A 56210-nucleotide genomic window follows, 5' to 3' on the forward strand; every position below is an offset into this window, starting at 1 on the left:
AACGCCGGGCTGAACCAGGCACTGGCCGATTTCGAATTGCGCTTGAAGGACAAGGACGAGCAGATCCGCTCCCTTGAAGAAAAACACCTGCACACTCGCGACGCGCTGGAGCACTACCGCAATGCGGTCAAGGAACAGCGCGAACAGGAAATCAGTCGCCACGAAGGCCAGGTGCAACAGCTACAGATGGAACTGCGTCAGGCCCAACAAAGCGCGCTGGTACGCCAGGATGAAATCACCCAGTTGCACCGCGACAATGAACGCCTGCTGACTGAGAACCGCGGCACATTGCGAGAGCTGAGCCTGCTGCAAGAACAGCTCAAGCAAAGCAATACCCGTCAAGATCAGTTGCTGGAACAAACCACCCGCGTCGACGGCGAGCGCACCCTCCTCCAGGAACGCCTGCGCGTCGCCCTGCTGGAAAGCCAGGCACTCAAACAGGATGTCGATGAACAGTCGCAGCTCAACAGGTCACTGGAAATGGATCTGGCCAAGACCCGGGCGGATCTGGAAGAGCGCGTGCGTCTGGCCGCGACCCTTGCGGCAGCGGCAGACGCAGCGAAGAACGATTAACCGGCGAGCGGCGTACGCATGGTGACGAACTCTTCGGCGGCCGTCGGGTGCACGCCGATGGTTTCGTCGAAGTGGCGCTTGGTGGCGCCGGCCTTCAAGGCAATCGCCAGGCCCTGGACGATTTCACCGGCGTCCGGGCCGACCATGTGGCAACCCAACACCTTGTCGGTCCGGGCGTCCACCACCAGCTTCATCAGCGTGCGCTCCTGGCATTCGGTCAGGGTCAGCTTCATCGGCCGGAAGCGGCTTTCGAAGACCTGCACCTCGTGGCCGGCTTCGCGGGCCTCTTCTTCGGTCAAACCGACGGTGCCGATGTTAGGCAGACTGAACACCGCCGTCGGGATCATCTTGTAATCCACCGGACGATACTGCTCGGGCTTGAACAGGCGTCGCGCCACCGCCATGCCTTCAGCCAACGCAACCGGTGTCAGCTGAACACGACCGATCACATCACCCAGCGCCAGGATCGACGGCTCGGCGGTCTGATACAGCTCGTCGACCTCGACAAAGCCTTTCCTGTCGAGTTTGACCCCGGTGTTCTCCAACCCCAGATTATCCAGCATCGGACGACGACCCGTGGCGTAGAACACGCAATCGGCTTCCAGTTGGCGACCATCCTTGAGCGTGACTTTCAGGCTGCCATCAGCCTGCTTGTCGATGCGCTCGATGTCCGCGTTGAATTGCAGGTCCATGCCGCGCTTGGTCAACTCTTCCTGCAAATGCTTGCGCACGGAACCGTCGAAGCCGCGCAGGAACAATTCGCCGCGATACAACAGCGTGGTCTGCGCACCCAAGCCGTGGAAGATCCCGGCAAACTCCACCGCAATATAGCCACCGCCCACCACCAACACCCGCTTGGGCAGCTCTTTGAGGAAGAACGCCTGGTTGGAACTGATGGCATGCTCATGCCCCGGGATCTCCGGAATCTGCGGCCAGCCGCCGGTAGCGATCAAAATATTTTTGGCGGTAAAGCGCTCGCCATTGATCTCGACCTGATGCGGATCGACGATCTTCGCGTGACCTTCATGCAAGGTCACGCCGCTGCTGACCAGCAGGTTGCGATAAATGCCATTGAGGCGATTGATCTCGCGGTCCTTGTTGGCGATCAGCGTCGCCCAGTCGAACTGCGCTTCATCCAGGCTCCAGCCAAAACCGGATGCCTGCTCGAAGTCTTCGGAAAAGTGCGCACCGTAGACCAGCAATTTTTTCGGCACGCAGCCGACGTTTACACAGGTACCGCCCAGGTAGCGACTCTCGGCCACGGCCACTTTCGCGCCGAACCCGGCCGCAAACCGCGCCGCCCGCACACCGCCAGAACCGGCACCAATCACATAAAGGTCAAAATCGTAGGCCATTTTCAATCTCCTCGGCAGGTGACCAGCATACCTGCGGACATTTGTGGGGCAAGCGCTGCACACGATATGAGGCCGAAAAATGAAAAAGCCACCCGAAGGTGGCTTTTCAATACAAACAGGTCGCCAGCTATCAGTAAGCCTTGCCCGTCTTGTAGAAGTTCTCGAAGCAGAAGTTGGTTGCGTCGATGTAGCCTTCGGCGCCACCACAGTCGAAACGCTTGCCCTTGAACTTGTAGGCAATCACGCAACCATCCTGCGCCTGTTTCATCAGGGCGTCAGTGATCTGGATCTCGCCACCTTTGCCTGGGTCGGTTTGTTCGATCAGGCTGAAGATATCCGGCGTCATGATGTAACGACCGATGATCGCCAGGTTCGACGGGGCATCTTCCGGCTTTGGCTTCTCGACCATGTTGCGTACGCGGTACAGGTCGTCACCAATCAGGTCACCGGCAATCACACCGTACTTGCTGGTTTCTTGCGGGTCGACTTCCATGATCGCGACGATGGTGCAGCGATACTGTTTGTACAGCTTGACCATCTGCTTGAGTACGCCGTCACCTTCCAGGTTGACGCACAGGTCGTCCGCCAGTACCACGGCGAACGGCTCGTCGCCGATCAGCGGACGACCGGTCAGGATCGCATGACCCAAACCTTTCATTTCGGTCTGGCGGGTGTAGGAGAACGAGCATTCATCCAACAGGCGGCGGATGCCGACCAGGTATTTTTCCTTGTCGGTGCCCTTGATCTGGTTTTCCAGCTCGTAGCTGATGTCGAAGTGGTCTTCCAGGGCGCGCTTGCCGCGACCGGTGACGATTGAGATTTCGTTCAAGCCAGCGTCCAGTGCTTCTTCAACGCCGTACTGGATCAGTGGCTTGTTCACCACCGGCAGCATTTCTTTGGGCATGGCTTTAGTCGCTGGCAGGAAGCGAGTGCCGTAGCCGGCTGCTGGGAACAAGCATTTCTTGATCATATAAGTCCTTGTAAGGGCTGTGCGTGTACGAGTTTCGGCGCAGTCTAATCAGGCGGCGTGCACCTTACAATGCCCCCGCGCTGGCCAACCGATGCCAACATAGAGAAATAAACTTGCCGATAGTTCCCTGCGCAAGCCCTTATGCATAGCACAGACTTGCGCAATTGCACGGCATTCAACCGCCCGGAACCAACCACCATACGCCCATCGGCACCCGTTGAGTGCGTTTGGCGGTATCATGGCGCGATTGAACCAGACAACGAGGCAAATTGATGTCGGAAGCAAAAAGCGTCAACGGATTCCTGATCAGTCAGGTGAAAGACGGTCAATGGTGGGTGGCCAGTGCCGCCGGTGAAAATATCGCCGGACCTTTCCCTACCGAAGCCCTGGCAATCGAAGTGGCCTCGGTGCTGGAGCTTGAGCACCCGGAACCCAAGCGACGTAGCAAGGACAAGAACTGATCGACGTCCAAGGTGAAAAGCCCTGTCATTGCACAGGGCGTTTTTGTGAGCGCATGCGAAAGTCGTGGCCCTTGGCTATAACCTTTTGCGTATGACGCTGTCTCAGCGTTAGCCCACCACCCTGACGACGACCACTCCATGAAGAAATTTTTGCCCCTGATTGCAATACTGGCCCTGAGCGGCTGCGCAACGTCGAAAGAAACCTACCTGGGCAACGGAGAAAAAGGCCTGTCGATTGATTGCTCCGGGCAAGCCAATTCCTGGGCGGCGTGCTACGAAAAGGCCGATGCGTCCTGCGCAGGCACCGGCTACAAGATTGTCGGAACCGATGGCACGCCCTCGCTCAAGGAGAGCGACAAGACCCTCGGCGCCGACATCGGCAACTACAAGAGCCGCAACGTTGTGGTCATCTGCAAGTAAGGCGCCGCGCCCTACAGATGAATTTCAGCGAATTTGATGCCAAGCCCGCGCAGGGTATCGATCAGATCATCAAGGCGACTGAAAGATTCGACTTCATCATTGTCATCCACCAGGAAATAGCTGCGCCCGGCGCTTTTCTTGAAAAACACGATCCATTCCCCCAGCTCCGCCGGATTCTGAATCACATGAGTGGCAGAGATCAAACCCTCTGCATGGCGCTCCCGGACCTGCTCTCGCTTCATAGTCGACTCCATAAATGACGATGCCGCCAAAGCAGGGCTTTGGCGGCATCGATGCTGATCGCCGACAGTCTATCAGCCGGAAATGCACGCGTTGGCAGCATTCTGCACGTCCATTGGACGCACCGGGACATTGGACATGCTCTCGTGCAGCTTGATGCTGCTGCCACCCGAACGCTCTTCAATGTCGAATACGGCGGACGGGCCCGAGGAATACTTGAGTGGCACGATGACACGCACCCCATCCTTGTGCGGTTCGACTTGCAGGGCGCCACGACTGTCGGCCAGTTTTTCGCTCAGGCATTGCGCATATTCATGGGGCTTCTTGCCAGAAATCACGTTCATGGTCGGCAGCGACTCGTTGATTTCCGAGACATTCGCACAACCACTCACCAATACCGCCAGCGAAAGAACCAAAAAACCCCACTTCATACAAAACCTCCGATAAAGAGGGTCGGACAGCGCAGATGCGTTTTTTCTCCGAGACAAACTGCTTTATCGCTCATCAAACGTGAAATTAGCGTTTTTAATTGTCAAAGTGGCCGGATAATAAGGCCTTCGGGCTGATAAACTGCGCCAATCGCCCATGCTATCGTTTTGATTTTGTAGAAAAAGCCCTTCTGGAGGCGCCTCATGAAATTTATCCATCAGCGCGAGCACCTCAATGAAGACGACATCGTCGTCATTCAATGCTCCCAAATGTGCAACATCCGCTTGATGAACGACGCCAACTTCCGCAGCTTCAAGAACGGCGGTCGTCACACCTATCACGGCGGTGCATTCGACACGTTTCCGGCCCGCATCACCGCTCCTAGCACCGGCTTCTGGAATATCACGATCGACACCGTCAATCGCCGCGCTATCAGTGTGACGCGCAAACCCACCCTGACCCACTCGATCAAAATCATTCGCCGCTCCAGCACGAAACTGAGCTGATCAGCGAACCCGAAACACCAGACAGGCAGATACAACCGTGGCCCAAACGACCAAGTACGTCATCAAATACAAACTCAACGGTGAGCGCCGCTTCGAGTTTGCCCAGCTTGAAAACGGCACGCCGGAAGAAGCCAAGGCGGCGCTGGATGCCATTCATGGACAGGACGACGTCATCAGCGAAATCAGCGTCAGCAAAGCGCTGTAACACGATCCGGAGCGACAATGGACGTCGGCTCCCTCTCGCAGTTCGACCGCAAGCAGCGGAGTGCCAGCTTTATTTTTGCCTTGCAGACTGGCGACCTCAACAACAAGAGGCCCGGCAATGAGCGAGCAATATCTGGACAGGCTGGACTGGCCCCGGCTGGAACAGCAACTTGATCAGGACGGTTGCGCCGTCATCCCGTCACTGTTGAGCCACAAGGCTTGCGGGCAAGTCAGCGCCTTGTACCCTCGAAACGAGCCGTTTCGCTCGCACGTGGTGATGGCTCGTCACGGGTTCGGCCAAGGCGAATACAAGTATTTCAGCTACCCGCTACCGGAACTTGTAGCCCGCTTGCGTATCGCGCTCTACCCACGCCTGGTGCCCATCGCCAATCGCTGGCAGGAACAAATGGGTTTGCCCGAGCGTTTTCCTGAAACCCATCAAGCCTTCCTCGAACGCTGTCATGCCGCTGGTCAGAACCGCCCGACCCCCTTGTTGCTGCAATATGGTCCGCAGGACTACAACTGCCTGCATCAGGATTTATACGGTGAGCATGTTTTCCCACTGCAAGTGGCGATTCTGCTGTCGGAACCCGATGAAGACTTCACCGGTGGCGAGTTTGTCCTGACCGAACAGCGTCCGCGAATGCAGTCACGCCCGATGGTCATCGGCCTGAAGAAAGGCGACGGGTTGATCTTTGCCGTCAACCAGCGGCCAGTCAAAGGCGTTCGCGGTTACTACCGAGTGACCCTGCGCCACGGCGTAAGTCGCCTGCACAGTGGCAAACGGCATACCCTTGGAATCATCTTTCACGATGCGTCATGAACCCATGAACCCGCTGACTTTCGATCTGTTTGCCGATGCCGAGCCTGAGCAACAGCCCAGGCGCGAGCAGATCGGCGAACAGTCCTACGTACTCAGAGGCTTCGCCCTGCCCTGGCTGGAATGCTTGCTGCCTGCCCTGGAAAAAGTGCTGGTGGCCGCGCCATTTCGGCAGATGGTCACGCCCGGTGGCTTTACCATGTCGGTCGCCCTGAGCAGTTGCGGCCAATTCGGCTGGACCACTGACCGCAGCGGTTATCGGTACACCCGCAATGATCCACAGACCGGCCGGCCCTGGCCAATGATGCCCGAGGTGTTTCTGCAACTGGCGCAAGCGGCGGCACTGGCAGCGGGTTTCGCCGACTTTGCACCGGATTCCTGCCTGATCAACCGCTACGTCCCCGGGGCAAAAATGTCATTGCATCAGGATAAAGACGAACATTCCTACGCAGCCCCTATCGTTTCGGTATCCCTGGGCTTACCGGCGATGTTCCTGTTCGGTGGCTTTGTGCGCGGCGACCACAGCCAGCGCATCCCCCTGCTGCATGGCGACATCGTCGTCTGGGGTGGCGTGGATCGCCTGCGCTATCACGGCGTACTGCCGATCAAGGACGGCCATCACCCGAGACTGGGCGAGCAACGCATCAACTTCACCTTCCGTACCGCCGGATAAAGACTTCGAATTTGACCGCAAGCACCGGAGTGTGTGGGAATTGCCCCATGGTTAATGTGCAGGCAACTCCTAAAAGGACGTGACGCCATGACTACCCAATCGACCAAGATCTCCACCGAAAACGATCCGCGCTGGGTCGCCGTGGTCGCGCGCGATCCCAAGGCTGACGGGCAGTTTGTCTATGCCGTGAAGACCACAGGCATCTATTGCAACCCCAGCAGCCTCGCACGCTTGCCCAAGCCGCAGAACGTCGAATTCTTCGATAGCGCCGAACAGGCCAGGGCCGCGGGTTATCGTCCGAGCAAGCGTGCGGCAAAAGATCAGAGCGAACTCGCCGCGCAACATGCCACCACCGTGGCCACCGCCTGCCGCCAGATCGAAACCGCCGAAACGCTACCTACGCTGGGCGAATTGGCCGATGCGGCAGGGTTGAGCAGCTTCCACTTCCATCGTGTGTTCAAAGCCGTCACTGGCCTGACGCCCAAGGGTTACGCCGATGCCCATCGCTCACGCAAGGTTCGCGAACGGCTGGCGGACGGCGGCTCGGTGACCGATGCCCTGTACGACGCTGGCTTCAACTCCAACAGCCGTTTTTATGAAGCAGCCGACCAACTGCTCGGGATGAAACCCGGGGATTACCGCGCAGCCGGTCAAAACAATGACATTCGTTTTGCCGTTGGCCAGTGTTCGCTAGGCGCGATTCTGGTGGCGCAAAGTGAGCGCGGCGTTTGCGCGATCCTGCTGGGCGATGATCCGCACCAACTGGTCTGTGATCTGCAAGACAAGTTCCGGCGCGCCAACCTGATTGGCGCCGATCATGAATTCGAGCAATTGATTGCCAGGGTCGTCGGCTTTATCGAGGCGCCGGCCATTGGCCTTGATTTGCCGCTGGACGTACGCGGCACGGCGTTTCAGGAGCGAGTCTGGCAAGCGCTGCGGGAAATTCCCGTTGGCAGCACTGCCAGCTACGCCGAGGTCGCTCAGCGCATCGGCTCGCCGAAAGCCGTTCGCGCCGTGGCTCAAGCCTGCGGCGCGAACAGTCTGGCAGTAGCGATCCCGTGCCATCGCGTGGTGCGCAGCGATGGCAACTTGTCGGGCTACCGCTGGGGTGTCGAGCGCAAACGCCAGTTGCTGGAGCGCGAGTCGCAGTGATCAGCGATTCACATCCACCACCACGCGCCCGCGCAACTGCCCGGCCAGCAAGCGCGGCGCGGCGTCGATGGCTTCGCTCAAGCCGATTTCGTGACTGATCAGCGGCAACAGGTTGAAGTCCAGGTCCCTGGCCAGGCGATTCCAGGCTTCCACCCGTTTGGCTTTGGGCTGGGTTACGCTGTTGATGCCGGCCAGGGTCACACCGCGCAAAATGAACGGCGCGACGGATGCGGGAAAGTCCATGCCTTGCGCCAGACCACATGCCGCGACGGTGCCATTGGCCTTGGTGCTGGCGCAAGCGTTGGCCAGGGTGTGGCTGCCGACCGAGTCGATGACTGCCGCCCAACGCTCCTTGGCCAACGGCTTGCCGGGTTCGGACAGCGTGGCCCGGTCGATGATTTCGCCAGCGCCCAGTTGCTTCAGGTAGTCGTGTTCAGACGTACGTCCGGTAGACGCGACCACCCGGTAGCCGAGACTGCTCAGCAACGCGATGGCGAAACTGCCGACGCCACCGTTGGCACCGGTGACCAGGACTTCACCCTGTTCAGGCGTCACGCCATTGTGCTCAAGGGCCAGGATGCACAGCATGGCCGTGTAGCCCGCCGTACCGATGGCCATCGCCTGGGCAGCGGTAAACGCCTTGGGCAGCGGGATCAGCCAGTCACCGTTCAGGCGAGCCTTCTGCGCCAGTCCACCCCAATGCCCTTCACCCACGCCCCAGCCATTGAGCAGGACCTGGTCACCAGCCTTGTAGTCCGGATGCCCGCTGACTTCGACGACACCGGCCAGGTCGATGCCCGGCACCATCGGGAATTTACGCACCACCGGGCTACTGCCGGTAATCGCCAGGCCATCCTTGAAGTTCAGCGTGCTGTAGGCAACACGCACCGTGACATCGCCTTCGGGTAACTGATCGTCCTGGATCTCTTGCAGCGTGGCCCGGTAACCGCTGTCGTCTTTGTCGATCAAAATACCTTTGAACATTAGGGCCTCTCAATGGAATCAGTCTGGTGGTGGTGCAATGGAAATAACACATGGCAGCAGATTGGCGTACTCGACTTTAAGCCAATCTGCCAATTCCACAACCCTTCCCAAGCGATGAATCACTCCTTCAGTGGCGCAGGCTTGCATCGACGCTGAAGCAAGCTTGAAGTACTGAAATGACGACTGGCCTTGCGCCAGTCGTTGCGTTACAAATCCTGTTCTACCGTCCCTGCCCTGCTTCAACGTCGGAGAACACAACACATGAACCAATGGCCAGATACGCGCATTCTTGACCTGCTCGGGATCGAACTGCCGATCATTCAGGGGCCGATGGCCGGTGCCACGAACTCGTCCATGGTGATTGCCACCTGCAATGCCGGCGGCCTGGGCTCGATGCCGGCGGCGATGCTCAGCACCGATCAACTGCGCGAAGAGCTGAAAACCATCCGCCAACACACCCAGCGCCCGATCAACGTCAACTTCTTCTGTCATCAACCTCCGGCCCCTGATGAACAACGCGCCCAGGACTGGAAAAACCTGCTGCAACCCTACTACCAGGAACTCGGCGCCGATTTCGATGCGCCAACCCCGGTGTCCAACCGGGCGCCGTTCGATGACGCGGCCTGCAAAGTGGTGGAAGAGTTTCGCCCTGAAGTGGTGAGTTTTCACTTTGGCCTACCGGAAAAATCCTTGCTCGACCGGGTCAAGGCCAGCGGTGCGAAAGTGCTGTCCTCGGCCACGACCGTCGCAGAAGCCGTGTGGCTGGAGCAGCATGGTTGCGATGCAATCATTGCCATGGGCTACGAAGCCGGAGGCCATCGCGGGATGTTTCTCAGCGATGACCTGAGCAGTCAGGTGGGGACTTTCGCCCTGGTGCCACAAGTCGTCGATGCGGTGAACGTGCCGGTGATTGCCGCCGGCGGCATCGCTGACGCACGAGGCGTCGCCGCCGCCTTCATGCTGGGCGCTTCGGCGGTACAGGTGGGGACGGCGTACCTGTTCACCCCAGAGGCCAAGGTCAGCCCGTCTCATCACAAAGCCTTGCGCACCGCCAGGGAAAGCGAGACGGCCGTCACCAACGTGTTCACCGGTCGCCCGGCCCGGGGCATCCTCAATCGGGTGATGCGTGAACTGGGCCCCATGAGCGCCAAGGCTCCGGCCTTCCCTCTTGCCGGTGGCGCGCTGATGCCATTACGGGCCAAAGGTGAAGCGGACTTCAGTAACCTCTGGGCCGGCCAGGCCTTTACCCTCGGGGTCGAGTTGACCACCGCGGCACTGACTCGACAACTGGCTGAAGAAGGATTAGCGAGACTGTCAGGTCGCCCCTGAACAGCACTTTCATTAAAACTGTATACAATTTTGTGACAGCACATTCCGTTGAAAGGCAATTCGCTATATATTTTTGTACATAACGATTAACCTGCTGCAATTGCCTTCAACGGAGCCGTTTCATGACCACTCGTGCCTCATGGTCCACCCTTGCGAGCCTTCTCGCCATATTCGCCTTCGGCTCGGCCCAGGCGGACGAAGTCCAGGTGGCTGTCGCCGCAAACTTCACCGCGCCCATCAAGGCCATCGCCGCTGATTTCGAAAAAGACACCGGGCACAAGCTGGTCACCTCCTTTGGCGCCACCGGCCAGTTCTACACCCAGATCAAAAACGGCGCGCCATTCGAAGTATTCCTCTCGGCAGACGACAGCACCCCGCAAAAACTTGAAACCGAAGGCGACACCGTCAAGGGGTCGCGCTTCACTTACGCGGTCGGCACGCTGGCACTGTGGTCGGCCAAGGAAGGCTACGTCGATGCCAAGGGCGATGTGCTGAAAAAGAACGAATACCAGCACCTGTCCATCGCCAACCCGAAAACTGCACCGTATGGCCTGGCGGCGACCCAGGTGTTGGCCAGGGAAGGTCTGACCGACAAGGTCAAAGCGAAGATCGTTGAAGGCCAGAACATCACCCAGGCCTACCAATTCGTCTCCACCGGCAACGCCGAATTGGGTTTTGTCGCCCTGTCGCAGATCTACAAGGACGGCAAGATCACCAGCGGTTCGGCCTGGATCGTTCCGGCCAGCCTTCACGACCCGATCAAACAGGACGCTGTGATTCTCAACAAGGGAAAGGACAACCCGGCCGCCAAGGCGTTGGTTGACTACCTCAAGGGGCCGAAAGCGGCAGCTGTCATCAACGCCTACGGTTACGAAATCTAAATGTCGCTATCGAGTGCCGATTATTCCGCCATTTGGCTGACCCTGAAACTCGCGTCCCTGACGACGGTCATCTTGCTGATTGTCGGCACTCCGATTGCGTTATGGCTCTCGCGCACCCGCTCCTGGTTGCGTGGCCCGGTCGGGGCGATCGTTGCCCTGCCCCTGGTGCTGCCACCGACGGTAATTGGTTTCTATTTGTTGCTGACCCTCGGCCCTCACGGGTACATCGGCCAGCTCAGCCAATCACTCGGCCTTGGCACCCTCACTTTCAGTTTTGCGGGGCTGGTGATCGGTTCAGTGTTGTATTCGATGCCGTTTGTGGTCCAGCCGCTGCAAAACGCATTTTCCGCAATCGGCACACGTCCGCTTGAAGTGGCCGCGACGCTGCGGGCCAATCCCTGGGACACCTTTTTCAGCGTGACGCTGCCCCTGGCCCGCCCCGGCTTCATTACCGCGGCCATTCTCGGCTTCGCCCACACCGTCGGCGAGTTCGGCGTAGTACTGATGATCGGCGGCAACATTCCCGAGAAGACCCGCGTGGTCTCGGTGCAGATCTACGATCACGTCGAAGCCATGGAATATGCCCAGGCCCATTGGCTGGCCGGGGCGATGCTGGTGTTCTCGTTTATCGTCTTGCTGGCGCTGTATTCCAGCCGAAAAACCAAAGCGGGCTGGAGCTGATCGATGATTCAAATGCGCCTGAAACTACGCTACCCGGGCTTCGTCCTGGACGTCGACCTGCAACTGCCGGGGCGTGGCGTCACTGCGCTTTATGGTCACTCAGGCTCCGGCAAGACCACCTGCCTGCGCTGCATCGCCGGCCTGGAGCGGGCCGATCAAGGCTTTATCCAGGTCAACGATGAAGTCTGGCAAGACAGCGAAAACAAGCTCTTCGTCGCGCCGCACAAACGCGCGCTCGGCTACGTGTTCCAGGAAGCCAGCCTGTTTCCTCATCTGTCAGTGCTGGCCAACCTGGAGTTCGGCCTCAAGCGCATTCCCAAGTCGCAGCGTCGGGTCGATATGGCCCACGCCACCGGGTTGCTGGGCATCAGTCATCTGCTGGACCGGCACCCAGAACACCTTTCGGGTGGTGAGCGACAGCGCGTTGGCATGGCCCGCGCGCTGCTCACCAGCCCGGGATTGCTGTTGATGGACGAGCCGCTGGCCGCGCTGGATGCCCAGCGCAAAAGTGAAATCCTGCCGTATTTACAACGTCTGCACGACGAACTTGACATTCCGGTGCTGTACGTCAGCCACTCCCAGGATGAAGTCGCGCGGCTGGCTGACCATATCGTGTTGCTGAGCAACGGCAAGGCACTGGCCAGCGGCCCGATCGGCCAGACCCTGGCGCGCCTCGACTTGCCGCTGGCGATGGGCGATGACGCCGGTGTGGTAATCGAAGGTCGCGTGAGCGCCTATGACGCCGACTATCAACTGCTCAGCCTGCAATTGCCCGACACCACTCTCAACATCCGTGTACCTCACACACCGATGGATACGGGTCAGACACTGCGCTGCAAGGTCCAGGCGCGGGATGTGAGCCTGAGCCTGCACAGTGCCGAGCACAGCAGCATTCTCAATCGCCTGCCGGTTACTGTGGTCAGTGAAATGAGCGCCGACAATGCCGCCCATGTGCTGATTCGCCTGGACGCCGCTGGCTCGCCGCTGCTTGCACGGATCACGCGTTATTCCCGCGACCAACTGAACGTCCATCCTGGCCAGCAACTCTGGGCACAAATCAAAGCGGTCGCGGTGCTGGCCTAAATCCGGCGGCACCTGAGCCGACGATTAACCTGCCTGTTTTTTGCACGATCACCAATGGCTTCTATAGTTGATCTGTACACGAATCAGCTGCGGTGACGCCATGGAAGACATTTTCGTCGTGAAGCGTTGCAACAGAATCATCATCCATGGTCGCCGTGAGGGTGAATATGACCACCTGCCACCGGATGCCGCGGTCTGGTACCGCATCGCCGATACCCGAACCCAGGGCTTCATCGGAGACGGCTACGATGTTGAAGAAGACGCCCAGCGCATTTGCCGGCAGTTGAACGCCAAATCACAAGTGACAGCCCGACAAAGTTGACGGCCTGTTACCATTTTTCAACGGGTCTATACTGAACTGGTTGAAGGATCAGCGACCCCAACGGCAGAAAGCTCGCTCCAGGCGGGCTTTTTGCTGCCACACCCAGGTTTCTTGAACGGAGGTGTCACCCATGTCCGAAAAAGAGTCCATCACCACCCTGCTCACCTTACTGGACTCCCGTCAGGCCCGCTTGGCCGCGGCCTGCAAGGAAATTGCCGACTGGGTCGATCATCAAGGCGGGCACCCCACCGCCCTCAGAATTCGTGATCGCCTGAACGACATCGAGAAGGACACGCCGCTGATTCGGCACACGCTATCGTCACTCAAACCTGTCGACCCGCCTCTGCCCAGGTTCAGATGATCCGTTACGGATTTGCGGTACGAGGACAGGCCTGACTGGCCGTTTGAATGGTGACATTGACGTCGCCGTGTGTCTGCCTGCCTGATTGACTTTCACTTGCTTCCACAACCTGGCCTGGTGCCGGGATTTTTTGTTGCCCAAACCAGTCGACTCTTGCGGGGGCTCAATCGAGCACGGGCTCCATAATCTGGCGCAGGGACATACGCTTGAACGCCTCGACCAGTGCTCGCCCTTCCTCTGGTGCACAAGTGACCGCAAGGCGAATGGTCGCCTCGCCCAGGTGCCAGATCAGAAACGCCGATGCCTGAACCTGTTGTTCATCGATATCGGGATATACGCGATGCATGGCCTGGGCCAGCAGTGCTCCGGCCACCCGGCTCTCCTCCAGCTCCAGTCGCAACAATTGCTTGTCGGCCTGCATGCCGGACCAGATGTCACGCATCACCGGTGTCGCCATCACGATCTCGTAATACAGATCGAGCAACTGCACATAGGCCACCTGCAAGCCTTGGGCATCCTCGACAGCCTCCATTGCCTGTGTAATGCAACGACGACTTTCAGCGTTGTAGCGTTCGGCCAGCGTGCGGATGACGGAACTCTTGTCGGGAAAATACTGATAGAGGGAACCGATCGAGATCCCGGAATGCTCGGCAATTTCACTCATCTTGAGTTGGTCGCAGCCCTTGTCCGCAATCAATTGAGTCGCCACTGTCAGAATCCGCTCCTGACGCTCTCGGCTGCGTTGTTGCGTGGGATTGCGTCGAACCGCTTGCGCAGCAGACTGTTCGAGGGTTTCAAGGGTCTTTTTGCGCACGAGTGAATTTCCCGGTCAATAACGTGACATGTACTCACCTTAGCATCGCCGTTCGCCGCGCCCAATAACGGATGCCACACGTCGGGGACTTCGAGCCGCTGGGTTGACGACAAAACATGAGCATCTATCATCTTTTAAACGTGAGTATCACTCACATTAATCGATGGAGATGAACGCGATGAAAACCAATCAACCAATCACACTGGTCCTCGGCGCCACGGGCAAAACCGGGCGGCGAATCACACAACGACTCGAAGCTGCCGGCCTGGCCGTTCGCCGAGGCTCCCGTGACGCGAATCCCCCTTTCGACTGGGAAGATCGATCAACCTGGGACGCAGTGATAGATGGCGCTCATGCGGTCTACATTTCCTTCCAACCTGATCTCGCCGTTCCAGGCGCCCTTGAAACCATTCAGGCGTTCACCGACCTGGCAGTGAAAAGCGGAGTCCGCAAACTGGTTTTGTTATCCGGGCGCGGTGAGATCGAAGCGCAACAGGCCGAACGTGTCGTACAGAACAGCGGGATTGACTGGACGATTCTGCGGGCCAGTTGGTTCTGCCAGAACTTCAGCGAGGCGCACTTTCTTGAACCCATTCGGCAAGGCGAACTCGCACTCCCCGTCGGCGATATCGCCGAACCCTTTGTCGATGCACAAGACATTGCCGAATGTGCCGTCGCCGCACTGACCCAACCCGGACACACCAACCAGCTCTATGAATTGACCGGCCCTCGGGCGTTGACCTTTGCCGAAGCCGTGACCGAGATCGCCCGCTCCACCCATCGCGACATCGAATTCGTGACCGTACCAGCGGATGCCTATCGACAGGCAATGGAACAGGCACAACTGCCCCCGGAGTCGATCGATCTGGTGCTGTATCTGTTCACGACGGTGCTCGATGGCCGCAACACGCCCGTGACCGATGGCGTACAACGGGCACTGGGTCGGCCGGCACGCGACTTTAGCGACTACGTACAGCGCACTGGCGCTACGGGCATCTGGGGAAATGGAAGTCCGATGTAACGCATTGGCGAGAACAGGTTTCATCGGCTAGGGTGTCTTGCGTATCGAACTGCGGCACCTTTATTGGCAGGAGCCTGATCAAGGAGGAACCCATGTCACTCAAACGTAGTGCCGAACAAACCTACCGCCAGTGGTCCAGCCCGATCCTCTTGGAACTCAAGGAGCGAGAACATCAAATGAACCCGTCAGATCGCCAGGCCCTGGAAAACGTACTGCTGGAAAGAAGACTGATCGATACCGGCAACCCGACCGGTAGCGATCGCCGCAAGGCAGACCCGGCGCCCTGAACAGCATCAGGCAATCACCATCAAGACCTACGTAATGAAGCAGAAACAACCAAGGGTTTGCACAGCGTTCGCTCGCGAACCCTTGGCTTCAGAAAACGCCGGGCAAAGGAATCGATGGCTTTGCCGCGCTAAAACCACCCACTACGCTCGTCTTCCAGTTCCTGGCGGCATTGCTTGAGTTGGGCACTGTAAATCTCTGACTGCTTTTGCACTTTCCGGGCAACCTGCATCAGCCACGGTTTACTGCGATAGGTATCGCGACTATAGCCCCCACGCCCTTCGTGGTAAGCCAGGTACTGATTGTAGGTGTCCCATTTGGAGATCCCCAACTGACGCTGGGTGCCAGTGGTGTACCAACCGATAAACATGATCGCGTCGTCGAAGCTGTCACGCGAACCACCCTTGCCGGTATCGCCCTTGTACTCGCCCCACACCGGATCTTGAGCCTGCGCATAACCATAAGCAGAACTGACTCGCCCCCAAGGGATCACCCAAAGCAGATAGTCACGAGGCGGCAATGCATCTGCCACGAAGCTGCTTTCCTGCTTCATGATCGCCATGGCCACATGCAGAGGCGTCCCATATTCACTCTGCATTTGCAGCGAGTCCTCATACCAGTCGGGATACTCACGGTAAATACTGCAGAGGCTGCCTTGATCTCTGGGTGGCGTAGTCGTGCAACCTGTCAAAAACATAAACAACAAAGCCAACAGTAAAACTTGTCTTTGTTTCATCCAGCACCCTCAAAAAAAATAAAGGCATGAAGTGCCCTCCGATTACTGCAAGGTGCCTGAGTCGGGCAGTTGCAGGCAAAAACATCAGAAGACATCGACCTTGACCGCGTCACCCTTATTGAGAGACTGCTTTGTAAGTCCCTATTGCAAAGCCAGGCCCTGCAAGGACTTCATGCCTGAGGTGATTCCTTTTGCGTGGGCATGACCGGGTAGTCCGTTCGGATGCGGTACGTGATGAACTGGAGCATAGGCTGTTTTAGGCGAAGTAAAGAAAAAGGGCGACTTCCTCTTAGTCAGCATGACACCGCCGAACATTGGACCTGGATAACGTATTACCAGTGAGCGCCGATACTGCGAACGCTCATACTTTTGACGCGGCACCTCCAGCATTCCCCAGAATTCGCCAAAGACGGCGATTCCCTAAAAAACTACGAATTAATGATTGAGACGGGCAAGGATCGGTCCTTCGGGCGAAGACTCCAGAATTTTGACTTCCCCCTACCCAATGGCTTTGTCGGGCGGCACCAACTGCCCTAGTTGCGTTGCCCGACGGCGAGTTACGGATAAACAACCAATCAGGCACGCCCTGCCGTATGGGACCCTGCGCCGGGTCTCGAATTACTCGCTGGGGCGATTACAATCCGTGGTCGGAGTCCGCTTTGATTATTGACCGAGACCGACCAAAAGCTGCCTGACGGCTTTGTCTAAGAGATCACAAACGCTCCACCTGTTGCAGCTGCGCATCAGGCACCTGCGAAACCCGGGGCGATTCAAAACAGCGCGATCGACACTCGCATGCAGTGAAGTGTTTCGGCTGGGTCGAAGTCCGTGTACGCGGTGCCAGAGAGCGAACCTCGTCGGCGACCACGGCAAAGCCTCGTCCCAGCTCCCCCACCCGGCCCGCTTCTACGGCAGCGTTGAGCGCCAGCAGGTTCGTCTGCTCAGCAACCCAATTGCAGGGCGCCCGCGCTTGCCTGTGATGTCGCTATAGAACCAAGCCACTTTCACCTCCAGTTGTGCTCAGGACACCAGTTGTTGACGGTCGGCCAGGAAGCGATCCTGGTGAGTCTGCTTTTTCTTGCCCGTGTATTTGAGTTTGGATAAGTTCTTCTACATGGCGCGTTACAAGGCACACGGACAGGGTGACTGGTTGACGGTGAGCGGCTAGCTTTCTCTTTAGCGTCGCCACAAGTAAAAAAATAGCGTATATAAACATTCATTTGATATTTCAAATTCATCCAAAGGTGGCAAATTTATCGGGGCGAAAATTTTTAGCAAGACTATAATAAAAAGATTAAATGCGCACGAGTGATAACTGCAGGGCGGATGCATTAGAAGCAATAGAGATTTATATGTGTGGATAATTTCCGAGATGGCTGGTTAATAATATTTTTCCTGTGATGATTTGGTGTAGTGGTGAGGATTTGATATGAACGTCTTGTTGGAAGAGCTGCACACCTATCATCATGAGGTGGCTATCAAAATCACTCAGATCAAAGGATTGCTGGGGAGGGTTAGGCATGAATCCGCTGGCGTCGATGACTGCAAGCTGTTGTTTAAGCTGCTGGAAGCCTTGCATGGTGATGCAGAGCTACACCACCATGAAAATGAAGAGCTTATTCGGCGGGCCTTGCTAGCGACTGAGGCACCGATCCACCAACGGGTCAAGGATATCGAGCGAGATCATCAAGCATTTGCGCGCATTGCCGGACAGCTCAAGATGTTGGAGGACTCAACTCAGGAGGTGAGAGTAATCGCTGACACTATCGATGACTTCATCAAGAAATACTACGATCATATGGATACTGAGGAGAATATTTTCTTCCCGGTGGCAGATAAGTGGTTGTCAGACATCCAGTGGCAGGAAATAAAGCGTCAATGGCATTAATTAATCGGAGCTTTGATCGCCCAACTTAAAAACCAGGCGACTACTTAATACTCGATCTGACAAAATTATTGGGTGGGTGCCTAATGATACGCCACTGGATTGCAGGATTACTTGTATAGAATTACAAACGAGATGAATTGGGAGCCTTACAACCACACATTCGCCGGACGTGGAACAAGCGTTTCGGCTAATCATATTATTTCAGTTATAGATCTCCAGCCTGCTACGGAGAATTCCGTCACGGGGTTATTGGGGGGGCTGCGGGTGATGATGAAATCTCTTGTGACCATGTTTAGGCAGATGAGCCGCCCCTGGTTTCGTTGGCTGATCTGAGGGCTTACACGGCTCAACCGATAGCTGTGGTCCACCGGCAACGCTGGGGGCAAACCTCAACCAATAAACAGTGTGCCCAGGCACTGATCGGCCAGGAGTATCCGGTCAAACTGTAAGTACGACCGTGCAGTGGCTGCATGTGCCAAACAAATGCAGATGCGCTACAACTCATAGAACTCTAGGGTCCTCAAAGAAGCGAGCGAATGTGGATGAGACACAATCTCTGCATCGTCAGGCTGGTTCAGTTCGCATCCGCTTCGCTCATCATGCTGGTCACCGGTGCAGTGGCAGAGGATCTCGAACCCAGGTCCTACGCCAATACACCGGTCGGTATCAATTTCCTGTTTATAGGCTACAGCGATCTCCATGGCAACGTGACGGCCAACCCCTCGATCCCGCTCGAAGATGCCAAGCTCAACATCAAGACTGTCATGTTTGCCTTTGCCAGATCCCTGGACGTCTGGGGCCGCTCGGGGAAGTTCGATATCGTCGTGCCCGAGGCAAAATTGACCGGATCAGCCTTGCTTGCCGGTGAACCCAAGGAGCGTGATGTCACAGGGTTGATCGATCCAAGATTTCGCTTCTCGGTCAACTTGTATGGCGCCCCGGCGATGTCCCTGGCTGAGTTCCCCAGCTATCAACAGGATGTAATTATCGGGGCCAGCCTGGCGATCACGGCGCCACTCGGCCAATACGATGACAACAGGCTGATAAATCTCGGCAACAATCGCTGGTCATTCAAGCCCGAACTCGGGGTTTCCAAACGTGTAGGCCAAGTGACCCTGGAGTTATCCGGTGCGGGAACCTTTTACACCGACAATGACGAGTTACTCGGCGACCATGTGCTTTCCCAGGACCCGATTTACCAGATACAGGGGCATCTTATCTACGCCTTCAGCAATGGCGTCTGGGTTTCGCTGGATGCGACCTACTTCGCTGGCGGCAGCAGTTCAGTCGATGGAGTCAGTAACCACGACTTTCAGGAAAACACCCGCTACGGATGCACCCTCACGCTGCCGTTAAACCGCAACCATTCGATAAAACTGAATGCGAGCAATGGCGGACATACCCGCACGGGCAGCGAATACGATGCTGTTGGCATGGCCTGGCAGTATCGCTTCGGCGCAGGGCTTTGAAACACAGGATTCACGCTACGTTCCAACCATGCGTTCGTGGGACATTTGTCCGATGCTGGTTGCTTACCAATGCCCGGAGATGGCTCAGACAAATCGAGCGTCACTTGGCCTGATGCGACGGATAAATACCGGCAAGCCGCGCTATCACGACCCCCACATAAAAGACGCCTGAAAATTCTTCCACCATCACCAGTGAGCGGGCGTGGTTGGTCAACGGGATAGCATCCCCGTAACCGGTGGTCGTGAGCGTCGTGAAGCTGAAATAGATCAGTTTGAAGAAAGTGCCGTGTTGTCTGAAATCGAAGTTGCCAGGGCCGAATGAGCCAGCGGCGGAAATCTCGACCAGGGCATAGATGAAGGACCAAACAAAGGCCAGCATGATGTAGCCCGCAAGCGCGCCATGCAGCTTGTCGGCTGTAATTGGCCCGCGCTTGAGAAGGTAGCGAAGCACTCCGCTGAACGAAACCGCAAGAGACACCGCATAGGTTATCCCGGCAAGTTCAAGCGTCGCGATACTCTCGGCCCACAAGGCCGCCCATTGCAGGCCAACTCCAAGCAACGCCAGGCACAGCTTGAGGATGAATCCCGACCGGGTCTGCCGGGTGGCGAAAGCACCCACGAGCAGCACGGCCGAAAACAGAATGCCGAGCAATATGCGAGCAATCAGACCCTCCTCAAGAAAGGGAAACAGAAGGATCAACCCTAGCAAAAGCAGTAACAGATAGGTGCAGGGCCCCAGCCCTATCACCATTTGAGCTAAATCCGCGTCGGATTCGCCTGTATCTTGCGGATTTGTCATACCGGTTTCCCTGATGCCGAATTAACGCGCGATACCTGACGTTGCACGGGTGAATTCTGATCTTGCTTCAGAATAGTTGGCAGTGAAACTCTAGTCGCGAATACCTTTAAGAGGATTCAACCTGACAGGCAGCTATAGGGTTGTGGATTCAACCGTGTAGATCCGGCACTGCAACGCACACAGGTTTGGCGTGAATCCGGTGTCCATTTGGGTAACCGGTAGTGCCTGAGGTTGCATGCGCGTCGTAATGCAAACTACCAATAGGGCATCCGCGGCACGTTGAAAAATCATCGCACTTATTTGGGTTTCGCGGATATTGGTATCGAGCGGCACAATCGGTTGCGCTTCGGGTCGCGTGCAGACGAAGTGCTGTTTGCCGGGCACTAGGTCGAGGTATTGGATCGTGCTCACGGTCAGCCCTCACTCAGAAGTGCACAGTGATTGGCTGGGTTCACGGGGTTATTTTCAAGTCACGACATCACGGTGTGACGCAATTATCGTCAAATTACGGTGTGATTTTTTGGAGAATCGCAATGCGTTGGAATCTGTCGTTATTTCCCTGCTCATGACGGGCACAGCCAACGCGGCTGATAGCGCCAGCTGTTACGCCATTCAATCGGCAGATGCAAAGGCGTACTGCCTCGCCAAAGCCCATAGCAATTCCTCTGGTTGCTACTCGATCCAATCCAGCGATATGCGCTCGCAGTGCCTCGCAGAAGTTCGGAGGTGAGCACCATTATTGAAATCCGGGCCAACCTTGAAACATTGGCAGCGCTTGCACATGAAACCGATCAAGCTGAGCGACGGATACTCGCAGCCGCACTGGAGCGGCTTGAAACTTTGCGAGGTGAACCTGGTGCTGAGGATGATCGCCGGACGCTGATAGGCATCGTAGGTCGGGCGAGAGAACTGCTTGCCCAATGGGGCCCTAACAATCACCTATCGTGGAACGGTGATTGACGGGGGATTGACAGAGATGAGGTAATTTGCTGAAAGACATTAGATATGTTGCGCAAGCCCTTGATAAATATGGTCGAAACCGGAATCGAACCATTCTCTTTGTTATTGAAAATAAAGGGAAATTTTAGTTCGAAAATTTTTCTACCTCTATGTGTACCTTCAGTCTGCGAGCAACCGTAAAATCGCGCGCAGGGGAAAATGAACATCTTCGCCAACAAGGAATAAGCAGTTCGTGCCGGACGCTCTTTGAATCATCAGATGAACATGGTCAAACTCCCCACTCATCGTACATCTGTTATAAATCGCGCCACTAAATACAAGTATGGATCGCTATTATCGACAGCATCCTGCCCAGGGTGACCTCACTGCTTAGGCCGGCCTCCCCTAATACTGCAAACTGTAATAACCCGTTACCAGCCCAGTTGCTTGTTAAAACCGAGGGCGTCGTAGTAGTCATGCTGCGTGATAATTTTGCCGTTCTTGAGATGTATGAAACTAACACCCTTAAAGCTGAGGGGGCGCTGAGTCGCAGGGGTCTCCGCGCTCCAAGGGCCGGTATTGGTGCCATTGAATTCCCATTCGAAGGCAATGCTCTCGCCGTTGACAATCGGCTCGCCGAACATTTTCCATTGCAGATCCGGCACCGCCTGCATAAACACCTGGATGACTTGGGTCTTGGCGTTTTCGCGACCAACCTGAGGCGTGCCCACCGAAGCGTCGAGAAACTCAACGTTGTCAGAAAAGTACTCGGCCGCAGCATCGGCATTATGAGCATTCCAAGCTTTCATATAGTCATGGATCACATCGAGGGTATCGTTTTGGCCTGCCGCAAAACTTGCATGACTGGCCAGAACCAAAAACAGCCCGAACAGTAGCGAGTGGATTCGAGACGTCATAGCCTTCAACCTTTTTGTCAGGAGATGGGTTTGCCTGCCGCGCGAAGCGGCAGACATTGATGTCACCTAGCGGTTTTTCCAGGCATCCGAAGCTGGTGCCTTGCCCTTTTCATAGGGACGAAACAAGGTCATGTATAGGACACCGACAAGGATGACGATGGCACCGACAAGTGCGATGCCGTAGTTCACATACCAAGGCGCATCCGGGGTACGCGGCCAGGACATATTGATGATCGCGAACATGCCGTAGCAGAGGGCAGCGATGTTCACTATCCAACCCCAACGCCCCATGGTGAACTGCCCCTTGGGTTTCCACCCACGGATACGGGCGTACAGTGCACCGCCAACAATCATCTGGAACGCCAGGTAAATACCGATGGCGGCAAAGCTCACTACCAGCGCAATAGCGTTCTGAAGGTAGAATCCTACACACACAATGATCGCGGGCAGCACGCCACACACCACCAGGGCTGCAGTCGGGACGTGTGTCGTAGGCGAGAGTTTTTTCAGCACATTACTGCCCATGAGCATTTCGTCTCGAGCATAGGCATAGAGCAGACGACTGGCGGATGCCTGCAAACTCAGCACGCAGGAAACGAACGAAACCGTAATGACCGCCATGACTACCCGAGAACCCACAGGACCAAACGCGCTGCCGAATATGGTCGACATAGGGTCTTTGTCTTGCCCGGAAATGACCGCAGCCATATCTGGAACTGCAAGGATCAACGCCAGGGCCGCAAAGATGGAGGCGGCGCCGCCGATCCAGATAGTCATCCGCATCGCCTTTGGAACTTGGCGGCTAGGATTTGGGGTTTCCTCGGCAACATCACCGCAAGCTTCAAAGCCGTAGTAGAGAAACATCCCCGCCAATGAGGCCGTGAGAAACGCAGGCCAATAGGCCCCATCAATGGAAATATCAAAAGTATTGAACAATACGCTCAAAGGCTGGTGGCGTTCGAAGATCAGCAGGTATCCACCGATCAACAAAGCCCCGACCAGTTCGCAGAGAAAACCGAACATCGCCACCCGCGCCAATAGCTTGGTACCACTGAGATTCAAGACCGTCGCCGTCGCCGTCAAAAATAGCGCGACCAATGTGTTAGTTATCGGCGACGACTCGAAACCTAGAAGGTTTGCGATGTAGGGGCCAGCCCCCAGCGCGACGGCGGCAATGGTGACACATAGGGAGATGGCATAAATCCACCCGACCATCCATGCCCACTTCTTGCCAACCAGACGACGGGCCCAAGGATAGACACCGCCGGAAATCGGGTATTGAGAAACCACTTCGCAAAAAATCAGACAGACCAGCATCTGGCCGAACCCCACCAGCAGGTAGGACCAGAACATTGGTGGCCCGCCGGCGGCCAAGCACAGGCCGAACAAGGTGTAGACCCCTACTACCGGGGACAGATAGGTGAATCCAAGGGCAAAGTTCTGCCACAGACTCATACTACGTTCGAAATTTGAGGTGTACCCAAGGGCGCGGAGTTGCTCCGCGTCTTGATCTACAGCTACCTTGGCGCTAATTGAGCTGTTCATTGCAACATCCTTCAAAAAGGAATTTGTTTTAATAGGCGTTGATCGGACAGTGCCATTCCATCCGTTGCGCGATTAACCAGAGTTGACTCAGAGTTGTATCCAGGTGGCCTTGATCTCCGTGTACTTATCAAAGGCATGCAGAGATTTGTCACGGCCATTACCGGACTGTTTAAAGCCGCCGAATGGCGCCATCATGTCACCGCCGTCATAGAGGTTGACCCAAACACTGCCGGCACGAAGTGCGCGGGCCATGTTGTGGGCTCGAGACAGGTCAGACGTCCAGACAGCTGCGGCCAGACCGTAAGGGGTGTCATTGGCGATGCATACCGCATCCTCTGCTTCGTCGAATTCGATGACTGACAGTACGGGACCGAATATTTCTTCCCGGGCGATTTTCATCGAGTTGCTGACGTTGTCGAACAGGGTTGGCTCTACATAACTGCCACCGGCTTCTACCCGTGCAACGCGTCCCCCGAGCAAGAGCCGCGCACCTTGCGCTTGACCCTCTTCGATGTACTGCATCACCCCATCCAGATGACGGCCGTCAACCATTGCGCCGACGTTGGTATCCGGGTCGAGAGGATGCCCCGGCTTCCAGCCCTTCATGGCCTCGACAACCATCGGTACAAAACGCTCTTTGATCGATGCCTGCACCAGCAAACGTGAACCGGCAGTGCAAACCTCACCTTGGTTGAAGGCGATGGCTGCCGCTGCTGCTTCGGCCGCCACCTGCAGATCGGGGGCATCAGCAAATACGATGTTGGGACTTTTGCCGCCGGCCTCGAGCCAGACTCGCTTCATATTCGACTCACCCGCATAAACCAGTAGTTGCTTGGCCACTTGGGTCGACCCGGTAAACGCCAAAGTATCAACGTCACCGTGCAGGGCCAACGCCTTGCCCACGGTGTGGCCATAGCCCGGCAGAACATTGAGCACACCCGCTGGAAGACCCGCCTCCAGAGCAAGCTGTGCGATGCGGATAGCCGTCAGCGGAGAACGCTCCGAGGGTTTGAGGACAACTGAGTTACCGGCAGCCAGCGCCGGCCCCAACTTCCAAGACGCCATCATCAGTGGGAAATTCCACGGCACGATAGTCGCAACCACCCCAACCGGCTCCCGGGTAACCAGCCCGAGCTGATCAGCCGAGGTCGCTGCCACCTCATCGTAGATTTTGTCTATTGCCTCACCGCACCAGCGGATACTGTCAATGCTCCCCGGGAGGTCGACCGACAGCGAATCGGAAATCGGCTTGCCCATGTCCAATGTTTCCAGCAGAGCCAGCTCTTCGGCGTGGGCCTGCAACAATTCGGAAAAACGCACCATCACTGCCTTGCGCATTGCCGGTGCTTGGCGTGACCAGACACCGGACTCGAACACCGACCGGGCACTGGCCACCGCCAAATTCGCATCTGCCGCATCGCAACTAGCGACCAAGGCAAGCACACGCCCGTCAATAGGACTTATGCACTCGAAGGTTGCACCTGAACTGGCCGACACATATTTGCCATTGATGAAGGCTCGCCCTTCAATGCTCAGCGCCTTGGCTCTGGCTTCCCACTCTGATCGGGTCAACTGACTCATGGTTAAAACTGCTCCTGGGTTCGGATGGATGCGATCTCAAATCGCCTTAAACATATGGAACCATATCTTTTAACCCATGAGAACCCCAGGAAAGCGAATATGAGGTGTTTTTTTTGACTTTTTAGGCGTTAAAATTCTATAATTCCCCCACGAATACGTACAAAAACAATATTAAATATGAAATAGAATTTTAAAAGAAACGCACATCCGGACGCGCTTGACGCTACATCGGACTATTGCCACAGGCGTAAAATGGCGCCGCCCATGAATGAATCAACCATGAGCCCTACTTCAAGCCTCATACGCCTTAACCAGGAAGGTAAAACGGAGTCTGTTACCCGTCGCCTGATAGAAATGATCGATCTGGGGTTGTTCACAGAAGGCGAGCAGCTCCCCAATGAAAGTGCCCTGGCCACCCAACTCGGCGTCGCCACGGTTACGCTGCGGGACGCGCTTGCGGTCTTGCGCGAGCGCGGGGTTATCGAAACCCGGCGCGGACGCAGCGGCGGGAGCTTCATCTGCGCCGCGCCGCAAACCTCAGATCAGTCCCTGTTCGATCAACTACGTGAATTCAGCACGCTTGAACTGCGTGACCTCGCCGATGAACACGCTGCCATTTCAGGCGCCGCCGCCCGACTGGCGGCTCAGCGCACCGGGCCTGAGCAACATGCAAGACTGAGCAGCCTTGTCGACGCCCTGGCCAACGCTCAAGAGCGGCGGGAGCGCCGCCGAGCAGACGCCAGATTCCATATCGAAATAGCCGTGGCAGCGCAGTCTGTGCGCCTGACTCACAGCGAAGCGCGTCTGCAGGCGGAGCTTGGGGAACTGTTATGGCTGCCGTTTGCCGGCCAACCAGACCCTCAGGCCATCGAGCGGGAGCATAGAGCTATCCTGGAAGCCATCGTAGCGAACGACGCCAATCTGGCCGGCGCACTGGCAGAAGCACATGTAACACGAGGCGTTCGCCGCCTAAGCACCCTACGACTACAACAAATGGCAGAAGGCGACTAATGAATGGAACGAAACTTGCTGAATTATTCGCTCGCTATGCAGCTCGGTGTCGCACACCCCGTTGACTGCAGGCACCGCATTGTCTTCTCTGAGTCATGAGGTAGAGCCATGGCTAACGAAATGTCAGCAAACGAGCTGTCCCAATGTGCCACGTTAATCAATGCTTCCGTAAGTAACGTATTCAAGGGGCTCAACGATATGAGCGCCGCGGTATTGAGCATTTGGGAGCATACGTGTAGCAAAAAGGAGCGCCCCGGCCAAGGCGACCTGAAGCCATTGCTGCCGATTATTCGGCAAATCCTGAACTCGGAGAACCTCAAGTTTCATGGTGCCGGCGTGGTATTCGCTCCTGGTGAGCTGGAAGGCCGCGAAATGCATCTGGAATGGTGGTGCCGAACCCAAAAAGAAGAAATCAAGCCTCTGACGCTGAATTTTAATAGCCGTAGCGACCGTTTTTACGATTACCTGCACATGCCTTGGTACACCCGCCCCCAGCAAACCCGGCAGCCCTCCATAGACGGCCCGTTTGTGGATTTGTACGGCACGGAGCAGTACATCGTTGCGTTCTCGGTTCCTATTTTTTTCGCAGATCGCTTCATTGGTGTAGCTGCTGCCGATATTTCTCTGCACTCCTTGGAGCCCTTGCTCGTGCGCAGCCTTATGCGAGTCAGTAATGAGGCGTTGTTACTCAACGCCGAAGGAAGAGTGCTGGCGGCTAACACACCGAGTTGGCTGGCCGGTGATTTGATCCGAGGCACCCTGAGCCTGGACAAAGAACAGGGTCGCGTCCTGAGCCTTATCGACACATCGTCATATTGGAGCGTCGTAGAGCGGCCTGTCCCAAGGTTTTGATCAAGACTCCATCTTGGTTTGAAGAACCAAATCTCAACCCAGGCGCATCAGGAAAAGTCCCCCCGAATGAAAGCTCCTGCCATGGATGGCTGGAGGTCGCCATGCACTCTGCTACCGAAAGTGGCCCCCATTCTAGCCGCCTATTCCATCAGGCAATTGCACAAGAATCATCTCAACCGAATTGACGAAGCTGTGCACTCTCGCCGCGACACTGGAAGATCACAACCTTTAGAAGGAGCCGCAGTGGGTCGCGCAGCCACTGGGTTCTTCACGAAGTCCGTGAACGACTGAAACAAGTACTTTGACGCCTCACTCCACACGTTTCCTGCCCGTCGGGCCTGACTAAAACCCGCGTTGCGGTCAGATCATTTTTCGAAGTTTGGAGCTAGAGGGGACGCACTCAAATCGAGGCGGCTGTAGTGGAAATGAATACAGCTTTTGACCTGGAGGTTAGCCAGCACCCGGAACAACGGGCTGACCTAGAGACATTGTGAGCCGGATTCGTTGGTCAGCTTACACCGATTAATTAAAAAGATATAAATCATGGTTATCAAACAGAGGGTGTACGGCTACCGGGACAGCGAGCTCTTTTTCATGAAGATCAAGAGCGTCTTTCCCGGTAATCCGTGAAGAATCATTTTTACTCACGAAACGAAGATGGTGGCACGACCAGTACCTGGGCCGCGCCGATGATCGATACACCTTCATGACACCGAGACGCGCTATCAGGAGTTGTGCGTGTAGCCCTCCCACTGATGCCACATGCTTTGGTTGACACCCAGACCAAACCAACGGTCAGTGTCGTCGAGTGCACGGCTAAACGTATCAACCACAAACTGTATTTCTTCTGTCGTGGATATCAGTGGTGGACAGAATGCAATCGAGTCTCCCATCGCCCTTGTGATCATGCCGTACTCCTGCGCACGTCCCGCCAGGTAGCGCCCCAGCTTCCCAACCGTATCCAGCGGCTCCTTTGTCCGACGATCTGCAACGAGCTCCACAGCGGCGATCAGTCCACAGCCCCTGACCTCCCCTACCAACGGATGATCAGCAAATTGAGCCAGTCCGGCCTGAAGTTGTTCGCCCAACTCGCAGGCGCGCTCGACAAGCCGATCTTCCTGGATGATCTTTATGTTTTCCAGCGCAACTGCAGTCGCAACCGGGTGGCCGCTGCCGGTGAAGCCATGGCCCAGAGTACCGAAGGTGTGACTCTGATCGGCGATCCCCTCGAAGACCTTATCGTTGATCAGGACCGCCGCGATCGGTTGATACGAAGAAGATAGTTGCTTGGAAACCACCATGACATCCGGCTTGATGCCGAAGGTTTCGCAGCCAAACATCTTACCGGTACGACCAAAGCCGCAAATCACTTCATCCGCAACGACCAGCACGTCATATTTGCGACACACGGCTTGAACCTTGTCCCAATATGTGCGCGGAGGCACGATCACGCCGCCCGCCCCCATCAGCGGTTCGCCGTAAAAAGCGGCTACAGTTTCCGGGCCTTCCCGGAGAATGACATCTTCCAGTTCGGTTGCCAGGCGATCAGCAAATTGTTCGTCGGTCTCGCCAGGTTTGGCATTGCGATAGTGGTGCGGACAGGCAACGTGAAAGAAGCCGGGCAGCGGCACATCAAAACCACGTTGATTCACCTGCAGTCCGGTCAAACTGGCGCTGACAGCAGTAATGCCGTGATACGCATTGTGACGGCTGATGAACTTCTTTTTGCCAGGCTTGCCGATTGCATTGTTGCGATACCAGATCATCTTGACGACGGTGTCGTTGGCTTCAGAGCCTGAGTTAGTGAAGAAGACTTTGCTCATCGGCACCGGGGCGAGTTCGATCAGCTTCTCGGCCAATTCGATACTGGGCGTGTGAGCCTTGTGGCTGAAGAGGTGATAAAAGGGCAGTTTGCGTAGCTGTTGCTCTGCCGCCTTGATCAGGCGCTCATTACTGAAACCCAGCGCCACACTCCAAAGACCCGACATCGCTTCAAGATAACGCTTGCCTTGGTTGTCATAGACGTAAACGCCTTCGCCACGCTCGATGATCAGCGGGCCTACTTCCTGGTGCAGTCGCGCATCCGTGTAGGGGTGCAGTTGATGCTGAACATCCTTTTCGGCGAGCGAAAGATACGAGCGATTCATGTTAAGGAACTCCGGGGAATGGCGGCCATATGGCGTTGTTACAGGCTTTGGTGGGTGTTCATCTCCACCCCTCTTGACGCTTGATGAATGTCCGCCGTGATCACACGCCGATACAGAGGTATTTGATTTCCAGGTAGTCCTCAATGCCGTACTTGGAGCCTTCACGACCCAAACCCGAGGCCTTGATACCACCGAACGGCGCCACTTCGTTGGAGATGATCCCGGTGTTGACGCCGACAATGCCGTACTCCAGCGCCTCGCCCACACGGAACACACGGCTCAGGTCGCGGGCATAGAAATAGGAGGCTAGGCCGAACTCGGTGTCGTTGGCCATGGCGATCACATCGGCTTCATCCTTGAAGCGGAACAGCGGCGCCAGTGGGCCGAAAGTTTCTTCCTTGGCAACGGCGGCGTTGCGCGGAACATCAACCAGCACGGTCGGCTCGAAGAAGGTCCCGCCCAGGGCATGCGGCTTGCCGCCGGCAACCACGCGAGCGCCTTTGCTCACAGCGTCTTCAATGTGTTCCTGAACCTTGGCCATGGCTTTGGCGTCGATCAAGGGGCCGGTGGTGATGCCGTTTTCCAGGCCATTACCAATGTTCAACTTGGCCACGGCCGCGGTGAGTTTGTCGACGAAGGCATCGTAGATGCCGTCCTGGATATACAGGCGGTTGGCGCAGACGCAGGTCTGGCCGTTGTTGCGGTACTTGGAGATCAGCGCGCCCTCGACGGCCGCATCCAGGTCGGCGTCATCGAAGACGATGAAGGGTGCATTGCCGCCCAGTTCCAGCGACACCTTCTTGATGTCCTTGGCGCACTCGATCATCAGCCGACGGCCGATTTCGGTGGAGCCGGTGAAGGTCAGCTTGCGCACGAGCGAGTTACCGGTCAGCTCGCTGCCGACTTCGCCGGCACTGCCGGTGACCACGCTGAACACGCCTTTCGGAATGCCGGCTCGCTCGGCCAGCTCGGCCAGCGCCAAGGCGGAGTAAGGAGTCTGCGAGGCTGGCTTGAGAACCATGGTGCAGCCGGCGGCCAGGGCCGGACCTGCCTTGCGGGTGATCATCGCCGATGGGAAGTTCCACGGGGTGATGGCCGCGGTAACACCGATCGGCTGCTTGAGTACCATCAGACGCTTGTCGACCTGGTGACCGGGGATCATGTCGCCATACACCCGCTTGGCCTCTTCGCCGAACCACTCCAGAAAGGAAGCGGCATAAGCGATTTCGCCACGGGACTCGGTCAGCGGCTTGCCTTGCTCCAGGGTCATCAGGCGGGCCAGGTCTTCCTGGTTGGCCATCATCAGGTCGAACCACTTGCGAAGCTTGTTGGCGCGCTCCTTGGCGGTCAGCGCGCGCCAAGCCGGTAACGCCTTGTCAGCGGCTTCAATGGCACGACGGGTTTCGGTCGCCCCCATCTTCGGCACGCTGCCAATGATTGCACCGGTGGCCGGGTTGTTGACCATGAGCGTCTGGCCGCTGTCAGCATCTGCCCAGGTACCGTCGATATAGGCTTGCTGGCGGAACAGTTTCGGATCATTGAGTTGCACGCGAAATTCCTCGTTAGCGGGTTGCGCCGGAAGCCGCCATCGGGGCGGTCCGAGTGGAGTTGGCGGGTTTGACAAAACTGACACCAGTGCTTGCTAGCTGCACACGGACCTTGTCGACGATGTATGCGCCGATCGGGATGGCGGAGGTCGCTGCAGGCGACGGGGCGTTGCAGACGCTAACGCTACGGGCGGTGTTGACGAACAGGAAATCGTCGATCAACTTGCCGTCAAGCGAGACCGCCTGGGCGCGCACACCGGCCGGGTAGGCGGTGAGGTCGCTCTTGTTGATGCTCGGGCAGTACTTCTGCACTTCCTTCAGGTAGCCGCCCTTGAACAGTGAGTTTTTCATCTCGATCAGACCGGGGCGCAGGTTCTTCATCAGCACCTTCAGAATGCCCGGTGTGGTCAGGGTTTCGAACATGTCCGACAGCGAAAAATCGGTCTTGCGATAGCCTTCACGCTTCATCGCCAGCACTGCGTTGGGGCCGACAGTGACGGTGCCGTCGATCATGCGGGTCAGGTGCACGCCGAGAAATGGCATGGACGGATCCGGGATCGGATAGATCAGGTGGTTGACGATCTGATTATGCTGTTTGGGCAGCAGGTAATACTCGCCGCGGAACGGGCAGATGATGAAGTTGGGCTTGATCCCGAGCATACGCACCACGCGGTCAGCCATCAGGCCTGAGCAGGTGATCAGGAAGCGCCCGCGGTGTTCCAGCGTGTCGGTGCGGACCACGACTTCATCGGGACGCTCGTCGATGGCGACGACTTCGCTGTTGTAGCGGATCTCACCACCGGCGGCTTCGAATTCTCGGCCCATGGCCGCGGTGACTTCGGCGTAGTTCACGATGCCGCTCGACGGCACAAAGATACCGCCCAGGCCGACGATGTTCGGCTCGCGCTCGCGCAGCTCGGCGGCCGACAGCCATCCACGCCTCAGCCCATTGGCTTCGGTGCGGTCCCACAACGCGCTCATGCGCTGCATTTCCAGCTCATTGGTGGCCACCAGCAGCTTGCCGCACTCGTCGTAACGGATGCCGTGCTTGTCGCAGAAGGCCTTGGTGGCCTTGTTGCCCTCCAGGCAGAAGCGCGCCTTCAGGCTGCCCGGGGTGTAGTAGACGCCGGCATGGATTACGCCACTGTTGTGGCCGGTCTGGTGCTTGGCCGGGCCGGACTCTTTCTCCAGCAGGAGGATTTTTGCGTCCGGGTAAACCTGGGCCAGTTGCATGGCCGTGGACATACCCACAATGCCGCCACCGATGATGATGAAGTCGTACACAGCCATTAGCTTGCACCCACCTGTATTACGTTTTTGTTAGAAGCGCGATAAGGGCCACATGAGGTGGCCCTCGTCACTTCAGCGTTTGCCAAACCTTACTGGCCGCGCTGGTACATGGTTTTTTGGTAGCTGATGTAGCCGCGCTGACGCATCAGCTCACGACGCAGGCCCGGGTGGGCGGTGAAGCGGTCACGGCCGTGCAGCCAGAACATGTTGTTGACGAGCACGAAGCTTCCGACCGGCACCGGTACCGAAACCTTCTCCTGACTGCCTTCCAGGGATTCGCTCATGGCGGTCAGCCAGATGCCTTCCTCGAAGTCCTTGGGCTGCACGAACTGGTCGATGTAGCGCATGGTCGGGCGGCCTTCGGCGTCGTTGTCGAACACCGCGTGGAACACGTCTTCACGCACGTTCTTGCTGGGTGGCGCGGTGAAGCGCATTTCACGGCGAGCCAGCGGGTGCGTGTAGTAGTGGTTCAGGTCTTCCCAGTCGTCCAGGTGCAGCAGCAAGGTGTTGCCGCCCTCCATGTTCTGCTCGTCGATCTTCATCATCAGCACGTAGTCGGTGCGTTCCTGAACGAAGGTGCCGTCATTGTGCAGCTCCATGACCCGGTGTGGCTGGCGCAGGTAACTGTCGGAATTGTCGGTGTTGACCACTGCAAAGCGCGCGTAGAACTGTCCGCTCATGGCATCGAAGTTGGAGCGACCGATCAGGTGTGCGACGGCCGAGGAGAACTTGACCATGTCATCGGCTTGGGTCACGTCATTCAAACCTTCAGGCGTGATCAGCATGCCACCGGTGGCGCGGTCCAGAATGGTGTTGACCAACACCGGGCGCAGGGTGCCCTCGCACAGCTCGTCAAGGATCTGACCGACCCGGAAACGCAGGAACGACTTGTACTCCAGGGCCTGGACCGGCCATTGCGCCACCGCCTTGACGAATGCGTCGACGGTTTCCTTGGCGAATTTCAGCTCAAGCAGACGCGGCGACTGACTGGAAGGGGTAAGGATGAAGCCCTTAGTCTCCGCTGGGAGTGGCATCACAAGGTCCTGAATCTGAGTAAAGGCGTTCATGGCAGTTCCTGGGCAGAAGGTAGGGATTAGCCCTTCCAGCATTGATCTGGATCAGGCGCAGACCAAAAATATCGCCATAAAATAATAATGTCTACATTTTTATTGTTAATCGACAAAACATCATTCCGTCTTATATTTTTCGTATGACCGATGTTTAGGTATGATTGGACCTTGTCGATATCAGGAGCAGCACCTTTGGATAGCCTCGCCCCCAAGCAGAACTCTGCATTCAGCGGGTATGAGCGACTCAAACAGGACATCATTCGTGGGGTCTTCAAGCCCGGAGAGAAGCTCCTCATGAGCGGGCTCAAGGAGCGTTATGACTTGGGGGTTGGCCCACTGCGAGAGGCGCTTTCGCAATTAGTAGCCGAACATCTGGTAGTAGTGATCAGCCAGAAGGGCTACCGGGTCTCGCCCATGTCGTTGAAGGAAATGCAGGACATCTACGATGCCCGCGCCAACCTCGAGGCGATGATCGTAGGCTTGGCCATTGAGCGCGGTGACGACGCCTGGGAGGCGCAGATCCTTGCCCAGTCCCATACCCTCTCGAAAGTTATGGATGTCAAAACCCGAGAGCAGGTCTTGGATGTCTGGGACGAACGGCACAAGGCCTTCCACACGGCTATCGCCACCGGTTGTGGCTCAAAACACCTGCTACAGGCGCGTGGCTATTTGTTTGACCAGGCAGAACGCTACCGCCACCTTTGGTTGACCCAGACGGTTTTCTCCGAAGAAGCCCTGGCGTTGAAGCGCAAGGAACATGCCGCGCTGGTTGAAGCTATTCTGGCCCGCGATGCGCCACGGGCCAGCACCATGATGCGCACTCACCTGATGACGCCGGTGCCGATCATCGCCGAGATCATGCTGGCGCAAGGGATGGGCAGTGCCGCGTGAGTTTGGGGTTGAACGGGTCGGCCGAAGCGAGCATATCGCCCACTCTAGATGAAGTATCGACGACGCCTGCAAATCCCTTACTTCGCGCAGTCCCCCCTTACCATGTTTCTGCGAGACATCACTGTGTGGCTATCTATTCCCTAGCACAACGCAGCGCGGTAACCGTATGCCCAGAGCGCATTGCCTAGATCGGAAGATGATGGTGTTGGCTTTCATAACGTGCAAACACAGTTTTTAGCAGGCTCGCCATTCGCTATACCAAACATTGCCAGTTGGGCAGTGATACTCCTCAGCCTCTTCATTCCAATGGAAGTCGTTGCTCGAGAGACTGCCGTTGTTGCCTGCCTGAAAGTGTCCGGATGGCCGTGGAATCGGTGTCCGAATACTCGTGGAATGAGTGTCCGGATCAGCGTGGAATCAGTGTCCGGATGTTGGTGGAATGGGTGTCCGAATGGTCGTGGAATCCGCAGTATCGCTCAAAAACCGCCCCCGTGAGGGCAAACCGCGAAAAGGCGCTGCTCAGCTCTATCTGGAACTTCGCCCGTCAGAGCGGTTACACGGCCCTGGCCAATCCCTGCTCGGGGATCAAAGGCAACAAAGAGTCTGGACGGGATGTTTACGTCGAGGATGACTTGCTACAAAAGGTGTATGCACACGCCGGGCAACCACTTCGTGATGCCTTGGACCTGTTCTATCTCACCGCTCAACGCATCGCCGATACGTTAAAAATGGATGAGCGAGATGTTCGTAATGGGCAACTTACGGTTCAGCAGGGAAAAACCAGTGTGAAGCGGCGGATTGAGATTGTCGGTGAATTTGGGAGATTCAACCCCCGGGCTAGAGCGGGTCCCGTTCGTAGGACTCGACGCGCTCAAAACGGGACTTTGGGTCCTCACTCATCAGGACCTTAGACATACCGCTCGGGTGCAGGCCTTCACCCGCTTTTTGAATGAAGCACTTCAACGTTCCTGGCCTGGACCGACAACCACCATGACCTGAGCAGAGTGACGTACGTCAGATGGAACGTAACCTTGCGTACCGTTCAATTGAGATTTTTTCCGGACAGTTACTTTCTTTTTTCGTGGGGGTCTTGCCGGGGAGACAATCCCTGGTTGTCACCAGTGCCGCAATCATTGCGCTGGTGACTGTGCTGCTCCTGTCTCTCACTCACAAATGGTACTGGATCGGGTAAGTACTGCACCTGATCTCAACCAGCTCAAACCAGAAACTGTTCAACTAACCGAACCCAGTAACTAGCCCCCGTCCCCAGGCAGTCATCGTTGAAGTCGTACCCAGGGTTATGCACCATGCACCCCCCCTCCCCATCACCATTACCGATAAAGAGATAGCTGCCAGGACAATGCTCAAGCATCACTGCAAAATCTTCACTGGCAGCAATAGGTGCCATGTCTTGAATCACCCCCTCTTCACCCAACCAATCAACAGCGACCTGTCGGGCAAACGCAGTAAGCTGAGGATCATTGATCAAGGGTGGCAATGATTCTTCCCTATCAACCTCCACACTGACACTGGCGCCGAAGCTAAGCGCCTGAGCTTGGGCAACCTGGACAATCCGCTTGAGAAGGTCGGCACGAACGTTAGGCTTCAAGGCGCGAACACATAGTTGGAGTACTGCATGCCCCGGAATGACATTGGGCGCCTCACCAGAATGAAAGGAGCCCACAGTGATCACCGCCGTCTCCAGAGGATCCGTATTGCGCGACACAATACTCTGCAGCGCCATGACAATTGCCCCTCCAGTAAGTATAGGGTCAATGGCTTTATGTGGCATTCCGCCATGCCCGCCCGTACCATCAATTCGAATTTCAACAGTATCGGTGGAGGCCATGAACGGCCCCGCCCGAAAACCCAACTTCCCTACTGGCAACCCAGGCATGTTGTGCATACCGAACAACGCATTACAGGGAAATCGCTCCAGGAGACCATCATCCAGCATTTTCTGCGCGCCCCCATCGCTTTCTTCGGCAGGCTGAAAGATGACCACCAGCGTACCGTCGAACTGCCGGCTGTTGGCTAGGTGCTGCGCGGCAGCCAGCAGCATTGCAGTATGGCCGTCATGACCACAGGCATGCATGGCGCCTGGATGCTGGCTCGCATACGGCAATCCGGTCTGCTCCTGAATCGGCAGCGCATCCATATCTGCTCGAATACCAATGACCTTACTTCCACAACCTTGCTGCAAACGCCCTACAACACCAGTCCCCCCAAAGCCACGATGTACCTCAAACCCCCACGACTCGAGCCTGGCAGCAACCAGATCTGAGGTTTTGAACTCCTTAAGGCTGAGCTCCGGATAAGCATGAAGCTGACGGCGCAACTCAATCATTTCAGCTTCAATGGCACGGATACCCGGCAGCATGGGTCGAACGGTCATGGACTTCACCTGTTTCATGTAAGGGAGGCTCGCCTGCAAAGTGCGAGGATATAAAGCTCATCAACGTTAAGTGCTGCAAGCTCTGCTCAATCATAGGCAGGCAGCTGAATTGTCTAGGGAGTCGTGGAGCACATCATGACGCACCCCTACCTCGAGCGAGTGTGTAGCGCGCAATAACAAATACCCACGCCGTCACTGGCTGATCTGGCAGGTATATTTCGCGCCTGCTGTTCCAGTAGGCGCACCACACTGTCCGGCGTATTGTCGCTGGAACAGTCTGAGCGATGGTGTCTAGAGCAGAACACGTCCAGACTGCCCAGCCTGGACATTGCTTGCAGCAATTTTGCTCATCCCCTCAAGGTGGCTTTCGAGGTTTGTACGTATAGCGTCGCGCCGAAAATAATCGTTGTACAGTGTGAATAATGAAAATGCTGCAATGACTACAAGGGATGCGGCGAGCAGAACTTTGTGGCTGAACCTTAAGTGGACAGTCATTGGCAATTTACCCGAGATTAAAAATTTCTGTTTTTATTATTTAACTCCAACGGCAGTCTTTAAGACCTGCGCCAGCTCATCTCATGCTTAGCCCGTATCTTTTACACTACACCGCTAGTTGTGGTGTGTGGGCGAATGCTTAACAATAGACAATTCAGGATAGGCAACCAGTTTGTCGATATACAGGTCCTCATTCTCCAACCAAACTTCCGTAAGCGCACGATAGTGCTTCATATCTGTACAGCGCATACGCAGGCTGTAGTCGAACGGACCACTGATAAGATGGCATTCCAAGACCTGAGGACAGCTATCTACACATGCTTCGAAGGCTTTTTGTGCAGTGCGCCGATTCTCGCTCGATACAGCGACCAATACCTGTAGTGACAATCCCGGAGAGACCTTTTGCACATCGATGAACGCACCATAACCGCGAATCACCCCTAGCCTCTCCAACTTGCGTACGCGTTCCTGGCAAGGGCTTGCGGTCAGGTGCACAAGTGTTGCTAGTTTCTGGTACGTGATGCGCCCGTCATGGCGTAATACGTCAATGATAGCCTCATCAATACGCCCCAATGTTCGTGAAAAATCGGGATTTTCTTCCTTCCTTTTCATTGTTAACTCTATTCACTTCAGTCCATTAGACAGAAATTGTTGAAGGCGCTCGCTGCGCGGATTATCCAGAATCTCTGCCCCACCCTGCTCCTCGACTCGGCCTTGATGCAGAAACAGTAACTGGCTCGACACCTTGCGGGCAAAGCTCATTTCGTGGGTCACCATGATCATGGTCCGGCCTTCTTCGGCCAGGCCCTGAATCACCTTTAGTACTTCGCCCACCAGTTCCGGATCCAGCGCCGACGTCGGTTCGTCGAACAGCAGAACCTCCGGCTCCATCGCTAATGCTCGTGCAATCGCCACTCGCTGTTGCTGACCGCCAGAGAGAAATGCTGGAAACTGCTCCGCAACACGCGCTGGCAGCCCCACCTTGTCCAGATAACGTCGGGCACGATCTTCAGCATCTTTTTTGCTGACACCCAGCACCCGGCGCGGGGCCATCGTGATGTTTTCCAGAACGGTCATGTGGCCCCACAGATTGAAGTGCTGGAAAACCATGGCTAGACGGGTGCGCAGCCTTTGCAACTCAGCGGCATCGGCCACCTGCATGCCATGATGGTTTTTGACCATGCGAATCTGCTTGCCGTCCAGGCTCATGGCTCCGTCATTGGGTGTTTCGAGAAAGTTGATGCAGCGCAGGAAGGTACTTTTGCCTGACCCACTGGCGCCGATCAAACTGATCACATCACCAGTTTTGGCTTTCAGAGATACGCCCTTGAGTACTTCGTGGTTACCGTAACTCTTGTGCAATTCTTCAACAGTCAATTTGTACATGTGCGCAATCTCCTCTAAGGGAAAATGTGGCGTCGCTGTGCAGCTGTGACAGCCGGCGACAAAGCCCGAGGCCTAATGAGCGGCCATATGGAGTACCAAGCCCTAATGAGCCGGACCAAGGAAAGCCAACCAACGGCGCTCGGCGATGCGGAATAGTCCGACAAGCGCGAAGGTAACCATCAGGTAAATCAGCGCAGTAATACCGAACGATTGAAAGGTCAGAAAGGTCGCCGAGTTGGCGTCGCGAGCAACTTTCAGAATGTCCGGGACGGTTGCAGTGAAGGCCACAGTGGTCGAATGCAGCATCAAAATTACTTCGTTGCTGTAGTACGGCAACGAGCGGCGTAGCGCCGATGGCATGATCACGTAGGCATAGAGCTTCCAACCCGTCAGGCCATAGGCCTTCGCAGCTTCGACTTCGCCATGGGCCATGTTGCGAATTGCTCCGGCGAAAATCTCCGTAGTGTAAGCGCAGGTGTTCAGCGCAAACGCAAGGATGGTGCAGTTCATCGCGTCGCGAAAGAATGCATCGAGCACTGGTTGTGCACGAACTGCAGCCAGGCTGTAGATCCCGGTGTAGCAGATCAGCAACTGGATATAGAGCGGCGTTCCCCGAAACAGGTAGGTGTAGAACTGTACGGGCCAGCGTAGGTAACACTTGGATGAAACCCGGGCAATGGACAACGGGATCGACACCAAAAAGCCGATGAAGATTGAGGCACTGAGCAACCACAAGGTCATGGCCAGCCCCGTGATCTGATGGCCGTCACTATAGAGAAAAGGCTTCCAGTAATCTTGCAAGAGTTCGATCATCGTACAGCCTCCCGGGAACCTGCCGCATAACGCCGTTCCAACCAACGCAGGACATAGTTTGAAGTACTGGTAATCACCAAATAAATAAGCGCTGCCAAGACCAGAAAATAGAACAATTGATAGGTGCTTTTACCAGCGTCCTGGGCTGCCTTTACCAAGTCAGCAAGGCCTATGATCGACACCAGTGCAGTGGCTTTGAGGATGACCATCCAGTTATTGCCAATACCCGGTAAAGCAAAACGCATCATTTGCGGGAAGACCACAAAGCAAAAGCGCTGAGTGCGACTTAAGCCATAGGCGGTGGCCGCTTCCACCTGTCCACGGGGCACAGCTAGCATCGCCCCGCGAAAGGTCTCAGTGAAATAGGCCCCGTAGATAAACCCCAGCGTGATGATCCCGGCAACAAACGGATTGATCTCTATGTATTCCCAATCCAGTGCCTGCGTGATCCCGGTCAACCAGGTTTGCAGACTGTAAAAGATCAGTAGCATCAGCACTAGGTCCGGCACCCCGCGAATCAGGGTAGTGTAGAGCTGTGCTGGGATTCGCAGGAATTTGACACTGGAAAGTTTGGCACTGGCCCCGATAAGACCAAGCAGCACGCTCAGCAGCAGCGAGAGTATTGACAACTTGACGGTCATCCAGGCGCCCTCCAGCAACAGAGGACCAAACCCTTTCATGCTGTATGTGGAAAGCCCGAGGGCCTGCAACAGTATTTCGAACATAATTCAGGAACCTATCGCGATAATAAAGCGCCCGCCCCGAGGACGGGCACCGGGGCCTTACTTGCCGCTATAGAGATTCAGATCACCGAAGTGTTTTTTCTGGATTAAGTCATAGGTACCGTCATCGTGTAACGCTTGGATGCCCTTATCCAAAAAGGCCTTGAGGTCTTTGTTACCTTTAGAGATACCAATAGCTGTTTTGGCTGGCAGTAACTCGCTGTCAACGGGCTTGCTGACTTCATAACCAGTGCCTTGGGGGGAATTCAAAAAACCCAGTTGAGCTTGAAGCATGTCCTGAATCGCCGCATCGAGGCGACCGGAAACCAGGTCGTAGTAAACCTGATCCTGGTTCTGATAGGCCTGAGTTTTGACACCAGCCTTATCCAGAACTGCTTTGGCATAGGCTTCCTGGATACTTCCTTGCAAATAGCCTACGGTCTTGCCCTTAAGGGAAGTAACCTCTTCGCTCAGACCAGAATTTTTCTTGAACACGTAAGAGGTTGCGCCGGAGAACAGTTCATTTGAGAAGTCGATGACTTTCTCGCGGGCTGGGGTCACCGTCATGGAAGAGAGAATGCCATCGAACTTGTTGGCTTTCAGGCCAGGAATCGTGCCGTCGAAATCGCTCTCGACCCATGCACACTTGACCTTCAATTTGGCACAGATTGCATTACCCAGATCGATATCAAACCCCGTAAGACTACCATCTGCGGCTTTAGACTCGAATGGTGCGTAAGAAGCATCAACGCCAAAACGCAGTTCTTTGTATTCCTTGGCCAGCGCGACATTCGCGCAAAATGGGAAAAGTGCTAACACGAAGAGCTTTCGAAGCGAAATCATATGAGAATCCCTAGATATTGTAGTTTGATTAAGGGCAGTTAACGATCTGACGACTTTAACGTTTCTTCTTTTGGCAACTACATTTCGGATATAAGCCCCGTAATAGTTGCATTGCTGCACGCCCATTTAAGAGCTGTGACAAGCGTTACTCAATCAACGGCAATAGAAATTTAGCTAGACACCTCCATTTCTTAAAAAATCAAGCGAAGCAATTTTATACTCAGTCATAATCAAGACCTCATATCCTTGTACTGGACACTGATAGTACGCCGATGGCTCGCTTATCAAAATATGGCAAACAGATCAATATTATGAGCAAACCGCTCGCAACAGAGAGCAATCTGCTTGACTGAAAACCTGTTTTTGCAAAAGTAAACAAAAAAGCAGCGCATGAAATTCCTCAGGAAATGCTGAGGCGGCACTCCAACTCTTATAATTTATTTGCTAACCAAAACAGAAAAAATCAAGCTGAAGCCAGCTTCATCATTACAAGACCGCTGACAATTAAGACAGCTGCGACAACTCGCATAAGGCTCGCGGGTTCGCCTAGAAGGATGATACCCACTGCAAACGCGCCAACAGCACCAATGCCTGTCCAAATTGTATAGGCAGTACCAAGTGGAAGACTTTTCATTGAAAATGACAGGAGAGCAAAACTTGCCATTACCATTACCAAGGTAACAACAGTCGGCCCAAGCTTGGTCATACCTTCAGATTGCTTCATGGAGAAAGCCCAAACAACTTCAAGTATCCCTGCAAAAATTAAACATATCCAAGCCATGATTCGCCTCCATTGAAAGATCCGCCACAACTCCGACGGACAAAACCTAATATGATTTGGAGATTTGACCCTTGTAAAACTGGAACCATTGATAGGACCCAGTAAAAAAGCCCCCGCTGGTACGAGGGCAAAGGAGGGTTACCAACCAGACCATATATTTAGCAAAATCGTGCATCCAAAGCTAAAGTTGGCACGAGCCTTTAAATTTTCAAATCACTTGAATGTCTCGTCCAACGCAGAGGAAATATCTTTTATCAAATCGTCGGGATCTTCGAGTCCAACCGAAAGACGGAGATGACCGTATGTACGGAACTCTTCAGGATACTTGTCAAAACCACCCCGGCCTTCTGCACCCACGTGAACAATAAGGGTCTCATCGTGACCTAGGGAAACTGCAGAAGTGATGATGCGCAGATTTGAAACAAACCGATTTTGAGTGTCCGGATTCCCTTTTACTGCAAAAGCCATCATCGCCCCATAGCCGCGCCCTGCGAACTGCCGACGAGCGAGTTCATGTTGTGGATGGGATGGAAGCCCTGGGTAGTAGACGAAAGCTACACGATCATCTGCATCGAGAAATGCAGCCAATTTCTCAGCAGATCTGAGATGCTGTTGCAGACGCAAAGGCAACGTTACAGAACCACGCATTATCAGCCAGGCATTGAACGGAGAGATGGTCGCGCCGAGATCAACAAGAGCATCGTGCTTGATTGTAGTGATTATCTGAGTGGAACCCAGAACCACCCCACCCATGGAATCGCCATGGCCATTGATGTACTTGGTCAGGGAGTGGACAACGAAGTCCACCCCATGTTGGCTTGCATGGAAGAACGGAGGTGGGGTGAAGGTTGCATCGACAGAAATCAGTGCACCGTGCGCATGAGCAATCTCGGCCAGCGCAGCAATATCCGCGACTTTGGTAGTTGGGTTGGCAATTGTCTCAGTATGAAAAAGTTTGGTATTAGGGCGGATCGCTCTCCGAACAGCCTCCAAATCAGCCATATCCACAAACGAGGCTTCAATGCCATAGCGCTCCGGCAGAAGCTCCGCGAACAGTCGCCATACGGCCTCGTAGGTGACGTCACTGACAATAACGTGGTCGCCACTTTTCAAAAAGGCAAAAAATATCGAATGCAAAGCAGCTACACCGGTAGCAAATACAGCTGCCGCCTCACAACCTTCAAGCGCAGCAAGTTTCTTCTCCAGGCATACCTGGTTATGACCCTGGTTTCGTGTGTACACGAGGCCATCAGGGCTGGACCAGTCCATCGTCGACGGATCATCTGGCAACAGATAAGAGTTGGCCATCACCAGCGGCGTGCGAATAGCACCAGTAGTGGTGTCGATGACATTCCCACCATGAACTGCCAGCGTAGCCGCCGAAAGTGTGGACAGATTCTTTTTGTCAGGACGCATGCCTATTTCCTCCAAAGTTATTTTTTAGTTTGGTGTCATTGATTCTGAAGGTGAGTAAAAGAAGGATGATTGGTCTGATCTGCCCGGACCAATTCTTGATTTTCGTCAAAGACTAATTCACCACTCTCAATTGCACGAACACGGCCACGAACCATGTACCAACCAACAACAAGGGCAGCGGCATAAAACGGCAGCGAAGCAATCGAGTACGTACCTACGGGATAATCGAATGCGATAAGAATCAGAACCAAACCGAAGAACCCCAAAGTCGCGTAACCACTGTAAGGCGCAAACGGCATTCGAAACCCCGGACGCTCCAGATCACCTTGCTGGGAGTATTTGAAGAGCTTGATCTGACACAGGACGATTGTTGACCACGAACCGATCAACATAACGGCCGTGAGTGTCAGCGCGATTTCAAAGGCTTCACCCGGAACAATGGCGTTAAGTACGACACCAATTAGTGAAGCAACGGTCGTCAGCATGATGCCAGCGAACGGAACACCTTGACGGTTCATCTTGGCCAGGAAGCTAGGGGCTGATCCGTTGATTGCCAGCGAGCGAAGCACCCGGCCAGTGGAGTAAATGCCGGCGTTCAGAGAAGACACGGCCGCGGTAATCAAGACCATGTTCATAATCGCGTCTGCACCCTTGATCCCCAGCGAGCCGAAGAAAGTCACAAACGGGCTTACCCCCGCCGAGTACGCTGTGTGGGGGAGCAGCATTGCCAACAGCAATACAGAACCAACGTAAAAAACAATAATGCGGAAAACAACTGCCCGAATTGCTTTCGGCATGACTGTAGCGACGTCTTGGGCTTCGCCAGCTGCAGTACCAACCAACTCCACACTGCCATACGCAAATATCACCCCCTGGATCATGATTACGGCGGGCAAAAGGCCTGATGGGAACCAACCGCCATTGTCAGAAATCAGTTTGAACCCGACCTCATGGCCTGGCAGCGGAGTGCCGAACAACACCATGTAAATGCCGATCCCAAGGAAAGTCGTTAATGCAGCCACCTTGATCAGGGCAAACCAGAATTCAAGTTCACCAAAAATTTTTACCGAGACAAGGTTAATCGCAGTAACAAAACCCAATGCTCCCAGTGCCAACGACCATTGAGGGATGTCGCCCATGAAAGGGACATAGGTTTTGAAGAAATGCAGGTAGAGTGCTGTCGCTGTGAGATCTGCAATGGCAACCATTACCCAGTCAGTCCAGTACATCCATCCCACGGCAAAAGCCCATTTTTCACCGTAGAACTCTCGAGCATAGGAGACGAACGAGCCCGAGGATGGGCGATACATCACCAGTTCGCCCATAGCCCGAATGATGAACCACGCAAAAAAGCCACAGATTGCATAGACAAACACAAGCGAGGGTCCGGCTTCAGCGAGTCGTGCGCCTGCGCCCATGAATAGACCGCTTCCGATTGCCCCCCCTATGGCAATCATCTGAACCTGGCGAGGCTTGAGCACCTTTTGATAGCCCGCATCTTCTGCGCTGAAGTCTCTCTTTCGAGTTGCACCAGACGATGGCACGCGTGTGGGTTTAAGATCATTCACACTCATTTTGTTACCTTTTATTGTTGTATTGGGCAAGGCTCTACCGACCAGAAGAGCCTTGCCGAGGACCAGATTTAATCCTAGGGATTCACATCGATCCTTTAATCAACTTCCACCGATGCCGTTTAAGCAAATCACTTTTGGTTGCGTCATATCTTCATACGCAAAACGCACACCTTCACGCCCCATGCTGCCGTATTTGGAACCACCAAATGGCATGGCATCAAAACGATAGTCAGATGAGTCATTAATCATGACGCCGCCAGCTTCGAGTCGTTTAGCTGCTTTCATGGCGACATTCAAATTGCTGGTAAAAATACCCGCATGCAAACTGTACTCTGGCTCATTAGCCAGCGTTAGCGCCTCATCAAGCGAGGCCACGCTTTGAAGAATGACAACCGGACTGAATACTTCCTCACACCAAACTTTACAGCTTTGGCTAACATTCTCCAGGACCGTCGGTGAGTAAAGCGAACCTTGGCGTACATTACCAAATAACAGGTTCGCCCCTTTATCGACTGCCTCGACGACTACTTCTTCAGTGCGTTTTGCAGCGGCTTCAGTAATCATTGGCCCAACATCCGTGCTTTCGTCAGCAGGATTTCCCACGACTAAAGCACTTGTCTTCACAACGAATTTCTTTTTGAACTCTTCATATATTGTCTCTTCAACAAGAATTCGTTGAGTACCGATACAATTTTGCCCGGCAGCCCAAAAAGCGCCTGATACACAGGACTCAACGGCTTCATTCAGATCACAATCGCCCATCACGACAACCGGGGCATTGCCCCCCAAATCCATCGCCAGTTTTTTAAGGCCTGCATTGCGAGAGATCTGCTCACCGGTGACAAAACCACCCGTGAAGGAAACCATACGTACCGCTCGATGAGCGACCAGTGCCTTGCCCAGCGCGGCCCCTCCAGTTGCAATGGACACGACCGCAGGAGGGAGACCCGCAGCGTTCAGGCAGGCCACCAGCTTAATGGCAGATAACGGAGAGAGCTCAGAAGGTTTGAGTACAACAGCATTACCGCCAGCGATCGCAGGCCCCAACTTGTGAGCGACCAAGTTGAGTGGATCGTTGTATGGGGTAATTGCAACAATTACACCCAAAGGCTCCCGAGTAAACCATCCCTGACGGGACTCGGATCCGACATAGGAGTCAAACGGAATCACTTCACCAGCATTGCGTTTGGCCTCCTCGGCGGACAGTTTCAACGTATTGACGCAGCGCAAAACCTCCTTTCTCGCCTGCTTGATCGTTTTTCCCGACTCGGCAACAATCAGACTGGCAAACGCCTCCTTATCGCTCTCGACCAAAGCAGCGGTTTTTTCCAGTATGCGAGCACGCTCGTGTCGTGGGAGCTCTTTGGCGATCTGGGCACCAAGCTTCGCCGTATCAATGATCGCAGTGGCCAATGAAGCGGGTATGTCCGTCACCTCTCCAACTACAGCGCCATCATACGGGCTCAAAACTGTTATGGTTTTATAATCAACAGCGAGCGAAAGACTCAAGCTATTCATGATCATTTACCTATCTTAGTTTTGTTCTTGTGAATACTGACAATATCCGAGAGTAAGGCGAATGCTGTTTCAAACCGACCTGCACCCGCTCCGACAACCGTTACCGGACCCAGAACACTTGTATTAAAGGTAATTGCATTCGTTGCACCGCTCACACCGGCCAGTGCGTCCCCCTGGGGCAACAATTGAGGACTAACAGATGCTGTGATGGAGCCATTGCTCATTTTTTCCGCGCTGCCAATTAGTTTCCACCGGGCATTGGCCTTCGTTGCTTTGGCGATATCTTTTGACGTAATCCCCGAGATGCCTTTGCAAAGGACATCGCTCGGAGTCAACTTCGCCCCCAGAAGCTCATTCGCCAAAATGACTACTTTAAGACGAACATCATGCCCTTCCACGTCCGCGGTGGGGTCAGCTTCTGCGTAACCGAGTTCCTGAGCCTTGGCGACTGCATCAGAGAAGTCGAGACCTTCTTCCATGCTAGAAAGTACGAAATTGGACGTACCATTCAAGATGCCCTTAAACCCGCTGATTTCCGAGCCGGCCAGCGACTCTTTAGCCAGGCGAATGACGGGGGTGCCGCTCATTACCGAGCCTTCAAACTCGAAGTGGGCACCGGTGCTTTTCGCCAATGCTTTCAGGCTTTCAGCTTGCAACGCCACCGGCCCTTTGTTGGTGGTGACCACACTGATACCTTTTTCCAGAGCCCAGCGACAGAACGTCGTAGCTGGCTCTCCGTCTACAGGGTTGGTGAACGTCGCCTCGGCGATAAGATCGGCCCCCGAGAAACGGATAACCGTCTCATTGGCAGGCTCAGCACTGCCTGCTGGCAATGTTCTAAAGCCCCCTTTTACAGCAGGAACTGCGGCCAATTCATGGGCATCCAACCCGTTCTTGTTGATAATGGAGCCAAAGTAAAGATCACTGACACCAACAATTTTTAGCTTAAAACCAAATTCATTAGCCCAGTGCTCGTTCTTATCTGCGATGAGCTGCGTCAAAGCACGGTTTACACCACCAAAACCAAGCAAAGCAATTTTATATTCAGTCACGACATGGGCCTCATTGTTATGTTTTCGGTACTGAAATACTAAACTGCTGCAGTGCTCATACGAATATGGCAAACCGATCATTGTTGCGAGCAAAATGCTCGCAGGAGAGAGCATTTTGATTTCCTAGCAACCTACTTCGTGCAAGACAATACAAAAGACGTAACCGTATTCAGAACTCCTGGCAACATGGATATGTCGCTCCAGACCCGATGAATACAATCCGAACTTGCCGCTTCAACTGTCACTACAATATCCAGGTCACCACTCATCACATTGCAGGACACGATCTCAGGCATTGAGACAATTGAACGCACTACTTCAGCACCGCGCATTCGGTCTTTTCGATACACAAAAATAAGGGCATTAATTGGCGCAACCTCGGAAGGTGGCCCACCTTTGATTATGGTATAACCTCTGATATATCCGTCCCGCTCCAACCGTTCAATCCTGAGCCTGACAGCATTCCTAGACAAATTAACTTTCATGGCAATGTCGTTATGCGCAAGTCGAGCATTACGAGTAAGCTCTTCCAGTATTCTTTCATCCGTCTTATCTAAAACGCGCTTCATCTCTAACTCCAGGATTATAGCGAGCGAGACTTCGTGTCTTGGGATATCGCCTTGATGAGTTCCGCAAGGATGCCAACATCATTGGAAATTGAAATGCATTCGTCATTAGAGAAGGGGTGAGCACTCACCACACTCATTGAAGATTGAACATCGGCTTCAGCCAGAACTGAGGCAAAGCTTGAAGGATGCGTCGTGGCCAAGCAGATCATTGGAGTCAGCAAGCTACGTCTGTTAATTCGCGCAGCTCGTAATCCAATCGCGGTATTAGGACTGATCAAGTAACCACTTTTAACAAAGACGTCATGAATACAGGAAAACGCCTCTGCATCTTCTACCGCTAAAGAATCAAATAGTTTTCGCGCCTCTAACCACTCATCCTGTTCCAGTTGAACTTGGCCATCCATCTCTAGTAGCTCCATGTTCCTAACCACTTTATCACTACACTTATTGAGAATACTCCATTGCAGCCGCTCAAAATTTGAGGCTAACGACACGTTCATGCAAGGCGTGTTGGTAGTACGGATCTCATTACGTCTATAGAAATTAGACTGAAGAAAGTTATGCAAACCCGCGTTGGTATTCGTTGCTACAATTAGCTGCCTGATGGGCAACCCCATTTCCCTTGCAATATAGCCTGCATATAGAGCACCAAAATTTCCGGTGGGCACACTGAACGCCACCTCTCTTTTAGGCGCACCTAATTGAAGCGACGAGTAGAAGTAGAAGGACAGATGCGCCAGCACCCGAACCCAATTGACCGAATTGAAGGATACTAACTGCTGCTCCGTCTCGTTAATACCCCTGTGAAACTTTTCGCACAGCCGATGACAATCGGCGTAATCACCCTCAACCAAAATATTTACAATATTTTCTTCGGCAGCGCCTAATAAGCGACGCCGATGCTCATCTGTCATTCCTCTGGAAGGATGCAGAACAATCAGAGTCACACCTTCCATGCCATTGAAGGCTTTGATGGCTGCGGCACCGGTGTCTCCACCAGTGCAGCCAACGACAAGCGCTTTCTTTCCGGACTTTAGTAAGGAGTATTCAACCAAACGAGACATCAATTGGAGACCGAAATCTTGATAGACCCCTGCCGGACCATGGAATAGTTCTAATACCCACTCATTGGTAGCCGTCTGGTAGAGCGGCGCAACAGCGTTACTTTTAAAACGGTCAAATGTCTCCTCAAGAATTCGAGACAGTTCATCTTGAGGGATATAGCCACCTAGGAACGGCTCGATTACATGACGTGCCAGTTCGTGAAATGGTAGCCATTCAAGCTTCAGGAGATCTTCGCTTTTGAAGCGAGGAACGTTGCGAGGAACGAAAAGCCCACCATCCGGTGCGTACGCCCCCATGAGGACCTCGCTGAACTCGAATTCTTTCCCAGGCGTCCGTGTGCTGACGTACTTCATAATTTGAGACACCCTCTCGCCATCTCTGAGCCTGCCACCCGTAAGGCGGCGCCCTGCTGAAATTCAGTGCTGCAGTGAGCCTTTCCTGTGCAATGCAGGCCTTCTTCTGAAGCGTTGAGCGAGATCATTGTCATCTGCAAACGCAGATGGTGAGGGATCGCACATCGCCCGCTCCAGGCCAATCACCCTTCACTCGGCTACCACATGGCCACTTTCGTCGCTTGCCGTTCAAGCTATCAGCCATTGACTAAATAAGTCAATATACTGACCATTCCACCTATCCGACCATGCATGGCTATCCCCCTGCGGGAAGGAGCCCTATCCGCACCCCCATCAGAAGGTCCAGGGCAGCCAGAAAATTAGAAAACCAGGAGAACACCATGAGTGCCACGAACCTTCTTCATTCGCTTTACAAATACAAGGCATGGTCTGAGGAGGAGCTGTTCAAGTGCTTGAAAGCCCCCGCGGCAAAAAAATTTCCAACGGAAATGGAGGAAGCACTCTACTGGCTCGCCCATATCAATATTGTTGACCAGCTGTTCATTGCCAGATTGCAGGGAAAACCGGATGAATTTGACTCCATCCTGACCGAACAGAAACAAGACCTGGGTCAACTGGAAGAGTGCTTTTCTTCAGTGAATCAATGGTTTGTGAACTACACCCAGTCGATCACTGCAATCGAACTGTCTGATCCGGTTGCGTTTATTTTCAAGGATGGAAAACCAGGCAACATGACGAAAGAGCAAGTTCTTGCACACGTGCTATCACACGGATTGCAGCATCGAGGAAGTGTGGCGACTATCTTGCCTCGTGAGATCCTGCTGGATCACAAGGACCATTTCACAACGTTTTTGAAGCTCTAGGCATTGATTGGCCGGCCCATGTATGGCGAGCGCTGGATGCACAAAAGGAACGTGAGAGAATTCTGCTCAGATGTCGTGCGAGGCTTCGGTGTGACTCAAACTGAGTAAGCCGGGCCCGCCGGCCCGAAGCAGCGATCTCAAAAAAATGCCTCAGCAAACCACCTTCTGCTGAGGCGTCCTCACTGCAAAGACAATTCATAAGTGCCGACGATTTTTATGAGGCACTAATAGAGGCGCTCCTTTATTTCAGGAGGCGCCTTTTTGTACGTGGGAAGGAAAATTCGAAATGTCTTTATTATCAGCGCACTCAAGCATGGCTAATCCAATTCCTCGCTCATTACGCGAGACCAAAGCATCGCCAGCACCTCGGATATCACGGGCTTCCTCATCCTGACCGAGCTTGAATTTCCCCACTAGCCTCGTGATTTCGATCTCGACCCCTACAATTTTTCTCAGCATGGAATCTATGCACTCCTTGGGACTATCGGTCATTTTCCAAGGTGCTGGCTGAGATGCTTCATTAGACTTGGTCAGCTTTGCCACGACACGACGAACGTACTGAGCATCATCGTGAAACGTCACACGACCAAATGCGTGCACGACTCGGTAGTTCCAAGTGGGGACTTGCTGATGGAAATCCTGTTTGCTCGGATACCATTGCGGCGATATATACGCATCTTGAGCTCGAAATATCACCAACACCTCGCTGCCCTGGGCGACTTCATGCCATAGGGGATTATTCCGCGCCACATGCGCCTGCAGCACCCCAAGCGCCCCGCTGCGGAGTACAAGTTCAAAAGGTAGGTGATTGGCGTCAATCCCATCACCCGAACAAGTGACAAGTGACCCAAGCGGATTTCGCATAATGACTTCTTGCAAAACGCCAACACGAGACTCTTCGAACTGAGGGGGGATGTACATTCACTTTGCTCCTATAACTGATCTGCTCGCCCAACATTAGGGCCGCTGCGCCGGTCAAAGCCGACTCAACATCGGCCCTACCGCACCTGCTGAGCTGTATCATTGCTCGGCGTTTCGGATGCGTTCGCAGCACTTACTGCTCAGCTCAGTTCGAGCTCGTCGATCACCGCAGCAATTTGCTGACGCCCTGCTCCACTTATGGTTCTGAGTGGCAATGGCAAGCTCGGAGAGTGGGTGAATCCACGAAGCTCGGCCGCCGTTGCAACAACGCGGAAGCTTCCCCCAAATTGTGTGAAGAGGGCCCATAGGGGCTTCAAAGATTCGGAAAGGCGAGTCGCTTCTTCGGCGTTACCCGACAACGCAGCACGCGTGATTGCCAGGGCTGTTTTCGGGAACAAGCCCCCAATGACGGAGTACCAGACCTCGCAGCCTGCGTTCAATCCAGTAGCAGCAAATACATCCCCGCTTACCCCAATCGTTACGTGCTCCGGAATCAGTGCCCGAAGGCGATCGACTCGTGCCTTGGCCTGATCTGGTGCTTCGGGAACGCCAGGGATCTTGATCGAGTGCACATTCGGCAGGCGGGCAATTCGCCCGTGAAGCTCATCAGTAAATTCGAAATGGGTGGTGCCGGGGTTGTCATAGACGCATAGCGGGACGGAGATATTGGCGGTGACCGTTTCGTACAGCGAAAAAACATCTTCAGCTGATAGCTTCTGATAGGAAACGGGCGGCAGCAACAATGCTTTGACTCCCGCCTTTTGCGCATCTTCTGCCAGCAACAGCACATCACGTGTACGCAGTGATCCTATGCTTACCATGACGGGAACATTCCCGGCTGTCTCTACTGCCAACTGCGTAACTCGTGAGCGTTCAGTCCGAGAAAGGTACGCATAGCTTCCTGTAGACCCGAGCGCACCGATAGAATCTACTTTCGCAGCCACCAGTTGCTCCACAAGGCGAGTAAATGCTCCTTCATCCACACCCTGCTCATTCATTGGCGTCAAAGGAAATGCGCTAAGACCGGTAAACATAGTTCATGACTCCATTGTGTGATTCTGCAATTAGATCACCACAGGACGGACTGACTCCGAAGCATACATCGCTCAATAATCCACACCATGCGCTATGGAGATTTCTTCGATTCAGCTGCAGGCTTTTCCAACGTGATGTGGTTGGGCATGATTGCCACCGATCAAAAAGGCTGCGTGAGAGGCAAGATTGGACATAACCCCGTATGAATCCCCACAAGCATCCCGTACCGTCTCGCTTATTTACTAATTGGCACCTGGACCGATAAGTACACTCTCAATCTGAGCGCCTGGCATCATCAGTTGCAGGCCTTCTATCAGCTTGTCACCCGCTTCAGTCAATGCCTCGAGCGGCATTGTCGGCAGACTTTCCAGAATGAACCACATGTGCTTCGCATCTGCACTGAGCCGTGTTCTGACGCCCTGGCGCCAATTCCAACGACGGCAAGTCACCCCCTTATCGTCCCGCCAAACAACCTCGCCAGAATCAGGATATTCGTGGGCTGGAGCACCTTCTTTCATGGTGTCGAAAGGTTCCGACCCATCAGCTACAGCGAGTCGCGGCGAGCCCACATAGGCTTCGACGTTCTCACCGCCGACAGGAACTGCGTACTCAATGCTGATGGCGTTATAGAGATCAACCACTGGATCGATACTCGGCAGACTACCGTCACGCAGGACTCGTTTGCGAAGAGCTTCAGCTGAGCAAGGGGTGCGCTGCGGCTTGGCCCCGAATTTTCGGAAGAGATCCGCCCAAGCGGTCAGGTGAGCTTCCGCCCATAGTGCACCACCCGCCGTGACTGATTGACAGGCTCGAGACAAAGCGTCCTTGCCAATATCTGGATTGGCGATTGGTGCAGCTTCCACCACAATGCTGAGCGCTCTGAACTCAGGTGCCAAATTGATTACGTCTTGGTCGATTGACGGCAGTACGGACAGCATCAGAGAATCCCTTTAATCCTAAATTTCATTTCATACTAGCGACCAATGACCAAAATAGTCAATATACCGACCAACACCGGGGCCGACGTTCAAACCGTTAGCGAGGCAGTTTCCCGTAGGCTCAAAGAGGAACGAAAGAAGCGGAAAATCACTCTCGACGAGCTTTCCCGTCGCTCCGGTGTCAGCAAGGGCATGGTGGTCGAGATAGAGAAATGCACGGCTAACCCAAGCATCGCGATCCTTTGCAAAATCGCTGCTGCTTTGGGTCTTTCAGTTGCTGATGTCGTGAACGTGTCCGACGCCCCATCTGCCCACCTCATCGAAAGTAAGGATATCCCCACACTCTGGACAGGAAACTTGGGGGGGACGGCTCGGCTCCTGGCTGGAACCAGTGGTCCGAACATGATTGAGCTTTGGCGCTGGGAAATGTTTCCCGGCGAAACTTTTGCCTCCTCAGGGCATCCTCACGGCACAACTGAGCTATTTCACGTGGAGAAAGGGACACTTCACTTCACAGTAGGTGATACCGAACTGAGCATTTCTGCGGGTTGCTCAGCCGTAGCAAAAACAGATGTACCTCATGCCTACTCAAACAACGGCAAATCAAAACTGATATTCACCATGTCTGTAACGGAGATCCACCAATCCGGGCGTGAAATATAGCGTTCAGACAGCATCGCACTGAGGCTTACAGAGGAGTCCGCGCGGGTCGGCTCTTGTGGTCGTCCATCATCGCCCCGTCATAGGGCTGCTAGCAACAGAGCCGCTGACTGGCATAGAACTTCGTTAAGGGGCTTTTAATGTCATTTGATTACCACCATCTCCTCCTCGTATTCACGGCCTATATTGTTGGAGCGGCGAGCCCTGGACCGAGCAACATGCGGATAATGGGCGTCGCGATGAACCAAGGCAGGCAGCCTGCACTCCTGCTAGCGGCAGGTGTGATCAGTGGTTCGATTTTCTGGGGATCGATGGCAGCCACGGGCGTCTCAGCCATCCTGGCACAGTATGCGCAGGCGCTAGGTGTCTTAAAAACGGTTGGCGGTGCTTACCTGCTCTTCCTTGCTATCAAAGCAGGCCGCTCTGCTCTAACGTCCAATGAGCGGCTTGAGAAAGAGATAGCGGCCGCGCCAAAAGTCTCGGGGTTCAGTCTGTATCAGCGCGGCTTGCTCATGCATCTCACAAACCCCAAGGCACTGCTAGGTTGGATCGCTACCATGACCCTTGGCTTGGGGCCGCAAGCTTCGCCAAAAACGGTCGCGATTATTCTGGCTGGTTGCGCTGTGCTTAGTGTCACTATCTTCTGTAGCTATGCGATCGTCTTCTCCACCGCGCCCATGGTTCGGGGATACCGCCGAGCGCGCCGATGGATCGAAGGTACCCTTGCGCTGGTTTTCGGAGCGGCTGGAGTAAAGCTAATGTTCTCCCACTCCTAGCCCGGGTCTGGGCTGTTTATGCATGTAGAGTCTATTGATTGTGTAAGCCACTTGACCGCGCCTTGGGTAACGTTCAGACGCAGCACCGTCTGGCTGAAACTGCGACGCCGCGCGACTTCTTCAAAGACTCGCAGAATGTTGAGCGAGGGCAGTTGACGCATGAAAGGATGACTCCGCAGCGGCCTCCGTTGTTACGTGGGGCAGGTTTATTGTTTTGCTTGGGGTAGTGATTGTTCTGTAGGGCCTATCTGACTATCAGTGGATGGGCTGATGTAAGTGTTGTTTGGGCTCGCGAAAAGGACTTTAGGGCTGTTGCCGAAAAATCCGGATCAGAAGTAATAACCGATGTTTCTGTACAACTGGTTTTCCCACTGGTTACTACCTCCAGCCCCCAGACTCTGGGTGAGGCTGCCGCCACCGATGACCGGATCATTCTTGCCGTACAACCATTCCGTGGCGATCCACAGTTTGCTGAGGGAGAACGAGGTGCCGAAAATCATCCGTTGCGAGGTCTTGAAATCGTCCGCAGATTTATCGAAGGCGCTGTAGTTGGCGTACAGTTTCACACCGCTGATCTGATCGAACAGATACTTGCCGCTGACGTCATAGCTTACATCCGCCACGTACAAGTTGCCGCGACTGGCGACGTTGAAGGTGGCGTCGTAACTGCCGAAAGTCACCAGTTCATCGGTGCCGGGGTTGCGCGGGGACATCTGCTGTCGCGCGGCTTACAGTTGCACGCCCCACGGGCCGTTTTTGCCGATGTAGTGCACCGCCATGGCATTGCCCCATCCATCGTTGTTGGTGTCGCGGTTCTCCAGGGACGAGGTCAGGCCGGAGATCCCGACTTCGGACTTCCACGGCCCCAGGTCCAGCGCCTTGGCCACCCGCAGGACCATGGTGTTGCGTTCCTGTTTGTTGCTGCCGTCGGTGACATAGACAAGTCGGCGACAGCGATTTCGCGGGATAAAAGCAGGCTTTTAATTGGGAGTCACCGAAATCGCCAATAGGTCCGACGCTGCGCATCGCTCTTCCAGCAAACGTACGAACATGGTCAGGCTCTGTGACACCGTGCCTCGACGCCACACCAGCCAGGTGCGCAAATAGCGGAAAGACTCCGACAGCGGCCAGATGCTCACCGTGGTGCAACCCGGCATGCTTTCGAGCATGCTGCGCGGCATCAGCGCCAGGCCTGCACCGGCGCTGACGCAGGCGAGCATGCCGTGATAGGACTCCATTTCGAAGATCTTGCCCGGCACCGCCGCGTCCTTGGTAAACCAGCTCTCGAAGTGGTGCCGGTACGAGCAATTGGAGCGGAAGGCGTAGATGTTTTCGCCGTTCACATCCTGTGCGCGATAGATCGGGGCATGGTTGAGCGGCGCGATCAGCACCATTTCTTCTTCAAACGCCGGCACACCTTCCAGTGCCGGGTGCAGCACCGGCCCGTCGACAAACGCGGCGGCCAGTCGCCCCGACAGCACGCCGTCGATCATGGTCCCCGAGGGGCCGGTGGACAGGTCCAGTTCAACCTTGACGTGTTTCTGGTTGTAGGCGGCCAGCAGCCCGGGAATGCGCACTGCCGCCGTACTCTCCAGCGAACCCAAAGGGAATGAACCTTGCGGCTCTTCGCCCGCCACGGTGGCGCGGGCTTCCTGGACCAGGTCGAGGATGCGCCGGGCGTAGTCGAGAAAACTCCAGCCGGCCGGTGACAAACGCAGGCGGCTTTTCTCGCGGATGAACAGGTCCACGCCCAGGTCCTGCTCCAACTGCTTGATTCGCGTTGTCAGGT

The 56210-nt window shown here is 54.9% G+C and carries 57 protein-coding genes and 5 pseudogenes (2 of these 62 cut by a window edge); 26 read left to right on the forward strand and 36 right to left on the reverse strand.

Going from position 1 to position 56210, the window contains the following annotated elements; genetic code table 11:
• Positions 1-573, forward strand: partial view of a DNA-binding protein gene (locus tag KGA81_RS20835; protein WP_223547981.1) — the 3' portion only. 438 nt of this gene lie to the left of the window's left edge; 573 of the gene's 1011 nt are visible here — the last part of the coding sequence; its start codon lies off the left edge, out of view; its stop codon occupies positions 571-573.
• On the opposite strand, the gene gorA is transcribed toward KGA81_RS20835, so the two are convergent.
• Both gorA and galU read right to left on the reverse strand, forming a co-directional pair.
• Entirely contained in the window at positions 570-1928 is a 1359-nt protein-coding gene (gene gorA, locus KGA81_RS20840; protein WP_223547984.1) for a glutathione-disulfide reductase, read from the reverse strand. The two genes, KGA81_RS20835 and gorA, sit on opposite strands and share 4 nt — an antisense overlap.
• A gap of 130 nt (positions 1929-2058) precedes the next feature.
• The gene (gene galU, locus KGA81_RS20845) at positions 2059-2898 is read right to left on the reverse strand and encodes a UTP--glucose-1-phosphate uridylyltransferase GalU (protein WP_093220174.1); all 840 of its coding nucleotides are present in this window, start codon (positions 2896-2898) and stop codon (positions 2059-2061) included.
• Between the two features lie 272 nt (positions 2899-3170).
• On the opposite strand from galU, the gene KGA81_RS20850 reads away from it, so the two are divergent.
• Positions 3171-3359 (forward strand): hypothetical protein, encoded by a 189-nt coding sequence (locus KGA81_RS20850; RefSeq protein WP_223547986.1) that lies wholly within the window; start codon positions 3171-3173, stop codon positions 3357-3359.
• Positions 3360-3497: 138 nt separating this feature from the next.
• The gene (locus tag KGA81_RS20855; protein ID WP_223547987.1) at positions 3498-3779 is read left to right on the forward strand and encodes a hypothetical protein; all 282 of its coding nucleotides are present in this window, start codon (positions 3498-3500) and stop codon (positions 3777-3779) included.
• A gap of 11 nt (positions 3780-3790) precedes the next feature.
• Here KGA81_RS20855 and KGA81_RS20860 read toward each other — a convergent pair whose 3' ends face one another.
• Both KGA81_RS20860 and KGA81_RS20865 read right to left on the reverse strand, forming a co-directional pair.
• On the reverse strand, positions 3791-4021 hold the full coding sequence (locus tag KGA81_RS20860) for a hypothetical protein (RefSeq protein ID WP_108217429.1): 231 nt from the start codon (positions 4019-4021) through the stop codon (positions 3791-3793).
• 72 nt (positions 4022-4093) lie between these two features.
• Positions 4094-4450: a hypothetical protein gene (locus KGA81_RS20865; RefSeq protein WP_223547989.1), complete on the reverse strand. Its 357-nt coding sequence runs from the start codon at positions 4448-4450 to the stop codon at positions 4094-4096.
• A 201-nt stretch (positions 4451-4651) separates the two neighbouring features.
• Here KGA81_RS20865 and KGA81_RS20870 point away from each other — a divergent pair, with 201 nt between their 5' ends.
• The 5 genes from KGA81_RS20870 (at position 4652) to ada (ending at position 7803) form a co-directional block, all read left to right on the forward strand.
• Positions 4652-4954, forward strand: coding sequence for a DUF1883 domain-containing protein (locus tag KGA81_RS20870; protein ID WP_007912251.1), 303 nt, complete (start codon positions 4652-4654; stop codon positions 4952-4954).
• Between the two features lie 37 nt (positions 4955-4991).
• Positions 4992-5159: a hypothetical protein gene (locus KGA81_RS20875; protein WP_191624874.1), complete on the forward strand. Its 168-nt coding sequence runs from the start codon at positions 4992-4994 to the stop codon at positions 5157-5159.
• A 117-nt stretch (positions 5160-5276) separates the two neighbouring features.
• Entirely contained in the window at positions 5277-5981 is a 705-nt protein-coding gene (locus tag KGA81_RS20880; RefSeq protein WP_223547991.1) for a 2OG-Fe(II) oxygenase, read from the forward strand.
• A complete protein-coding gene (gene alkB, locus KGA81_RS20885; RefSeq protein WP_223547993.1) occupies positions 5971-6651 on the forward strand; it encodes a DNA oxidative demethylase AlkB in 681 nt (226 codons plus the stop codon). The genes KGA81_RS20880 and alkB overlap by 11 nt, the downstream gene beginning before the upstream one ends.
• 87 nt (positions 6652-6738) lie before the next feature.
• Positions 6739-7803 (forward strand): bifunctional DNA-binding transcriptional regulator/O6-methylguanine-DNA methyltransferase Ada, encoded by a 1065-nt coding sequence (gene ada / locus KGA81_RS20890; protein ID WP_223547995.1) that lies wholly within the window; start codon positions 6739-6741, stop codon positions 7801-7803.
• Here ada and KGA81_RS20895 read toward each other — a convergent pair whose 3' ends face one another.
• The gene (locus tag KGA81_RS20895) at positions 7804-8787 is read right to left on the reverse strand and encodes an MDR family oxidoreductase (protein WP_223547997.1); all 984 of its coding nucleotides are present in this window, start codon (positions 8785-8787) and stop codon (positions 7804-7806) included. It abuts the gene before it with no gap.
• 261 nt (positions 8788-9048) lie between these two features.
• Between KGA81_RS20895 and KGA81_RS20900 the strand changes: the two genes are divergently transcribed.
• The 6 genes from KGA81_RS20900 (at position 9049) to KGA81_RS20925 (ending at position 13444) form a co-directional block, all read left to right on the forward strand.
• Positions 9049-10116 carry an NAD(P)H-dependent flavin oxidoreductase gene (locus KGA81_RS20900; protein WP_223547999.1) on the forward strand — a complete coding sequence of 356 codons (1068 nt, stop codon included), beginning with the start codon at positions 9049-9051 and terminating at the stop codon, positions 10114-10116.
• A gap of 122 nt (positions 10117-10238) precedes the next feature.
• Positions 10239-10997, forward strand: coding sequence for a molybdate ABC transporter substrate-binding protein (modA, locus tag KGA81_RS20905; RefSeq protein WP_223548001.1), 759 nt, complete (start codon positions 10239-10241; stop codon positions 10995-10997).
• Entirely contained in the window at positions 10998-11678 is a 681-nt protein-coding gene (gene modB / locus KGA81_RS20910; protein WP_223548003.1) for a molybdate ABC transporter permease subunit, read from the forward strand.
• 3 nt (positions 11679-11681) lie between these two features.
• Positions 11682-12761 (forward strand): molybdenum ABC transporter ATP-binding protein, encoded by a 1080-nt coding sequence (gene modC, locus KGA81_RS20915; RefSeq protein ID WP_223548005.1) that lies wholly within the window; start codon positions 11682-11684, stop codon positions 12759-12761.
• Between the two features lie 100 nt (positions 12762-12861).
• A complete protein-coding gene (locus KGA81_RS20920) occupies positions 12862-13083 on the forward strand; it encodes a hypothetical protein (protein ID WP_218430734.1) in 222 nt (73 codons plus the stop codon).
• A gap of 130 nt (positions 13084-13213) precedes the next feature.
• Positions 13214-13444: a hypothetical protein gene (locus tag KGA81_RS20925; protein WP_056724476.1), complete on the forward strand. Its 231-nt coding sequence runs from the start codon at positions 13214-13216 to the stop codon at positions 13442-13444.
• Between the two features lie 163 nt (positions 13445-13607).
• Here KGA81_RS20925 and KGA81_RS20930 read toward each other — a convergent pair whose 3' ends face one another.
• Entirely contained in the window at positions 13608-14258 is a 651-nt protein-coding gene (locus KGA81_RS20930) for a TetR family transcriptional regulator (RefSeq protein WP_223548007.1), read from the reverse strand.
• 178 nt (positions 14259-14436) lie between these two features.
• Here KGA81_RS20930 and KGA81_RS20935 point away from each other — a divergent pair, with 178 nt between their 5' ends.
• Positions 14437-15279, forward strand: coding sequence for an NAD(P)H-binding protein (locus tag KGA81_RS20935; RefSeq protein ID WP_223548009.1), 843 nt, complete (start codon positions 14437-14439; stop codon positions 15277-15279).
• Positions 15280-15371: 92 nt separating this feature from the next.
• Complete coding sequence (locus tag KGA81_RS20940; protein ID WP_223548011.1) at positions 15372-15566, forward strand: hypothetical protein; 195 nt, start codon at positions 15372-15374, stop codon at positions 15564-15566.
• Positions 15567-15694: 128 nt separating this feature from the next.
• On the opposite strand, the gene KGA81_RS20945 is transcribed toward KGA81_RS20940, so the two are convergent.
• From KGA81_RS20945 to KGA81_RS20955, 3 genes and pseudogenes are all read right to left on the reverse strand, one after another.
• A complete protein-coding gene (locus tag KGA81_RS20945) occupies positions 15695-16300 on the reverse strand; it encodes a hypothetical protein (protein ID WP_223548013.1) in 606 nt (201 codons plus the stop codon).
• An 814-nt stretch (positions 16301-17114) separates the two neighbouring features.
• A pseudogene (locus KGA81_RS20950) lies at positions 17115-17249 on the reverse strand (methyl-accepting chemotaxis protein); the annotation flags it as partial.
• Positions 17246-17410: pseudogene (locus KGA81_RS20955) on the reverse strand (IS5/IS1182 family transposase); the annotation flags it as partial. The pseudogenes KGA81_RS20955 and KGA81_RS20950, both read right to left, overlap by 4 nt.
• A 319-nt stretch (positions 17411-17729) precedes the next feature.
• On the opposite strand from KGA81_RS20955, the gene KGA81_RS20960 reads away from it, so the two are divergent.
• Together KGA81_RS20960 and KGA81_RS20965 are read left to right on the forward strand one after the other, a co-directional pair.
• Entirely contained in the window at positions 17730-18188 is a 459-nt protein-coding gene (locus KGA81_RS20960) for a hemerythrin domain-containing protein (RefSeq protein WP_223548016.1), read from the forward strand.
• Between the two features lie 542 nt (positions 18189-18730).
• Positions 18731-19657 carry a transporter gene (locus tag KGA81_RS20965; protein ID WP_223548018.1) on the forward strand — a complete coding sequence of 309 codons (927 nt, stop codon included), beginning with the start codon at positions 18731-18733 and terminating at the stop codon, positions 19655-19657.
• Between the two features lie 100 nt (positions 19658-19757).
• Here KGA81_RS20965 and KGA81_RS20970 read toward each other — a convergent pair whose 3' ends face one another.
• Positions 19758-20456 carry a potassium channel family protein gene (locus tag KGA81_RS20970; RefSeq protein ID WP_223548020.1) on the reverse strand — a complete coding sequence of 233 codons (699 nt, stop codon included), beginning with the start codon at positions 20454-20456 and terminating at the stop codon, positions 19758-19760.
• A 726-nt stretch (positions 20457-21182) separates the two neighbouring features.
• Between KGA81_RS20970 and KGA81_RS20975 the strand changes: the two genes are divergently transcribed.
• Positions 21183-21416 (forward strand): hypothetical protein, encoded by a 234-nt coding sequence (locus KGA81_RS20975; protein ID WP_223548022.1) that lies wholly within the window; start codon positions 21183-21185, stop codon positions 21414-21416.
• Positions 21417-21826: 410 nt separating this feature from the next.
• Here the strand turns inward: KGA81_RS20975 and KGA81_RS20980 are convergent, their stop codons facing one another.
• From KGA81_RS20980 to KGA81_RS20990, 3 genes are all read right to left on the reverse strand, one after another.
• Positions 21827-22369 (reverse strand): ester cyclase, encoded by a 543-nt coding sequence (locus tag KGA81_RS20980; RefSeq protein ID WP_263293409.1) that lies wholly within the window; start codon positions 22367-22369, stop codon positions 21827-21829.
• Between the two features lie 9 nt (positions 22370-22378).
• A complete protein-coding gene (locus KGA81_RS20985) occupies positions 22379-23857 on the reverse strand; it encodes an APC family permease (protein ID WP_223548024.1) in 1479 nt (492 codons plus the stop codon).
• An 87-nt stretch (positions 23858-23944) separates the two neighbouring features.
• Positions 23945-25438, reverse strand: coding sequence for an aldehyde dehydrogenase (locus KGA81_RS20990; RefSeq protein ID WP_223548027.1), 1494 nt, complete (start codon positions 25436-25438; stop codon positions 23945-23947).
• 279 nt (positions 25439-25717) lie between these two features.
• Between KGA81_RS20990 and KGA81_RS20995 the strand changes: the two genes are divergently transcribed.
• Both KGA81_RS20995 and KGA81_RS21000 read left to right on the forward strand, forming a co-directional pair.
• On the forward strand, positions 25718-26449 hold the full coding sequence (locus KGA81_RS20995; RefSeq protein WP_223531849.1) for a FadR/GntR family transcriptional regulator: 732 nt from the start codon (positions 25718-25720) through the stop codon (positions 26447-26449).
• 108 nt (positions 26450-26557) lie between these two features.
• Positions 26558-27301, forward strand: a complete 744-nt coding sequence (locus KGA81_RS21000) for a histidine kinase (RefSeq protein ID WP_223548029.1) — start codon at positions 26558-26560, stop codon at positions 27299-27301.
• 725 nt (positions 27302-28026) lie between these two features.
• Here KGA81_RS21000 and KGA81_RS21005 read toward each other — a convergent pair.
• From KGA81_RS21005 to glaH, 4 genes are all read right to left on the reverse strand, one after another.
• A complete protein-coding gene (locus tag KGA81_RS21005; RefSeq protein ID WP_223548031.1) occupies positions 28027-29448 on the reverse strand; it encodes an aspartate aminotransferase family protein in 1422 nt (473 codons plus the stop codon).
• A 100-nt stretch (positions 29449-29548) separates the two neighbouring features.
• Positions 29549-30997 (reverse strand): NADP-dependent succinate-semialdehyde dehydrogenase, encoded by a 1449-nt coding sequence (gene gabD / locus KGA81_RS21010; RefSeq protein WP_223548033.1) that lies wholly within the window; start codon positions 30995-30997, stop codon positions 29549-29551.
• 13 nt (positions 30998-31010) lie between these two features.
• Positions 31011-32279, reverse strand: coding sequence for an L-2-hydroxyglutarate oxidase (gene lhgO / locus KGA81_RS21015; protein ID WP_223548090.1), 1269 nt, complete (start codon positions 32277-32279; stop codon positions 31011-31013).
• A 95-nt stretch (positions 32280-32374) separates the two neighbouring features.
• Positions 32375-33352 (reverse strand): glutarate dioxygenase GlaH, encoded by a 978-nt coding sequence (glaH, locus tag KGA81_RS21020; RefSeq protein WP_223548035.1) that lies wholly within the window; start codon positions 33350-33352, stop codon positions 32375-32377.
• A 195-nt stretch (positions 33353-33547) separates the two neighbouring features.
• On the opposite strand from glaH, the gene csiR reads away from it, so the two are divergent.
• Both csiR and KGA81_RS21035 read left to right on the forward strand, forming a co-directional pair.
• On the forward strand, positions 33548-34246 hold the full coding sequence (gene csiR, locus KGA81_RS21025; protein ID WP_223548037.1) for a DNA-binding transcriptional regulator CsiR: 699 nt from the start codon (positions 33548-33550) through the stop codon (positions 34244-34246).
• 473 nt (positions 34247-34719) lie between these two features.
• A pseudogene (locus tag KGA81_RS21035) lies at positions 34720-35061 on the forward strand (integrase); the annotation flags it as partial.
• Positions 35062-35462: 401 nt separating this feature from the next.
• Here KGA81_RS21035 and KGA81_RS21040 read toward each other — a convergent pair.
• From KGA81_RS21040 to thrC, 13 genes are all read right to left on the reverse strand, one after another.
• Positions 35463-36641, reverse strand: coding sequence for a M20 aminoacylase family protein (locus KGA81_RS21040; RefSeq protein WP_223548040.1), 1179 nt, complete (start codon positions 36639-36641; stop codon positions 35463-35465).
• A 609-nt stretch (positions 36642-37250) separates the two neighbouring features.
• Entirely contained in the window at positions 37251-37748 is a 498-nt protein-coding gene (locus tag KGA81_RS21050; protein ID WP_223548042.1) for an Lrp/AsnC family transcriptional regulator, read from the reverse strand.
• A gap of 12 nt (positions 37749-37760) precedes the next feature.
• Positions 37761-38522: an ABC transporter ATP-binding protein gene (locus KGA81_RS21055; RefSeq protein ID WP_024777150.1), complete on the reverse strand. Its 762-nt coding sequence runs from the start codon at positions 38520-38522 to the stop codon at positions 37761-37763.
• Positions 38523-38624: 102 nt separating this feature from the next.
• The gene (locus KGA81_RS21060; RefSeq protein ID WP_108217390.1) at positions 38625-39335 is read right to left on the reverse strand and encodes an ABC transporter permease; all 711 of its coding nucleotides are present in this window, start codon (positions 39333-39335) and stop codon (positions 38625-38627) included.
• Positions 39332-40060 (reverse strand): ABC transporter permease, encoded by a 729-nt coding sequence (locus KGA81_RS21065; RefSeq protein ID WP_223548046.1) that lies wholly within the window; start codon positions 40058-40060, stop codon positions 39332-39334. Before KGA81_RS21065 ends, KGA81_RS21060 begins: the two co-directional genes overlap by 4 nt.
• Positions 40061-40117: 57 nt before the next feature.
• On the reverse strand, positions 40118-40900 hold the full coding sequence (locus tag KGA81_RS21070) for a transporter substrate-binding domain-containing protein (RefSeq protein ID WP_223548048.1): 783 nt from the start codon (positions 40898-40900) through the stop codon (positions 40118-40120).
• Positions 40901-41363: 463 nt separating this feature from the next.
• Positions 41364-41681, reverse strand: coding sequence for a DMT family transporter (locus KGA81_RS21075; protein ID WP_108217387.1), 318 nt, complete (start codon positions 41679-41681; stop codon positions 41364-41366).
• Between the two features lie 213 nt (positions 41682-41894).
• Positions 41895-43097 (reverse strand): trans-sulfuration enzyme family protein, encoded by a 1203-nt coding sequence (locus KGA81_RS21080; RefSeq protein WP_223548051.1) that lies wholly within the window; start codon positions 43095-43097, stop codon positions 41895-41897.
• Between the two features lie 35 nt (positions 43098-43132).
• Entirely contained in the window at positions 43133-44671 is a 1539-nt protein-coding gene (locus tag KGA81_RS21085) for an amino acid permease (RefSeq protein ID WP_223548054.1), read from the reverse strand.
• A 99-nt stretch (positions 44672-44770) separates the two neighbouring features.
• On the reverse strand, positions 44771-46189 hold the full coding sequence (locus KGA81_RS21090) for an aldehyde dehydrogenase family protein (protein ID WP_223548056.1): 1419 nt from the start codon (positions 46187-46189) through the stop codon (positions 44771-44773).
• A gap of 2 nt (positions 46190-46191) precedes the next feature.
• A complete protein-coding gene (locus KGA81_RS21095; protein ID WP_223548092.1) occupies positions 46192-47241 on the reverse strand; it encodes a homoserine dehydrogenase in 1050 nt (349 codons plus the stop codon).
• 131 nt (positions 47242-47372) lie between these two features.
• A complete protein-coding gene (locus tag KGA81_RS21100) occupies positions 47373-47810 on the reverse strand; it encodes an Lrp/AsnC family transcriptional regulator (protein ID WP_223548059.1) in 438 nt (145 codons plus the stop codon).
• A 14-nt stretch (positions 47811-47824) separates the two neighbouring features.
• Entirely contained in the window at positions 47825-49228 is a 1404-nt protein-coding gene (gene thrC, locus KGA81_RS21105; protein WP_223548061.1) for a threonine synthase, read from the reverse strand.
• Between the two features lie 380 nt (positions 49229-49608).
• Here thrC and KGA81_RS21110 point away from each other — a divergent pair, with 380 nt between their 5' ends.
• Positions 49609-50091: a DinB family protein gene (locus tag KGA81_RS21110; RefSeq protein WP_223548063.1), complete on the forward strand. Its 483-nt coding sequence runs from the start codon at positions 49609-49611 to the stop codon at positions 50089-50091.
• A 246-nt stretch (positions 50092-50337) separates the two neighbouring features.
• Here the strand turns inward: KGA81_RS21110 and KGA81_RS21115 are convergent, their stop codons facing one another.
• The 3 genes from KGA81_RS21115 to KGA81_RS21125 form a co-directional block, all read right to left on the reverse strand.
• A complete protein-coding gene (locus tag KGA81_RS21115) occupies positions 50338-51012 on the reverse strand; it encodes an FMN-binding negative transcriptional regulator (RefSeq protein WP_223548065.1) in 675 nt (224 codons plus the stop codon).
• A 140-nt stretch (positions 51013-51152) separates the two neighbouring features.
• Positions 51153-52046, reverse strand: a complete 894-nt coding sequence (locus tag KGA81_RS21120) for a dihydrodipicolinate synthase family protein (RefSeq protein ID WP_223548067.1) — start codon at positions 52044-52046, stop codon at positions 51153-51155.
• A 243-nt stretch (positions 52047-52289) separates the two neighbouring features.
• A complete protein-coding gene (locus KGA81_RS21125; RefSeq protein ID WP_108217380.1) occupies positions 52290-52985 on the reverse strand; it encodes a B3/4 domain-containing protein in 696 nt (231 codons plus the stop codon).
• 45 nt (positions 52986-53030) lie between these two features.
• On the opposite strand from KGA81_RS21125, the gene KGA81_RS21130 reads away from it, so the two are divergent.
• Both KGA81_RS21130 and KGA81_RS21135 read left to right on the forward strand, forming a co-directional pair.
• Positions 53031-53648, forward strand: a complete 618-nt coding sequence (locus KGA81_RS21130; RefSeq protein WP_108217379.1) for a helix-turn-helix domain-containing protein — start codon at positions 53031-53033, stop codon at positions 53646-53648.
• 137 nt (positions 53649-53785) lie between these two features.
• Positions 53786-54421 carry a LysE family translocator gene (locus KGA81_RS21135; RefSeq protein ID WP_223548069.1) on the forward strand — a complete coding sequence of 212 codons (636 nt, stop codon included), beginning with the start codon at positions 53786-53788 and terminating at the stop codon, positions 54419-54421.
• A 53-nt stretch (positions 54422-54474) separates the two neighbouring features.
• Here KGA81_RS21135 and KGA81_RS21140 read toward each other — a convergent pair.
• The 3 genes and pseudogenes from KGA81_RS21140 to ptrR all read right to left on the reverse strand — a co-directional run.
• Positions 54475-54582: pseudogene (locus KGA81_RS21140) on the reverse strand (LysR family transcriptional regulator); the annotation flags it as partial.
• A 168-nt stretch (positions 54583-54750) separates the two neighbouring features.
• A pseudogene (locus KGA81_RS21145) lies at positions 54751-55359 on the reverse strand (hypothetical protein); the annotation flags it as partial.
• Positions 55360-55401: 42 nt separating this feature from the next.
• Positions 55402-56210, reverse strand: partial view of a putrescine utilization regulator PtrR gene (gene ptrR / locus KGA81_RS21150; protein ID WP_223548071.1) — the 3' portion only. It continues 91 nt past the right edge of the window; 809 of the gene's 900 nt are visible here — the last part of the coding sequence; its start codon lies beyond the right edge, outside the window; its stop codon occupies positions 55402-55404.

It is taken from the genome of Pseudomonas sp. A-B-19, from assembly GCF_019947515.1.
Classification (GTDB): domain Bacteria; phylum Pseudomonadota; class Gammaproteobacteria; order Pseudomonadales; family Pseudomonadaceae; genus Aquipseudomonas.

Bases quoted from the DNA above. Each gene is read 5' to 3' on its own strand.
- gorA (WP_223547984.1), bottom strand. From the start codon at position 1,928: ATGGCCTACGATTTTGACCTTTATGTGATTGGTGCCGGTTCTGGCGGT.
- galU (WP_093220174.1), bottom strand. From the start codon at position 2,898: ATGATCAAGAAATGCTTGTTCCCAGCAGCCGGCTACGGCACTCGCTTC.
- KGA81_RS20850 (WP_223547986.1), top strand. From the start codon at position 3,171: ATGTCGGAAGCAAAAAGCGTCAACGGATTCCTGATCAGTCAGGTGAAA.
- KGA81_RS20855 (WP_223547987.1), top strand. From the start codon at position 3,498: ATGAAGAAATTTTTGCCCCTGATTGCAATACTGGCCCTGAGCGGCTGC.
- KGA81_RS20860 (WP_108217429.1), bottom strand. From the start codon at position 4,021: ATGAAGCGAGAGCAGGTCCGGGAGCGCCATGCAGAGGGTTTGATCTCT.
- KGA81_RS20865 (WP_223547989.1), bottom strand. From the start codon at position 4,450: ATGAAGTGGGGTTTTTTGGTTCTTTCGCTGGCGGTATTGGTGAGTGGT.
- KGA81_RS20870 (WP_007912251.1), top strand. From the start codon at position 4,652: ATGAAATTTATCCATCAGCGCGAGCACCTCAATGAAGACGACATCGTC.
- KGA81_RS20880 (WP_223547991.1), top strand. From the start codon at position 5,277: ATGAGCGAGCAATATCTGGACAGGCTGGACTGGCCCCGGCTGGAACAG.
- alkB (WP_223547993.1), top strand. From the start codon at position 5,971: ATGCGTCATGAACCCATGAACCCGCTGACTTTCGATCTGTTTGCCGAT.
- ada (WP_223547995.1), top strand. From the start codon at position 6,739: ATGACTACCCAATCGACCAAGATCTCCACCGAAAACGATCCGCGCTGG.
- KGA81_RS20895 (WP_223547997.1), bottom strand. From the start codon at position 8,787: ATGTTCAAAGGTATTTTGATCGACAAAGACGACAGCGGTTACCGGGCC.
- KGA81_RS20900 (WP_223547999.1), top strand. From the start codon at position 9,049: ATGAACCAATGGCCAGATACGCGCATTCTTGACCTGCTCGGGATCGAA.
- modA (WP_223548001.1), top strand. From the start codon at position 10,239: ATGACCACTCGTGCCTCATGGTCCACCCTTGCGAGCCTTCTCGCCATA.
- modB (WP_223548003.1), top strand. From the start codon at position 10,998: ATGTCGCTATCGAGTGCCGATTATTCCGCCATTTGGCTGACCCTGAAA.
- modC (WP_223548005.1), top strand. From the start codon at position 11,682: ATGATTCAAATGCGCCTGAAACTACGCTACCCGGGCTTCGTCCTGGAC.
- KGA81_RS20920 (WP_218430734.1), top strand. From the start codon at position 12,862: ATGGAAGACATTTTCGTCGTGAAGCGTTGCAACAGAATCATCATCCAT.
- KGA81_RS20925 (WP_056724476.1), top strand. From the start codon at position 13,214: ATGTCCGAAAAAGAGTCCATCACCACCCTGCTCACCTTACTGGACTCC.
- KGA81_RS20935 (WP_223548009.1), top strand. From the start codon at position 14,437: ATGAAAACCAATCAACCAATCACACTGGTCCTCGGCGCCACGGGCAAA.
- KGA81_RS20940 (WP_223548011.1), top strand. From the start codon at position 15,372: ATGTCACTCAAACGTAGTGCCGAACAAACCTACCGCCAGTGGTCCAGC.
- KGA81_RS20945 (WP_223548013.1), bottom strand. From the start codon at position 16,300: ATGAAACAAAGACAAGTTTTACTGTTGGCTTTGTTGTTTATGTTTTTG.
- KGA81_RS20960 (WP_223548016.1), top strand. From the start codon at position 17,730: ATGAACGTCTTGTTGGAAGAGCTGCACACCTATCATCATGAGGTGGCT.
- KGA81_RS20965 (WP_223548018.1), top strand. From the start codon at position 18,731: ATGAGACACAATCTCTGCATCGTCAGGCTGGTTCAGTTCGCATCCGCT.
- KGA81_RS20970 (WP_223548020.1), bottom strand. From the start codon at position 20,456: ATGACAAATCCGCAAGATACAGGCGAATCCGACGCGGATTTAGCTCAA.
- KGA81_RS20980 (WP_263293409.1), bottom strand. From the start codon at position 22,369: ATGTCTGCCGCTTCGCGCGGCAGGCAAACCCATCTCCTGACAAAAAGG.
- KGA81_RS20985 (WP_223548024.1), bottom strand. From the start codon at position 23,857: ATGAACAGCTCAATTAGCGCCAAGGTAGCTGTAGATCAAGACGCGGAG.
- KGA81_RS20990 (WP_223548027.1), bottom strand. From the start codon at position 25,438: ATGAGTCAGTTGACCCGATCAGAGTGGGAAGCCAGAGCCAAGGCGCTG.
- KGA81_RS20995 (WP_223531849.1), top strand. From the start codon at position 25,718: ATGAGCCCTACTTCAAGCCTCATACGCCTTAACCAGGAAGGTAAAACG.
- KGA81_RS21000 (WP_223548029.1), top strand. From the start codon at position 26,558: ATGGCTAACGAAATGTCAGCAAACGAGCTGTCCCAATGTGCCACGTTA.
- KGA81_RS21005 (WP_223548031.1), bottom strand. From the start codon at position 29,448: ATGAATCGCTCGTATCTTTCGCTCGCCGAAAAGGATGTTCAGCATCAA.
- glaH (WP_223548035.1), bottom strand. From the start codon at position 33,352: ATGAACGCCTTTACTCAGATTCAGGACCTTGTGATGCCACTCCCAGCG.
- KGA81_RS21040 (WP_223548040.1), bottom strand. From the start codon at position 36,641: ATGACCGTTCGACCCATGCTGCCGGGTATCCGTGCCATTGAAGCTGAA.
- KGA81_RS21050 (WP_223548042.1), bottom strand. From the start codon at position 37,748: ATGAAAAGGAAGGAAGAAAATCCCGATTTTTCACGAACATTGGGGCGT.
- KGA81_RS21055 (WP_024777150.1), bottom strand. From the start codon at position 38,522: ATGTACAAATTGACTGTTGAAGAATTGCACAAGAGTTACGGTAACCAC.
- KGA81_RS21060 (WP_108217390.1), bottom strand. From the start codon at position 39,335: ATGATCGAACTCTTGCAAGATTACTGGAAGCCTTTTCTCTATAGTGAC.
- KGA81_RS21065 (WP_223548046.1), bottom strand. From the start codon at position 40,060: ATGTTCGAAATACTGTTGCAGGCCCTCGGGCTTTCCACATACAGCATG.
- KGA81_RS21070 (WP_223548048.1), bottom strand. From the start codon at position 40,900: ATGATTTCGCTTCGAAAGCTCTTCGTGTTAGCACTTTTCCCATTTTGC.
- KGA81_RS21075 (WP_108217387.1), bottom strand. From the start codon at position 41,681: ATGGCTTGGATATGTTTAATTTTTGCAGGGATACTTGAAGTTGTTTGG.
- KGA81_RS21080 (WP_223548051.1), bottom strand. From the start codon at position 43,097: ATGCGTCCTGACAAAAAGAATCTGTCCACACTTTCGGCGGCTACGCTG.
- KGA81_RS21085 (WP_223548054.1), bottom strand. From the start codon at position 44,671: ATGAGTGTGAATGATCTTAAACCCACACGCGTGCCATCGTCTGGTGCA.
- KGA81_RS21090 (WP_223548056.1), bottom strand. From the start codon at position 46,189: ATGAATAGCTTGAGTCTTTCGCTCGCTGTTGATTATAAAACCATAACA.
- KGA81_RS21100 (WP_223548059.1), bottom strand. From the start codon at position 47,810: ATGAAGCGCGTTTTAGATAAGACGGATGAAAGAATACTGGAAGAGCTT.
- thrC (WP_223548061.1), bottom strand. From the start codon at position 49,228: ATGAAGTACGTCAGCACACGGACGCCTGGGAAAGAATTCGAGTTCAGC.
- KGA81_RS21110 (WP_223548063.1), top strand. From the start codon at position 49,609: ATGAGTGCCACGAACCTTCTTCATTCGCTTTACAAATACAAGGCATGG.
- KGA81_RS21115 (WP_223548065.1), bottom strand. From the start codon at position 51,012: ATGTACATCCCCCCTCAGTTCGAAGAGTCTCGTGTTGGCGTTTTGCAA.
- KGA81_RS21120 (WP_223548067.1), bottom strand. From the start codon at position 52,046: ATGTTTACCGGTCTTAGCGCATTTCCTTTGACGCCAATGAATGAGCAG.
- KGA81_RS21125 (WP_108217380.1), bottom strand. From the start codon at position 52,985: ATGCTGTCCGTACTGCCGTCAATCGACCAAGACGTAATCAATTTGGCA.
- KGA81_RS21130 (WP_108217379.1), top strand. From the start codon at position 53,031: ATGACCAAAATAGTCAATATACCGACCAACACCGGGGCCGACGTTCAA.
- KGA81_RS21135 (WP_223548069.1), top strand. From the start codon at position 53,786: ATGTCATTTGATTACCACCATCTCCTCCTCGTATTCACGGCCTATATT.